This is a genomic window from Bacillus sp. AFS098217 (genome assembly GCF_002551815.1).
Classification (GTDB): Bacteria; Bacillota; Bacilli; order Bacillales; family Bacillaceae_G; genus Bacillus_A.
The window spans coordinates 1-57671 of the sequence record NZ_NVPR01000038.1; the positions used below are offsets into that span (position 1 = coordinate 1).

The 57671-nt window shown below is 36.4% G+C and carries 60 protein-coding genes, 3 other RNA genes and 1 riboswitch (1 of these 64 running past the window's edge); of the genes, 9 read left to right on the top strand and 54 right to left on the bottom strand.

Annotated features, from left to right (window positions below):
- Nucleotides 1-271: 271 nt before the first annotated feature.
- From ssrS (COO03_RS10740) to COO03_RS10760, 5 genes are all read right to left on the bottom strand, one after another.
- Nucleotides 272-455, bottom strand: a non-coding RNA gene (gene ssrS, locus COO03_RS10740) — 6S RNA.
- A 21-nt stretch (nt 456-476) separates the two neighbouring features.
- Nucleotides 477-659, bottom strand: a non-coding RNA gene (gene ssrS / locus COO03_RS10745) — 6S RNA.
- 115 nt (nt 660-774) lie between these two features.
- Entirely contained in the window at nt 775-1608 is an 834-nt protein-coding gene (locus COO03_RS10750) for a sulfurtransferase (protein WP_097897177.1), read from the bottom strand.
- A 2-nt stretch (nt 1609-1610) separates the two neighbouring features.
- On the bottom strand, nt 1611-1883 hold the full coding sequence (locus COO03_RS10755) for a DUF2533 family protein (protein WP_097897178.1): 273 nt from the start codon (nt 1881-1883) through the stop codon (nt 1611-1613).
- A 58-nt stretch (nt 1884-1941) separates the two neighbouring features.
- Complete coding sequence (locus tag COO03_RS10760) at nt 1942-2400, bottom strand: GNAT family N-acetyltransferase (RefSeq protein ID WP_097897179.1); 459 nt, start codon at nt 2398-2400, stop codon at nt 1942-1944.
- Nucleotides 2401-2471: 71 nt separating this feature from the next.
- Here COO03_RS10760 and COO03_RS10765 point away from each other — a divergent pair, with 71 nt between their 5' ends.
- Nucleotides 2472-2726 carry a DUF3931 domain-containing protein gene (locus COO03_RS10765; RefSeq protein WP_097897180.1) on the top strand — a complete coding sequence of 85 codons (255 nt, stop codon included), beginning with the start codon at nt 2472-2474 and terminating at the stop codon, nt 2724-2726.
- Nucleotides 2727-2729: 3 nt separating this feature from the next.
- Here the strand turns inward: COO03_RS10765 and COO03_RS10770 are convergent, their stop codons facing one another.
- Nucleotides 2730-6389, bottom strand: a complete 3660-nt coding sequence (locus COO03_RS10770) for a dynamin family protein (protein WP_097897181.1) — start codon at nt 6387-6389, stop codon at nt 2730-2732.
- Between the two features lie 489 nt (nt 6390-6878).
- Here COO03_RS10770 and COO03_RS10775 point away from each other — a divergent pair, with 489 nt between their 5' ends.
- Nucleotides 6879-8042 (top strand): DUF418 domain-containing protein, encoded by a 1164-nt coding sequence (locus tag COO03_RS10775; RefSeq protein WP_097897182.1) that lies wholly within the window; start codon nt 6879-6881, stop codon nt 8040-8042.
- Between the two features lie 19 nt (nt 8043-8061).
- Here the strand turns inward: COO03_RS10775 and pbuX are convergent, their stop codons facing one another.
- The 3 genes from pbuX to COO03_RS10790 all read right to left on the bottom strand — a co-directional run bounded on the left by pbuX (nt 8062) and on the right by COO03_RS10790 (nt 11060).
- Nucleotides 8062-9384, bottom strand: a complete 1323-nt coding sequence (gene pbuX, locus COO03_RS10780; RefSeq protein WP_097897183.1) for a xanthine permease PbuX — start codon at nt 9382-9384, stop codon at nt 8062-8064.
- A gap of 2 nt (nt 9385-9386) precedes the next feature.
- Nucleotides 9387-9980, bottom strand: a complete 594-nt coding sequence (locus tag COO03_RS10785; RefSeq protein WP_097897184.1) for a xanthine phosphoribosyltransferase — start codon at nt 9978-9980, stop codon at nt 9387-9389.
- 106 nt (nt 9981-10086) lie between these two features.
- Nucleotides 10087-10188: riboswitch (purine riboswitch) on the bottom strand.
- Between the two features lie 125 nt (nt 10189-10313).
- The gene (locus COO03_RS10790; protein ID WP_097897185.1) at nt 10314-11060 is read right to left on the bottom strand and encodes a type I methionyl aminopeptidase; all 747 of its coding nucleotides are present in this window, start codon (nt 11058-11060) and stop codon (nt 10314-10316) included.
- A gap of 299 nt (nt 11061-11359) precedes the next feature.
- Here COO03_RS10790 and COO03_RS10795 point away from each other — a divergent pair, with 299 nt between their 5' ends.
- From COO03_RS10795 to COO03_RS10805, 3 genes are read left to right on the top strand one after another with little or no spacing between them, the layout of a single operon-like run.
- Nucleotides 11360-11506 (top strand): cytochrome c oxidase subunit 2A, encoded by a 147-nt coding sequence (locus COO03_RS10795; protein WP_097897186.1) that lies wholly within the window; start codon nt 11360-11362, stop codon nt 11504-11506.
- A 29-nt stretch (nt 11507-11535) separates the two neighbouring features.
- Entirely contained in the window at nt 11536-12009 is a 474-nt protein-coding gene (locus COO03_RS10800; protein ID WP_097897187.1) for a cytochrome c oxidase subunit II, read from the top strand.
- Nucleotides 12006-13655, top strand: a complete 1650-nt coding sequence (locus COO03_RS10805) for a b(o/a)3-type cytochrome-c oxidase subunit 1 (protein WP_097897188.1) — start codon at nt 12006-12008, stop codon at nt 13653-13655. The genes COO03_RS10800 and COO03_RS10805 overlap by 4 nt, the downstream gene beginning before the upstream one ends.
- A 74-nt stretch (nt 13656-13729) precedes the next feature.
- Here the strand turns inward: COO03_RS10805 and COO03_RS10810 are convergent, their stop codons facing one another.
- The 11 genes from COO03_RS10810 to COO03_RS10860 form a co-directional block, all read right to left on the bottom strand.
- On the bottom strand, nt 13730-14542 hold the full coding sequence (locus COO03_RS10810; RefSeq protein WP_142316246.1) for a DUF2262 domain-containing protein: 813 nt from the start codon (nt 14540-14542) through the stop codon (nt 13730-13732).
- Nucleotides 14543-14680: 138 nt separating this feature from the next.
- Complete coding sequence (locus COO03_RS10815) at nt 14681-15157, bottom strand: GNAT family N-acetyltransferase (RefSeq protein ID WP_097897190.1); 477 nt, start codon at nt 15155-15157, stop codon at nt 14681-14683.
- 83 nt (nt 15158-15240) lie between these two features.
- Nucleotides 15241-16758 carry a carboxypeptidase M32 gene (locus COO03_RS10820; RefSeq protein ID WP_097897191.1) on the bottom strand — a complete coding sequence of 506 codons (1518 nt, stop codon included), beginning with the start codon at nt 16756-16758 and terminating at the stop codon, nt 15241-15243.
- Nucleotides 16759-16901: 143 nt separating this feature from the next.
- The gene (locus COO03_RS10825) at nt 16902-18839 is read right to left on the bottom strand and encodes an ATP-dependent DNA helicase (RefSeq protein ID WP_097897192.1); all 1938 of its coding nucleotides are present in this window, start codon (nt 18837-18839) and stop codon (nt 16902-16904) included.
- 134 nt (nt 18840-18973) lie between these two features.
- On the bottom strand, nt 18974-19159 hold the full coding sequence (locus COO03_RS10830) for a DUF3921 domain-containing protein (protein WP_097897193.1): 186 nt from the start codon (nt 19157-19159) through the stop codon (nt 18974-18976).
- Between the two features lie 62 nt (nt 19160-19221).
- Complete coding sequence (locus tag COO03_RS10835) at nt 19222-20361, bottom strand: THUMP domain-containing class I SAM-dependent RNA methyltransferase (RefSeq protein ID WP_097897194.1); 1140 nt, start codon at nt 20359-20361, stop codon at nt 19222-19224.
- 180 nt (nt 20362-20541) lie between these two features.
- Nucleotides 20542-20933: RNase P RNA component class B (gene rnpB, locus COO03_RS10840), an RNA gene on the bottom strand.
- A gap of 87 nt (nt 20934-21020) precedes the next feature.
- The gene (gene gpsB / locus COO03_RS10845; RefSeq protein WP_097897195.1) at nt 21021-21356 is read right to left on the bottom strand and encodes a cell division regulator GpsB; all 336 of its coding nucleotides are present in this window, start codon (nt 21354-21356) and stop codon (nt 21021-21023) included.
- Nucleotides 21357-21453: 97 nt separating this feature from the next.
- Nucleotides 21454-22008 (bottom strand): DUF1273 domain-containing protein, encoded by a 555-nt coding sequence (locus COO03_RS10850; RefSeq protein WP_097897196.1) that lies wholly within the window; start codon nt 22006-22008, stop codon nt 21454-21456.
- Between the two features lie 56 nt (nt 22009-22064).
- The gene (locus COO03_RS10855) at nt 22065-22586 is read right to left on the bottom strand and encodes a CotD family spore coat protein (RefSeq protein ID WP_097897197.1); all 522 of its coding nucleotides are present in this window, start codon (nt 22584-22586) and stop codon (nt 22065-22067) included.
- Nucleotides 22587-22739: 153 nt separating this feature from the next.
- Nucleotides 22740-23240: a YppG family protein gene (locus COO03_RS10860; protein WP_097897198.1), complete on the bottom strand. Its 501-nt coding sequence runs from the start codon at nt 23238-23240 to the stop codon at nt 22740-22742.
- Nucleotides 23241-23417: 177 nt separating this feature from the next.
- Here COO03_RS10860 and COO03_RS10865 point away from each other — a divergent pair, with 177 nt between their 5' ends.
- On the top strand, nt 23418-23612 hold the full coding sequence (locus tag COO03_RS10865) for a YppF family protein (RefSeq protein ID WP_097897199.1): 195 nt from the start codon (nt 23418-23420) through the stop codon (nt 23610-23612).
- A gap of 23 nt (nt 23613-23635) precedes the next feature.
- Here the strand turns inward: COO03_RS10865 and COO03_RS10870 are convergent, their stop codons facing one another.
- The 3 genes from COO03_RS10870 to COO03_RS10880 form a co-directional block, all read right to left on the bottom strand.
- The gene (locus COO03_RS10870; protein ID WP_097897200.1) at nt 23636-23980 is read right to left on the bottom strand and encodes a YppE family protein; all 345 of its coding nucleotides are present in this window, start codon (nt 23978-23980) and stop codon (nt 23636-23638) included.
- Between the two features lie 15 nt (nt 23981-23995).
- Nucleotides 23996-24238, bottom strand: coding sequence for a hypothetical protein (locus COO03_RS10875; RefSeq protein WP_097897201.1), 243 nt, complete (start codon nt 24236-24238; stop codon nt 23996-23998).
- A gap of 687 nt (nt 24239-24925) precedes the next feature.
- Nucleotides 24926-25951 carry a DUF2515 domain-containing protein gene (locus COO03_RS10880; protein ID WP_097897202.1) on the bottom strand — a complete coding sequence of 342 codons (1026 nt, stop codon included), beginning with the start codon at nt 25949-25951 and terminating at the stop codon, nt 24926-24928.
- 103 nt (nt 25952-26054) lie between these two features.
- On the opposite strand from COO03_RS10880, the gene recU reads away from it, so the two are divergent.
- Together recU and COO03_RS10890 are read left to right on the top strand one after the other, a co-directional pair.
- On the top strand, nt 26055-26657 hold the full coding sequence (gene recU / locus COO03_RS10885; RefSeq protein WP_097897203.1) for a Holliday junction resolvase RecU: 603 nt from the start codon (nt 26055-26057) through the stop codon (nt 26655-26657).
- 65 nt (nt 26658-26722) lie between these two features.
- Nucleotides 26723-29149, top strand: a complete 2427-nt coding sequence (locus COO03_RS10890; protein ID WP_097897204.1) for a penicillin-binding protein 1A — start codon at nt 26723-26725, stop codon at nt 29147-29149.
- Between the two features lie 23 nt (nt 29150-29172).
- On the opposite strand, the gene COO03_RS10895 is transcribed toward COO03_RS10890, so the two are convergent.
- From COO03_RS10895 to COO03_RS10980, 17 genes are all read right to left on the bottom strand, one after another.
- Complete coding sequence (locus COO03_RS10895) at nt 29173-29691, bottom strand: YpoC family protein (RefSeq protein ID WP_097897205.1); 519 nt, start codon at nt 29689-29691, stop codon at nt 29173-29175.
- A 4-nt stretch (nt 29692-29695) separates the two neighbouring features.
- Nucleotides 29696-30343 carry an endonuclease III gene (gene nth, locus COO03_RS10900; protein ID WP_097897206.1) on the bottom strand — a complete coding sequence of 216 codons (648 nt, stop codon included), beginning with the start codon at nt 30341-30343 and terminating at the stop codon, nt 29696-29698.
- A 15-nt stretch (nt 30344-30358) separates the two neighbouring features.
- Nucleotides 30359-31066 carry a DNA replication protein DnaD gene (gene dnaD / locus COO03_RS10905; RefSeq protein ID WP_097897207.1) on the bottom strand — a complete coding sequence of 236 codons (708 nt, stop codon included), beginning with the start codon at nt 31064-31066 and terminating at the stop codon, nt 30359-30361.
- A gap of 144 nt (nt 31067-31210) precedes the next feature.
- The gene (aspB, locus tag COO03_RS10910; protein ID WP_097897208.1) at nt 31211-32398 is read right to left on the bottom strand and encodes an aspartate transaminase AspB; all 1188 of its coding nucleotides are present in this window, start codon (nt 32396-32398) and stop codon (nt 31211-31213) included.
- Nucleotides 32399-32416: 18 nt separating this feature from the next.
- Complete coding sequence (locus COO03_RS10915) at nt 32417-32923, bottom strand: cell wall elongation regulator TseB-like domain-containing protein (RefSeq protein WP_097897209.1); 507 nt, start codon at nt 32921-32923, stop codon at nt 32417-32419.
- Nucleotides 32924-32930: 7 nt separating this feature from the next.
- Nucleotides 32931-33101, bottom strand: coding sequence for a YpmA family protein (locus COO03_RS10920; protein ID WP_000412180.1), 171 nt, complete (start codon nt 33099-33101; stop codon nt 32931-32933).
- A 247-nt stretch (nt 33102-33348) separates the two neighbouring features.
- Nucleotides 33349-36141 carry an ATP-dependent DNA helicase DinG gene (gene dinG, locus COO03_RS10925; protein ID WP_097897210.1) on the bottom strand — a complete coding sequence of 931 codons (2793 nt, stop codon included), beginning with the start codon at nt 36139-36141 and terminating at the stop codon, nt 33349-33351.
- A 196-nt stretch (nt 36142-36337) separates the two neighbouring features.
- Nucleotides 36338-36721, bottom strand: a complete 384-nt coding sequence (gene panD / locus COO03_RS10930; RefSeq protein ID WP_097897211.1) for an aspartate 1-decarboxylase — start codon at nt 36719-36721, stop codon at nt 36338-36340.
- Nucleotides 36722-36734: 13 nt separating this feature from the next.
- Nucleotides 36735-37583 (bottom strand): pantoate--beta-alanine ligase, encoded by an 849-nt coding sequence (gene panC / locus COO03_RS10935; RefSeq protein WP_097897212.1) that lies wholly within the window; start codon nt 37581-37583, stop codon nt 36735-36737.
- Nucleotides 37583-38419 (bottom strand): 3-methyl-2-oxobutanoate hydroxymethyltransferase, encoded by an 837-nt coding sequence (panB, locus tag COO03_RS10940; RefSeq protein ID WP_097897213.1) that lies wholly within the window; start codon nt 38417-38419, stop codon nt 37583-37585. The genes panC and panB overlap by 1 nt, the downstream gene beginning before the upstream one ends.
- Before the next feature lie 375 nt (nt 38420-38794).
- Nucleotides 38795-39775 carry a biotin--[acetyl-CoA-carboxylase] ligase gene (locus COO03_RS10950; protein WP_097897214.1) on the bottom strand — a complete coding sequence of 327 codons (981 nt, stop codon included), beginning with the start codon at nt 39773-39775 and terminating at the stop codon, nt 38795-38797.
- Complete coding sequence (locus COO03_RS10955) at nt 39760-40953, bottom strand: CCA tRNA nucleotidyltransferase (RefSeq protein WP_097897215.1); 1194 nt, start codon at nt 40951-40953, stop codon at nt 39760-39762. Before COO03_RS10955 ends, COO03_RS10950 begins: the two co-directional genes overlap by 16 nt.
- Nucleotides 40940-42085 carry an N-acetyl-alpha-D-glucosaminyl L-malate synthase BshA gene (gene bshA, locus COO03_RS10960; protein ID WP_097897216.1) on the bottom strand — a complete coding sequence of 382 codons (1146 nt, stop codon included), beginning with the start codon at nt 42083-42085 and terminating at the stop codon, nt 40940-40942. Before bshA ends, COO03_RS10955 begins: the two co-directional genes overlap by 14 nt.
- The gene (gene bshB1, locus COO03_RS10965) at nt 42082-42786 is read right to left on the bottom strand and encodes a bacillithiol biosynthesis deacetylase BshB1 (protein ID WP_097897339.1); all 705 of its coding nucleotides are present in this window, start codon (nt 42784-42786) and stop codon (nt 42082-42084) included. Before bshB1 ends, bshA begins: the two co-directional genes overlap by 4 nt.
- 11 nt (nt 42787-42797) lie before the next feature.
- Nucleotides 42798-43193 carry a methylglyoxal synthase gene (gene mgsA / locus COO03_RS10970; RefSeq protein ID WP_097897217.1) on the bottom strand — a complete coding sequence of 132 codons (396 nt, stop codon included), beginning with the start codon at nt 43191-43193 and terminating at the stop codon, nt 42798-42800.
- Nucleotides 43194-43208: 15 nt separating this feature from the next.
- Nucleotides 43209-44009 carry a 4-hydroxy-tetrahydrodipicolinate reductase gene (dapB, locus tag COO03_RS10975; RefSeq protein WP_097897218.1) on the bottom strand — a complete coding sequence of 267 codons (801 nt, stop codon included), beginning with the start codon at nt 44007-44009 and terminating at the stop codon, nt 43209-43211.
- Nucleotides 44006-44350, bottom strand: coding sequence for a nucleotide pyrophosphohydrolase (locus COO03_RS10980; RefSeq protein WP_097897340.1), 345 nt, complete (start codon nt 44348-44350; stop codon nt 44006-44008). The genes dapB and COO03_RS10980 overlap by 4 nt, the downstream gene beginning before the upstream one ends.
- A gap of 187 nt (nt 44351-44537) precedes the next feature.
- Here COO03_RS10980 and COO03_RS10985 point away from each other — a divergent pair, with 187 nt between their 5' ends.
- Nucleotides 44538-45419: a YitT family protein gene (locus COO03_RS10985; RefSeq protein ID WP_097897219.1), complete on the top strand. Its 882-nt coding sequence runs from the start codon at nt 44538-44540 to the stop codon at nt 45417-45419.
- Between the two features lie 82 nt (nt 45420-45501).
- On the opposite strand, the gene COO03_RS10990 is transcribed toward COO03_RS10985, so the two are convergent.
- The 14 genes from COO03_RS10990 to aroB form a co-directional block, all read right to left on the bottom strand.
- Entirely contained in the window at nt 45502-46140 is a 639-nt protein-coding gene (locus COO03_RS10990; protein ID WP_373605244.1) for a uracil-DNA glycosylase, read from the bottom strand.
- A gap of 304 nt (nt 46141-46444) precedes the next feature.
- Nucleotides 46445-47128, bottom strand: a complete 684-nt coding sequence (locus COO03_RS10995; protein WP_097897220.1) for a zinc metallopeptidase — start codon at nt 47126-47128, stop codon at nt 46445-46447.
- A 102-nt stretch (nt 47129-47230) separates the two neighbouring features.
- Nucleotides 47231-48019, bottom strand: coding sequence for a sporulation protein YpjB (gene ypjB / locus COO03_RS11000; RefSeq protein WP_097897221.1), 789 nt, complete (start codon nt 48017-48019; stop codon nt 47231-47233).
- A gap of 105 nt (nt 48020-48124) precedes the next feature.
- Nucleotides 48125-48811 carry a lipoprotein intramolecular transacylase Lit gene (gene lit / locus COO03_RS11005; RefSeq protein WP_097897222.1) on the bottom strand — a complete coding sequence of 229 codons (687 nt, stop codon included), beginning with the start codon at nt 48809-48811 and terminating at the stop codon, nt 48125-48127.
- Nucleotides 48812-48839: 28 nt separating this feature from the next.
- On the bottom strand, nt 48840-49430 hold the full coding sequence (locus tag COO03_RS11010) for a DUF1405 domain-containing protein (protein WP_097897223.1): 591 nt from the start codon (nt 49428-49430) through the stop codon (nt 48840-48842).
- A 233-nt stretch (nt 49431-49663) separates the two neighbouring features.
- Nucleotides 49664-50431: a menaquinol-cytochrome c reductase cytochrome b/c subunit gene (gene qcrC, locus COO03_RS11015; protein ID WP_097897224.1), complete on the bottom strand. Its 768-nt coding sequence runs from the start codon at nt 50429-50431 to the stop codon at nt 49664-49666.
- A 44-nt stretch (nt 50432-50475) separates the two neighbouring features.
- Complete coding sequence (gene qcrB, locus COO03_RS11020) at nt 50476-51150, bottom strand: menaquinol-cytochrome c reductase cytochrome b subunit (protein WP_097897225.1); 675 nt, start codon at nt 51148-51150, stop codon at nt 50476-50478.
- Complete coding sequence (qcrA, locus tag COO03_RS11025; RefSeq protein ID WP_097897226.1) at nt 51151-51663, bottom strand: menaquinol-cytochrome c reductase iron-sulfur subunit; 513 nt, start codon at nt 51661-51663, stop codon at nt 51151-51153. It lies immediately after the preceding gene.
- A 138-nt stretch (nt 51664-51801) separates the two neighbouring features.
- Complete coding sequence (locus tag COO03_RS11030; protein ID WP_097897227.1) at nt 51802-52263, bottom strand: YpiF family protein; 462 nt, start codon at nt 52261-52263, stop codon at nt 51802-51804.
- 163 nt (nt 52264-52426) lie between these two features.
- Nucleotides 52427-52963 carry a ReoY family proteolytic degradation factor gene (locus tag COO03_RS11035; RefSeq protein WP_097897228.1) on the bottom strand — a complete coding sequence of 179 codons (537 nt, stop codon included), beginning with the start codon at nt 52961-52963 and terminating at the stop codon, nt 52427-52429.
- A 74-nt stretch (nt 52964-53037) separates the two neighbouring features.
- A complete protein-coding gene (locus COO03_RS11040; RefSeq protein ID WP_097897229.1) occupies nt 53038-54300 on the bottom strand; it encodes a tetratricopeptide repeat protein in 1263 nt (420 codons plus the stop codon).
- A 123-nt stretch (nt 54301-54423) separates the two neighbouring features.
- Nucleotides 54424-55701, bottom strand: coding sequence for a 3-phosphoshikimate 1-carboxyvinyltransferase (gene aroA, locus COO03_RS11045; RefSeq protein ID WP_097897230.1), 1278 nt, complete (start codon nt 55699-55701; stop codon nt 54424-54426).
- A 138-nt stretch (nt 55702-55839) separates the two neighbouring features.
- Entirely contained in the window at nt 55840-56940 is a 1101-nt protein-coding gene (hisC, locus tag COO03_RS11050; RefSeq protein WP_097897231.1) for a histidinol-phosphate transaminase, read from the bottom strand.
- 188 nt (nt 56941-57128) lie between these two features.
- Nucleotides 57129-57671 carry the end of a 3-dehydroquinate synthase gene (gene aroB / locus COO03_RS11055; RefSeq protein ID WP_097897232.1) on the bottom strand. The gene runs 549 nt beyond the window's last position, so 543 of the gene's 1092 nt are visible here — the last part of the coding sequence; its start codon lies beyond the right edge, outside the window; the stop codon is at nt 57129-57131.

Genomic DNA, 57671 nt, shown 5'->3' on the forward strand with positions numbered 1-57671 from the left:
AGACAATTATACAACAAAATGAAACGTATGTTCTAAAAAATGTAATTTTCTTAAAAAAAGAAAAAACCGATTCATCCCCCACCTTCACTTCGTTTAGAGGAAGGGGGCTTCTCGGTTAAAATGATAAAGCGAAACTCCCATCAGTAGGAGTTTCGCTTTATTTCTAATATTTTTTATAGTTCCCACACAACGAAATTTAAATCATTTCAAGTACGCTGATAAAAAAGTTCCCACAACCAAAAAACCTTACGTATAAAACGTAAGGTTTTTATATAGTCCCACACATGCCGTTATCTCTAGATGTCCATAAACCTGCTCTCACAGGTGGATGTCCTCACAAATGTTTGCAGTTTCCTTCTTAAAAAGACGGCGTGCTGTTTCCATTTAAATATTGAACTTCCGTATTATACTCATTGGTTTAAGACATACATAAGCTACGTACACCGTAGGAATTTTATATAATGTTAGTTAAAATAAGACCCCCGCACGTGCCGTCCCTCGTAAATGTCCAAAAACCCGCTACTCGCAGGTGGATGCCCTCACAGCTACCATATATCTTCCTTCACAAAGAAGGCTTGATGATGGTCGCTAAATGTTGAGCTTCCGTATAACTAACATCGGTTTTAGACATAAATAAGTTACGTACACCGCAGGATGTTTTATTTACTTGTCGTTATCTTATCACATTGTATGCAATGTGTAAAATGTAATATTTTGAAGCAATTTCTTGCTTGTGCCCTTATTTTAATACAAAATATTTTTGCATGCAAGGGGTTACTGTCCTTCTTTTACAATTTGATTTTCTGGATAAGAAATCCAATCACTCCAGCTTCCAGCATATAACTTCACATTACGGAAACCAGCTGTTTGTAGCGCTAATACATTCGGACATGCTGTTACACCAGATCCGCAATAAACGATTGTTTCCTTCTCTTTATTAAGATGATGGAAACGTTCCTCTTGCTCATCTTTATTTTTGAACTGTCCTTCCGCTGTGATTCCATCTTTCCAAAAATAGTTTTCTGCCGTCGGAATGTGACCAGCACTATGATCGACAAGTTCTTCGGCACCAGCATAACGCTTTGGCTCCCTAGAATCAATTAACGTAATATCTGCATTTGCACGAATCTTTTCTTTCACATCTTCCATCGTTACAAGTAAGCTTTCTTGTACGTTTGGCATAAAATGTTTTCGTTCAAATGTTGGAACTTCCGCTGTTGTAGATAAATTTTGTTCTTTCCAAGTAGGAAAACCACCATTTAACACATATGTTTTTTGATGTCCTACATATGTTAATAGCCACCATAGACGCGAAGCCATTGCACCAGCTTGACTGTCATATGCAACAACTGTTGTATGTTCATCAATACCAGCTTGAGAAAGCTTTTCGGCAAAATCCTCAAGGTTCGGGAGTGGATGACGGCCACCATGCTCCGTAATAGGACTGGATAAATCAAGATTCAAGTCAAAATATAGTGCATGGGGAATATGTTCTTTTTCATACTGTTCTCGTCCCCAATTTGGATTAGCTAAGTCAAAACGACAATCAACTATGCGAACATGTTCATCCTCTATATGCTCTCGTAACCATTCGACTGTAACAATCATGCTTAACGACCTTCTTTCTCTTGCAGGCGACTTACATACTCCATAACCATATCTTCTGTTACAATTTTACGTTGCGGTGCAACACCTCGTTTAGCAAGGTCATTGATTTGCTTTGTTACCATATTAATTGCATCTACTGAGAAATGTTTTCCATTTGAAGCAAGTGCTACCGCCGCTTCAATTGCCGCTTCACGCTGTGCTTCTAGCTGTAAAAATGTTGTCACAATTTCATTTTGTTTACGAGAATGTGCTGTAATTGCTTTATGTACTTCCATCTTCTCTTCCCCCTAAGTAAAATTTGTACTTTCTTGCCAGTTCTTCATAAGAAAATGACTACGTGAGTTCCATTGTAAGCCGAATCATATCACGACATACAATTCCATTTTCAATAATCTCTTCTTCATAATGCTTTGAAAAGTAATCAAAATCAATAGAAAAAATACGAAAACCACATTTTTGATATAATGCAAGCTGCGAAACACTAGAATTTCCTGTCCCAACTTCAAGTGTATGCATATGATGTTCTTTCGCAGTTATAATCGCATGTTGTAACAATTGTCTCCCAATGCCTTGTCCTTGTAACTCTTCCAAAACAGCAATATTCATAATTTCCATTGCTCGTGGCCTTGTTTGAAGCAATACATATACACCTATTACCTTTTCTTCCTCTTTCATAGCATAGATAAGACCGCGCTGGAGATATGAATTGATTTGACGTTCACTTGGATCGGCAAGCAATAACAGCGACTTCGGTGCAATCTCTTTAGAAATACGCTCTATTACAATTCCCATAAAATTTCTCCTTTCTCTCTTGTTCTAAACCCACCTTGTCTACCATAAGTAATACAAAGGAGGGATTCACCATGGACAACAATGAGAAAAAGTGCAACGTCATCTCAATTGATGGAAAGAAAAAGAAAAATGGAACATATTCCTATCCAAAATTAGTTGTAGAAGGAAAACCATATGAGTTTTCTTCATTCGTCTTATGCGGTGAAACACCAGATGGTAGACGATTAGTTCTTACTCATATGATTTCTACAGATGAATTTGCAGGATTCGTAAAATCACTGGATGCTGTATTACAAAAGAAAATTGAACAAATCTTTTTTTCATAGAAGTTATACAATATGAATTTCTTTTTCGATTGCTGCTAATTGTTTCTGTAATTGTCCCTTACTTTGTTCATATAGCGATACATCAATTGTTTCTGCTAAAGCGAATAATACACTTTCATAATATTGCTTAACATCTTGCTGCATCACTTCTCGGAATAGGTCCCACTTCACTTCCCATTCTTGTTTATAGTGATGAATAAATAATTCTTCTTCATCCGCTACATATTGGGATACGAAAGGCTCGAGTGATTCCTTCGTATCTTCTTGCATGACTGCTTTATCATTTTTCTCAAAAAAGCTTTTCTCGTTTTTAAAATGGGATAATGCCTTTTTAAAATCTTTTATTTCTATAGAAGGAAACGGCTCTTTATGTGTAATAACTTGGTACTCATAATCCGCTGTTCCATTCATAGAGATAGATTTATTTTCCGCCTTACATTTTACTGCAATTTCATCCCCTGCACGCTGCATCGTTTCATCAATCCATCTTTCAAGACGCAGTGAAGTTGCTCGCATCTCTTGCACCAAATCATGCTGAATGAAGGATACAAGCTCCATGAGGCATTCTTGCAACTTAATTTTTACATTTCCATCTGTTCGAAGCGATGCTGGGTTAATAAATTCAGTAAACACATCATTATAACGTAAAAATAAACGTTGCTGTACATAATACAACAGTTCTTTCACTTCATTTTGCATTGCCTGTTCTTCTGCAAGTACACTATACGATGAAATAATATGAAGTAGCTGCTCACGTTCTGCTTCATATTTTTTTATTTGCTTTTCTTTTTCATCATTTCCTTGCTTGGCTCCTTGTATCATGTTTGCAAGAAGTTGATCTGCGCTTTGCAGTGCACTATATAAAGAATGTACAGACACGAGCATTAAATCACGCATCATAAAGGATGTAAATGATTCCTCAAACTTTGTAATTCCCGAATTTTGCAAGATTCCATACTGTTCTTTTGAAATACTCTTTCCTTGTTTCTCTTTCAGTGCACATAAGCTTGAAATTGCAAACAAGCGCGGATTTCGAATACCATATTGCAAGAGCTGATCTGCAATATATCCTTTTACCATTTCAAGTTCATCCTCAGACTGCGCTAAGTCCGCTGCATTAATCAAGAAGAACATTTTATCAAGTGCAAATGTATCTTTCACACGACCAAGCTGAATTAAAAATTCACGATCTGCTCTTGAAAAGACATGATTGTAATACGTTACGAATAAAATTGCATCCGCATTTTTTATGTATTGGAATGCAACATCTGTATGACGGGCATTAATAGAATCTGCTCCCGGCGTATCAACAAGAGCAACCCCTTGTCTCGTTAAAGCACAATCATAGTAGAGTTCCATATATTCCACAAAACATGACTTTTCTTCATTCGCTACATACTCAGCAAATTCTTCTAACGTAACTTGTACTTGTTCCCCTAAGTTGTTAGAAACTGCCTGATAACCTCTTTGTACCGCACGTAAAAAACTAAATGTTGTTTTTTGCTTTCCACTTGGTGACGGATACTGGATGATTGTATCTATTTGTGATAACGCTTCTTCCAATGTTGCTATTTCATAATGAAACAGTTTATAAACTGCTTTCATATCTTCTAACAATGCTTGCTTTGATTTAAATTGAACAACCACCGTACCGTGAGGTTTCTCTTCTGTAATTGGCAAAATTTGATTGATCGTCGCCGTTGTCGGATTTGGTGACACTGGGAGCACATTTTCACCAAGCAAAGCATTTGCAAATGATGATTTCCCTGCACTAAACGCCCCAAATAGCGCTACTGTAAATTGCTTCGTTTCCACACGTTTTCTTTTCCCAACAACTTCTTGATGCAAATGTTTAAGCGTAGGAAGAGTTTCTAATATCGTTTCCGCACCTTTTACTTGTTCTAATATACGATGAATATTTAATGTTGCTGTCGTTTTTACATTTTCTTCATTATAAGAAATACTATCACTTCGCACCTCTTGTTCTTGTAATGTAAACTTCTCATTTACAACCTGCTTCTTACCTTGCAATACTTCTTCTATTTGTAATCCATCTGGCACTGGTACATGATCGCCCCAAATACCTTGTAAGTAATTTTCGTATTTATCATACGCTTTAACATATTGTAATTTTGTTTCTTTTGCCGTCTGCAATACCGCATATTGTTCAATTTCTTCTTCAATGTGAACAATCTCTTCTTTGACCTTTTCCTGTAAAACACTCGTACTCTTCTCGAAAATCTGCTGCGCTTTCATAAAGTATCTTTTCTTTAGCTCATTTGCAACATCTGCTGTATACAGAAGCAAGTAATCTCCTGTAAATCCTGCACCTTGTTTAATTGTTTCTGCTAATAATTCGGGATTAAAAGAACTTTGCATTGCATATATGTCTTTTCCTACTTCTTCTGTAAACAACCCTTCACCTTTTAAGAAAGCTACAATAAACTCTTTTACATGGAAATCAAGCTGCGTTTCAACGGTCTTCTCTAGTGCTGAATAAAATGCATCTAAGCGCCGCTGTTTTTCTTGCTCTGTTTTTCCTTTTGCAAATAATAAACCGACTTTAAATTTTGTTAGTTTCGTTTCTAAATATTGATTCGCTAGCTCTCTCATTTCAAACGGCATTAAGTAAGCGTTATCTAATATTGCTTGCAAACCTTTTATAAACTCATTTTTTACATCGGATTCTTTATTAGCCACACGTCGTTTATTTTCAAGAAGCTCTTCCTTCTTTTCCATTACTTCTGAAAGCGATAACGGTGATGCTAATTCTTTTTCATATGGCATAAGCTGTTTTTCATTTTCTGAAAGAACGAATGAAAAATGCTCTTGTAATAAATATTCTGTTTCTCTTTCCATACCATTGCTCACATATTGTTCACGCTCTTTCATAATAGAAGAAAGCAAATTCTCTAATTTTTGAATTTCATTGTGCGGATGGTTCGTCATTCGTAAAGAAGTATAAAAAATACCATCTACTTCAATATCCCAATTAGAGAATGATTGTTTCACACTTTGCCTATAACTCTCAAATGACAGCTCATTTTCTTTATGCTTATCAATTTGATTGACAACAAGATACACCGTTTTATTACGCTGCTTTAATTCTTTCACAAACTGCAAGTTCACTTCTGATTGAACATGGTTATAGTCCATCATGTAAAAAATAACGTCCGCAAGATGGAGCGTTGATTCTGTTGCTAATTGATGCGCGTCGTCTGTCGAATCAATTCCAGGTGTGTCAACAAGTATGACACCATCAGGAATTGGTGCATCATTTCGGTAAATATGAACGCCAATTATTTCATCACCATTTTTACAAAGCTGCTTCAACTCTTCTGCCGAATACGCACCGTCATATTCATAGTGCTCTCCAGATTTCACTGTAACAACAACACGATCCTGTCCCTTTTCAATTTTAACTACATTTGCACTTGTTGGAATCGGACTTGTCGGCAATAGCTGCGCTTTATATAAGTGATTCATCATCGTCGATTTCCCAGCAGAAAAATGGCCACAAAATGCAATCATAAGCTGTTCTTCTTTATATTTTTGCATTACCTCAAACAACTTCAAGCTATTTTCTGTATCACCATGCTTCTGCCATTCTTCATAAAAACAAACAAGTTTTTTCATACTGTTTGTCTGTACTATGTTTGTCATCCCCTTGATCCCCTTTATTCCAAGATGTATATACCCTATTATCATACTAAATTTTCAGCATATTCACATCAAAAATAAAAAATCCCCTTCATTATTTTGACAAATGAAAGGGATTTTATGTGAGATTATTCATTTTGTTGTTCCAACCTCATTTAACACATACTTTGTAATGACAGCATATACAACAACCGTTCCTGCAATTAATGTATACATCATATTTAACACACCAACCTTTTTCTGATAATGATTATCAATTTTACATTCATTTTATCATTAAAGAGAATCATTATCAATAATTTTTTTCAAAAAGAAAGCCCCTTTGAAAGAAGGGGCTTTTTACTGCCTGTTTTAAAGGAGTGAAAAACTTGTTGTGCACTCTTATTATATCTCATCATACACATCTTAATAGTTTCAAAAATTGGAAATACCCCTATCTCCTTTTGTTTACATTTTGTATAATAAAAGGGATTGACTTAAAGGAGGAAAATAATGACACAAAATATTTCACAAGGCGAGAGGATTCATTCTATCGATATTATTCGGGGAATTGCTATACTTGGTATTTTTCTTGTTAACTGGCCTGTTATTGCTGGTGTTGACACTAGTGAAATCACCGGAAGTTATGAAGGGATAGACAGTTATATCCGCCTATTTTACGACATGTTTATTCAAACAAAGTTTTATACTATTTTTTCATTTTTGTTTGGACTAGGATTTTACATTTTCATGCAACGTGCTGAGACAAAAACAGATCATCCAAAAACATTATTTGTCCGTCGACTTCTCATCTTATTGTTGTTTGGTTTCTTACATTACGTCCTTTTATGGGATGGGGATATTTTACATAGCTATGCAATTGCAGGATTTTTCTTATTTTTCTTTTATAAAAGAAAGCCTCGTACTGTTTTAATATGGGCTTTGGTTTTATTAGGACTTTTCCAATTTTTCATGCTACTAATGAGTTTAATCCTTATGTTTATACCAATAGAAGAATTAAGAACTTCCCTCCCCATTATGCCTTTAGAAAATTGGGGAGTACAAGTGCAAGATCGCTTTACAGACTTTTATTCTGAAGTAATCCAGACAAACCTTTCTATGCTTCCAGAAATAGTTGGATTATTCTTACTCGGTCTATATGCTGGCAAAAAAGACATTTTCCGCCGAACGAAGGAACTAGATCCAAAACTAAAAAAATGGCAAATCATTATGTTCGTTTTAACATTACCTATGTGGTTCTTCATGATTCGCTACTTTGTGGCAAAACAACCATACGAGCCAATCCACATGTACGGTCTTACAATGTTTAGCGGGAAAACATTATTTATCTTTTACATTTTCACACTTATGCGTTTATTACAGCGAGAAAGATGGCAAAAGCTATTACGTCCATTCCAATATGTAGGACGAATGGCATTAACCAATTACATTTCACAGACAATCATCACATTACTTGTGTTTGGTCTAGTTTTCAAAAATTACTTGCCAGTACCATTATGGATCGGCCCAATATTTTGCATCGGTTTTTATACATTACAAATCTTTATTAGTCGCTGGTGGCTCTCTCATTATCAGTACGGTCCACTTGAATATATTTGGCGCCTAGGTACATATGGAAAAATGATGCCTCTAAAAAAGAAAAGCAAGGTCTCTTAATGAGAACCTTGCTTTTTGTTTATGCTTCTGTTACAGCACTTTGCACTGGAATTTGCTCTTCTTTTGTTTTCGCTTTGCGCTGCGGAATCATATTAAACACGATATTTAATAGTACCGCCGACGCACTTCCAAGCACAATTCCGTTATCTGTTAAAATACGAATGCTTTCTGGAAGCTGAGAGAATAACGTTGGAACAACTGTTACACCAAGTCCGATTCCAACAGAACATGCTACAATTAATAAATTTTCTTGCTTAGCAAAGTCTACGCTGCTTAACATTTTAATTCCGTATGCCATAACCATTCCAAACATCGCTAGCATAGCACCACCAAGCACTGGTTTTGGAATAATCGTTGTGATAGCTGCAATTTTAGGAATAAAACCAAGCACGATTAACATCCCACCGCATGTATAAATGATCACGCGATTTCGTACACCTGTTAATTGAACAAGACCGACGTTTTGAGAATAAGTTGTATAAGGAAATGCATTAAAAATACCGCCTAAAATCATCGCCAATCCTTCGGCACGGTAACCCTTCGTTAACTCTTTCTCACCAATCTTTTTGTTACATATATCAGATAAAGCGAAATACACACCAGTTGCTTCTACAATTCCAACACAAGCAACAAGAATCATTGTAATAACCGGTGTTAATTCAAATGTTGGTGTACCAAAGTAAAACGGCTGAATACTGTGAAACCAATCGGCTTCTCCAACTGCTTGCAGGCTCACTTTCCCCATAAATGCTGCTATAATTGTACCAAATAAAAGACCAAGTAAAATAGAAATAGAGCGGATAAACCCATCAAAGAAACGATACATAATTATAATAAATAATAAGACACCGAATGCTAATGCTAAGTTTTCAAGACTCCCAAAATCTTTACTACCTACTCCTCCAGCCATATCATTAATCGCTGCTGGGACTAATGTAACCCCAATCACTGTAACAACCGAACCCGTTACAACAGGCGGGAATAGTTTCACAAGCTTTCCGAATAGCTTTGCAAAAATAACAACGAACAGTCCTGCTGCAATAATTGCTCCATATATAGAAGAAACACCGTACTGCTTACCGATAGCAATCATCGGTCCAACTGCTGTAAACGTACAACCGAGTACAACGGGAAGACCAATTCCGAAAAAACGATTCGATAACGCTTGTAAAATCGTTGCGACACCACACATTAATAAATCGATAGATACTAAGTACGTCAGTTCTCGCTGATTTAAACCAAGTCCTCCGCCAACAATAAGAGGAACAATAATTGCTCCCGCATACATGGCAAGCATATGCTGCACGCCAAGGGATGCGATTTTAAATGGGTGCTGCTTCATGATTATTTCACCTCCGCAGTCTCTTGCAAAGCAAATGTAACAGTACCGTTATCAAGTGATGCAATTTCTGCAAGTGATTCTACACGAACGCCATTCTCACGCAGTTTCTTTCCTCCATCTTGAAATGCTTTTTCAATAACAATTCCAATTCCAGCAATACTTGCTCCAGCTTGCTCTACTAAACTCATTAAGCCTAAAGCAGCTTGACCATTTGCTAAAAAGTCATCAATGATTAAGACACGATCGTTTTCATGGATATGATTTCTAGATAATGAAATTTCATTCGTTTCTTGTTTTGTAAATGAGTATACTTTCGCCACATACATATTATCTTGTAACGTTAACGATTTACGCTTTCTTGCAAAGATTACTTTTACACCAAGCTCTAGAGCTGCCATAACTGCCGGTGCAATTCCTGAAGATTCAATCGTCACGATTTTTGTAATGTTCTCTTCTTTAAAACGCTGTGCAAACTCTTTTCCGATTTCTTGCATAAGCACTGGATCAATTTGATGATTTAAAAATGCATCTACTTTTAATACATCACCAGATAAAACCGTTCCTTCATTTAAAATCTTTTCTTGTAATACTTTCATGTTTGTTCCTCCTCTTATGCAATAAAAAAACTCTAAAAGCCGCCACCACTCGTTACAAGTGAGAGACGCGCTTTTAGAGCTTCGCAAAAAAGAATGCTAAACCAGCAATATATTCGTCCTCACTCATAGTCAAAGTATTTACGGTACTTCGGTAGAAACTTGCAGGCCATATCCCCGCGATTATATGAGTGTAGCTAACCTATTTATTTTATAGAAGGATTATAACGCACTTTTTTGACTTTGAAAAGCATTTATAAGAAAAACACGTACATTTTTTATAAAAATACCATTTTTGTTCGATTTTTGAAAACTCTTACATTTTGTATTTCCCTATTAAAGACGCGTTAAAATAACTGGCCCATCCTTTGTAATTGCTATTGTATGCTCGTACTGCGCTGATAGCTTTCCATCCATTGTCCGTGCAGTCCAGCCGTTTACATCCACTTTTGCATACCGCATACCTACATTTACAATTGGTTCAATCGTTATTACCATCCCTTCTTGTAACACTGGTCCTTGCCCTTGCTTTCCAAAATGAAAAATCGCTGGTTCCTCATGGATTTCTTTACCAATCCCATGCCCTGTGAAATCCCTTGCGACAGAGAATCCTTCAGAAGCTACATAACTTTCAATTGCATAGCCAATATCCCCAACATGATTTCCTGCTATCGCTTGTTCAATCCCTTTATATAGAGCATTTTCTGTTACTAGTAATAATTTTTCTGCCTCATGAGAAATATCTCCTACTTTATAACTCCATGCAGAGTCAGCAAGTGCACCATTTAAATTTATTACCATATCAATTGTAACAATATCTCCTTCATTTAAGGACTTATCAGTTGGGAAGCCATGACACATCTCATCGTTCACAGACGCGCATATTGCATATGGATAATCGTTATATCCTTTTTGTTCAGGCGTTGCACCATACTTTGCTAAATATGTTTCAACAAATGTATCAATTTCCAATGTTGTGATACCTGGTCGCAGCATCTTTGCAATTTCTTGATGACACGAAGCTAGCAATTTCCCAGATTCGCGCATCAAATCTATCTCTCTTCTCGTTTTTATCATATTCATACAATCTCTCCTCGTTCATCCTTCTATCCATAGGCTGTAAACTTCCATTAATAAAAGCTATCCAAATTCCATCATACACACCCTTCTCCATAATTTCAAAAAAGCTCTCATTTCACATTTTTTTCACAAATTCACATTCCAAAACTTGTAAGAATCCGCGATTTTACGAGTTCTTATCATAGACATAGTTTTTATTGTATCAATGAACACTTTTTGAAAGCATATGTGGACACAGTTAAATTATCTAAATTTTTTGTATTATGAAATTATAAGATTTCATTTATCCAAGGAGGGGTATTATGGGCGAACATAAATTGCATCAACAAGAAACGAAAAACAGTCAAAAAAGCTCATTAAAAGGAACATTAATCTCCGTTTTTTTAGTTGGCTTTTTCATTATTTTTACTTGGTTTAGTGTCTATCAAATTTTTGTTAATCGGCTTTAATATATTGTTTTGAAAAGGGAGATGGGGATATGCACTTACATAAATACGAAAAAATCTGGCTCGTTTTCGGCGTCGGTTCACTATTCGTATTTTTGGCCGTTTTAGGAATTAGTGCTTTTTATATGGGAAACAAACCACCAAGTTGCTTAACGACTATTGACCCCGAAAAGGTCCATGCAACAGCACCTTTTGATCATCCTGGTGTCAAGCAAGTTGGGAAAGATCATTATCAAGTTACCATCATTTCACAAGCATTTTCCTTTACGCCAAACACAATTAAAGTACCAAAAGGTGCGAAAGTAGATTTTGTCGTCACAACACAAGATGTTGTACATGGTTTTGAAATTGCAGGAACAAACGTCAACATGATGATTGAACCTGGATATGTAAGTACTGCTTCACAAGTTTTTCAAAAATCTGGGGAGTATTTAATTGTTTGTAATGAGTATTGTGGTACTGGCCATCATATGATGAGCGCAAAAGTGGAGGTGACTGACAAATGATTGCACTGCAAGATAAAATAAGTAGACGAGATGCAAAACTAGCAATAGCTCATATTCATGTTGCTTTTATCGCTCTGTTTTTAGGTGGGCTATGCGGATTATTGCAAGTTCTCGTTCGCTCTGGAAAATTCAATTTACCTGCTGGTATTGGTTACTATCAAATATTAACAACTCATGGTGTTTTGCTTGGACTCGTATTAACAACGTTCTTTATTATCGGCTTCTTATTTGCTTGTATGAGTAAAACAACTGGTATTCTATCGAAAGGAGTTCGTCAAACAGGTTGGATTGGCTTTTGGCTTATGACAATTGGAACAACAATTACTGCCATTTTTATTCTACTTAATAAAGCAACCGTACTCTATACATTTTACGCCCCATTAAAAGCACATCCTGGATTTTATATCGGACTTACCCTTGTTATTGTCGGCAGTTGGTTCAGCGGATTTGCAATGTTTGCTCAGTATCGAACATGGAAAAAGCATAATAAAGGAAAAATAGGTCCTCTTTTAAGCTTTATGGCCGTTGTAACAATGGCGCTATGGCTCGTCGCTACAATCGGCGTTGCTGCTGCAGCACTTATTCAATTCATTCCATGGAGCTTAGGATTTATCGATAAAATCGATGTCCTTGTTAGCCGAACACTATTCTGGTACTTCGGCCATCCGCTCGTTTATTTTTGGCTCCTCCCAGCGTATATGGCTTGGTATGTCATTATACCGAAAATTATTGGTGGGAAAATTTTTAGCGATTCACTAGCTCGTTTATCATTCATCTTATTTTTACTATTTTCTATGCCTGTAGGATTTCACCACCAATTAACAGAACCAGGAATTGACCCTGGGTGGAAATACTTACAAGTTGTCTTAACATTTATGGTTGTCATTCCATCCTTAATGACTGCCTTCTCTTTATTCGCCACCTTCGAACAGTTTGGTCGCTCTAAAGGAGCTACTGGACTATTCGGATGGCTTCGAATGCTTCCATGGGGGGATGCTAGATTTTTCGCTCCATTCGTCGGTATGCTCATGTTTATCCCAGCTGGTGCCGGTGGACTTGTCAACGCAAGTAACCAACTAAACCAAGTCGTTCATAATACTGTATGGGTGACTGGGCATTTCCATTTAACATTAGCAACATCTGTCGTATTAACATTCTTCGGTATTGGTTATTGGCTCATTCCTCATTTAACAGGACGCGTCATGACAAAGGAAATGAATCGCCTTGCTATGATCCAAACTTGCGTATGGGCGATCGGCATGTTCTTCATGTCTGCTGGTATGCACTTTGCCGGACTACTTGGAGCACCTCGCCGCTCTGCTTTTTCTACATATGGAAATTCACCACAAGCACTTGAATGGATTCCGTATCAAATTGCACAAGCAGTCGGGGGAGCAATTTTATTTATAGGAATTGTAATTGCGATCATTATTTACTTAGACCTTGTCTTCTTTGCTCCGAAAGGTCAAACGGAGTTCCCAATCGGTGAAGTAGCCGATGCATCTGAACGTACACCGATGGTTTTTGATAATTGGAAGCTTTGGATTGGTATTACAGCGTTACTTATTTTATTTGCCTACACAATCCCATTTATTGATATGATTCAAAACGCTCCGCCTGGTTCAAAAGGATTTAAATTATGGTAAGTGAAAAGCAGAGGGGAGTCCCCTCTGCTTTTTATTATCTTAAAACCCCTTAGCTCATCATTCACTAAACAAATTTATCCTGCAATATGAACCGAATTAAGAGTCCCATCAATATTTCCATCTACCATAATACAATGTCCCCAAAACATATCCCCATCAGCAAAATATATTGTAAAATCACCGTCTGAATAAACACTTATGCTCTCTAATTCCATAAAACCAATGAACATTTCCTGCGTAATCTCATCGATCTCTGCCTCATCATTATCCTGTAACCATTCATTTGCTAACCCCAATAATTCTGTTGCTGCAAACAGTTTAATTTTTCTGTTCCATTCATTTTTCTCCTCGAAAAGTGCATATGCTGTTTCTAAAGCCGTCGTCATCATACGCTCATCTTTATTCCAATCAAAAGACAAACTGCATTTTTCACCATCCCAAGTAATCTGCTTTTCAAATAACTCCACACTTTTGTCAAGTACAAATTCACCTAATACTTTATCTTGATAATAGACTGGCTCCATTGAATCTTGTAATATCTTTTCTAATTCATTATCTCTATATGTTTCATCCAAAACCTGAACAAGCATCATCGCATTTTCTGCCCTACGTACCAGCAACCTTACAACGGTATTTTTTTGTAAAAATTCTCTTGATCGTCTCAATTCTGCATCGTCAGCTAACCATTCAAGTCTTAGTTTTTCTTCTATAATCAATTCATGATTGCACAAATCTTTCCATGCAATCAAAGGGATTGACGCACTCCACAAAATAGCATCACCTGCTCTTCCCGCACCTACGCCCGATGCTCCTGTAACAGCTGCCACCTCAATAATCTCTTCTGTAAATCTATTTTCAAATCTACTCGTTTCACTTAATTTACTCATTTTCATTTCGCTCTCCTTTATATTATATAAGCACAAATATGATGAAAGAATCTTTTATCCCCCTTTACAAATCATGCTTTTACAGTTAGCCAATGTCATCTAGCTTCTTTCCTTTTACCAAATTTCAGGTTAGGTGTTTTATTGCCTACAAGCATTGTGATAAACCATTTTCAAAAATTCAAAGTGACCCCCATTTGTTTTTTGAATAAAAGTACCTACCGCTTCAAAGCCTATCTTTTTATAAACCTTTATCGCTCTTTCATTGAATGTCACCACCGATAACGTTATATACTTCGGTTGATATTTCTGTTCACAAAAAGCTAGACCTTCTTTTATAAATGCTAATCCTAATCCATTTCCAGTCATATTTGGTTTCATTCCAAAGCCAATATCCACTGTATAAGTATCTATTTTATGAAAACTAAAAAATCCAACAAGCTGATTATTCTCACAAACAGCAAAAATCGTTTCTCCACGTATTATAGGATCTAAAAACTCCATTAAATCTTCTTGATCAGCTTCCATATCATAAAACGAATACTTCCCCTCGTAGTGCCAATTATACGCAACTTCTTCCGCTTGCTCTTGTGTCATCACTTCAAAAGTATAATTCACTTCTATGCCTCCTTAAGCAACGCACATACAGTAAAATTTTAATTCATAAAAAGGAGCCACATATATGTAGCTCCTCTGCCTTCTTATAATGCATAAATCCCTTTGTATTTCGCCTCTAAATAATCGGCTAAATAATTCGCATTTAACCCTTCACCTGTTACATCTTCTAAAATTTCTAGTGGTTTTTTCGTTTTACCATATTGGTGAATATTCTTTGTTAACCATTCACGAATTGGCGTCACGTTTCCTTCCCCTAGCAATGCATCAAAGTTTGGAATTTCTTCTAACATCTTATGTTTAAATTGTGCTGCATACATATAGCCTAGTGCATAAGATGGGAAATATCCAAAAGATCCATCTGCCCAATGTATGTCTTGTAGCACACCCTGTGCATCCGTTTCTGGACGAATTCCTAAATAGCTCTCCATTTTATCATTCCACGCCGCCGGCAAGTCTTTCACTTCTAATGTTCCATCAAACAATTCTTTCTCCAGTTCATAACGAACCATAACATGAAGGGGATATGTCAGTTCATCTGCCTCAATGCGAATAAAGGAAGGTTTTGATTCATTAATTGCATCATAGAACTCATCTACAGATACATTTTCAAATTGTCCATTACTAAATTGTTTTAATAGCTCATAATTTTTCTTCCAGAATGATTTATTACGTCCAATAAAGTTTTCAAAGAATAGCGATTGTGATTCATGAATTCCCATCGATGTACCACTGCAAAGTGGCGTTCCTTCTAATTCTTCTGAGATATTTTGTTCATATACAGCGTGGCCGCATTCATGAATAGTGCCAAACACTGCCATACGAAAGTCATTCTCGTCATAACGGGTCGTAATACGAACATCCCCTCTATTTAATGTAATTTCAAATGGATGTATCGTTTCATCTAGACGGCCAGCCTCAAAATTATAGTTTAATTGTTTTAATAACTCTAAAGTGAAATTCTTTTGTTGGTCTTTTGAAAAATGCTCAAATAAAACATTTGTTTTTAATTCTTTATTAGACCCCGAAATTTCTTTTACAAGCGGAACAATACGCTCACGTAATTGTTCAAATACATGGTCTAATACTTCTACTGTAACACCCGGCTCATACATATCTAAAAGCGTATTATACTTATAAGTTTCATAACCCCAATATGTAATGAATTTCTTCTTATATTCAACAATTTTTTCTAAGTATGGACGGAACATTTCAAAATCAGATTTTTCACGTGCTTCTCCCCAAACACTTTCCGATTTTGCTTGTAATTTGACAAACTCTTCATACTCAGCTTGAGGAATTTTTTTATTTCGATCATATTCTTTGCGGCACTCTTCTACAATTTTCTTCGTTGTTTCAGAAATTTTATTCTCTGCGATTAGCCGTTCTAATTCCTTTAAATATCTTCCCATCTCATCTGAAGTCGATAATGAAAAGACTTCAGATGAAAGCATTCCTATTACTTCAGAGCGCTGATCCACTCCCTTTTTTGGGGCACCTGTACGCAAATCCCAAAATATTAAACTTAATGCTTCGCCATAATTATTTATCTTCTTCACGTATGCTAAAAACTCTTTTTCCACTTCATATATAGCTATTGTCATATGATATACCTCCTTTTTCTACCTCACCTTTATTTCGACATAAATAGATAATCTCCTTTTCTTCCAATAGAAAAAAGCTCGGCATTTGCCAAGCTTTTTCCTATTTGGTGAAGCGTAAAAAAAACTGATAATCGACTTTCACTTTATAGAACCGCACCTTCTACTGGAAGTACTTTCTTTACAGCCTCAATAACCTTTTCGTTTTCATTCTCTGACAAGAATAACGAAATCGCACCCTTATCCTCACTTGTACGAATTAAGCGACCAATTCCTTGACGAAGACGTAAAATCATATATGGTACATCTACATCCCAAAATGGATCATTCACGTGCTTACGTTTCGCTTCAAACACAGGATCGTTTGGAGGGAATGGAAGCGACCAAATAATGACATGAGATAATGATGAACCCGGAATATCTAAACCTTCCCATAAATGAACCGCACAAAGTACAGTCTCTTCTTCATTTTGGAAACGTGAAACAAGTTGACTAATTTCTTGGTCTCCTTCATATAAGAACGGAACAGACATTTGCTCTTTATTCACATATTCTTTGAATGCCGCAAGTTCTTGTGTTGTACGGAATAATACAAGTGTACGTCCATTTGTTTTTTGAATGTTCTCAAGTGTATACTGACATTTTCGTTCCCATTCATTTTCCTTCGTATACGACGGTAAGTACACTTTCATTTGTTCTTCATAATCAAACGGAGAAGCTACTGCGAACGATAAATAATCTTTTACGCCTAAGCTATTTGCTGTAAATGCAAATGAATCATTTTCAGATAATGTAGCAGAAGAGAAAATATACGGGATTTTTTTCGAGAATACTTTCTCCTGCAACACTTCTTCTACGGCACGTGGCATAATAACTAATGTAAAGGCACCATCACCTTCTTCTCCCCATGTAATTACATTTTTCTCATGCATGAAAAGACGAAGTGAATGCTCCAATACATCTAAATGCTCATCAACGATATTTAAATCGTATGTGTTTACTGTGTACATTTCACTTTCAAATACTAATGCATCACCGACTTCCCCGATTTTCGCATAAAGTCGTTTCGCCTCAGCAGTTACCTTTTCTGTCACAGTAAGTTCTAAACGATCCGAACCAGCAATTTCTTTTTTATTCTCTTGTAAAACATCAAAGAATCGCTCTGTTTGCCAAATCGTTTCTTCTACTAAATGAGCAAACTCTTCACGGATATCATTTTGTAATAATCTTGTTAATAATTGTTCCATCATCGTTTGCTTTAATCGGTACGTTAATGCTTTTTGCGCCGCATATTCAACAAGATGGCCTTCGTCAAAGACAACACAGCTACTTTCTGGTAAAAGCGGCATCTGGCCTTCACGCTTACGAGCATCATATGTCCAAATATGATCCATATAGAAATCTTGAGAGCAAATAATTAAATCTGCTGCTTTACGATAATGTTCACGAGAAAGTGTTTGACCACAACGATGACGAGAATCACATGTAAAGCAGTCCTGGAAATAATCCCAAGATACTTTTGACCATTCTTCGTCATTTAATAGTGGAAACTCTTTTCGATCACCATAATGCGTAAAATTTTGCATTGTTCCATGATCAAATACAAATTGAGGTAATTCATAATATAGATCTTCAATTACTTCTGGAGCTCGTCCACTCATCACGTCTTCAAGTTTACGTAAGCATAAATAATTATCCATTGATTTTGCTAGACGTACATCAACTGATAACCCTAATGCTTCTGATAATTTAGCAATGTCCCCTTCTTCTTTCACCAGCTGCTCGATTAACGTTTCGTCTGCACAAGCAATAATAGCTGGTTTCCCCGTATAACGCGCATAACAAATTGCATATAAAAGATACACAATCGTTTTACCCGTTCCTACGCCTGCCTCCGCGAACATAACTTTCTTCTCTTGAAATGCTCGTTCTAATTGGAATGCCATAAAAATTTGTTCATCGCGTTCTTCAAAACCTTTTTCTGGGAGGATATCGTAAAACACATCTCCAATCCACTCATTCAACTTATCATAAAAATTATCTTGTTTCCCTACTTCAAATGGTAATCTCTTTTCAGTAAACATCCTCAGCCTCCAACAAAAAAGTTTTTCTATAAAAAGATATAGCAACTGCTATTTCTAAATAGCAGTTGCTTTCCCCTGTTGTAATACATAGAAATGCGCGAAAAAAGTTTTCCTTTATATAAAGGAAAACTTTTTTACTCTATTAATGACTTTAAGTAGCGCTTATCAATTAATGTTTCATGTGATAATGCAGATAAATATTCTTCCTGTGCTTTTTGTATTTCATCTGCTGCTACACCTTGAAAATTAATTTCTTTTCCAAGCTCATCATACGTACGATGAATGGCCTTTTGAATCATTGACAATTGGAAACCATCCATATTGATTCCTCCTTTTGCACATTACATAATAGCCAGTATATGCGCGCCAAAGAGGTTTTATACTATGAATTGCGTGGTGGGCGTTTCCCAAAGTACTGATAGTAATCTGTACGAATAAAGCCATTAAATAGTTTACGCTTTTTCGATGCTTCTTTTCCATAACATTTTTCAAACGCTTCATAGCTTGTTAATAAATACATAGACCACGTATCTAATGGGCGGAATACTTCTCCCAGTTCCTTATATAATTTTTCAACAAGCGCTTTTTCACTTAAACGTTCCCCATATGGAGGATTCGTTACAACATAGCCATATTCCTCTTTTGTTGTGAAATCTTTTACTTGCATTTGTTTAAAGGAAATTAAGTCACCAAGTCCAACTTCATCCGCATTATCTTGTGCAACTCTGATCATGCGGTGGTCAATATCTGATCCAATAATTTGTAATGGCTGATCATAATTCGCTAAATCTTCTGCTTCTTGACGTGCTTCTTTCCAATTTTGCTTACCAATCCAGCCCCATTCATCAGATGCAAACTCACGGTTAAAACCAGGAGCAATATTTTGGCCAATTAGTGCCGCTTCGATCGGAATTGTCCCAGAACCACAGAATGGATCAACAAATGGTCGGTCTGGCTTCCAATTTGTAAGTTTAATTAAAGATGCAGCTAATGTTTCTTTCAAAGGTGCTTCCCCTTGATCAACACGGTAGCCACGCTTATGAAGACCAACGCCACTTGCATCAATTGTTAATGTTGCAATATCTTTTAACATTGCAATTTCGATACGGAATAAAGGACCATCTTCTTCAAACCATGTTGTACGTCTATAAGTTGTCTTTAATTTCTCAACAACAGCCTTTTTTACAATACGTTGACAATCTGAAACACTAAATAACGTTGATTTCAATGACTTTCCAATAACAGGAAACTCCCCGTTTTCCGGAATATAGTCACCCCAATTTAAAGCTTTCGTCTTTTCAAATAACTCATCAAATGTTGTCGCTTTGAATTCACCAACTTTAATTTTCACACGATCTGCAGTACGTAACCATAAATTTGTACGACAAATTGCTTTTGCATCCGCTTCAAATGTTACTTTTCCATTTTCCACCTGGCATTCATAACCAAGATCGCGAACTTCTCTTGCAACTAAAGCTTCAATTCCCATTGCCGCTGTTGCAATTAAAGTAACTTTTCCCATTTGCATTCACCTCTTATGTATAATCAAACAATAACTAATAGTTTTTTCTTCTATTAATTATTCCATATTACGACGTATTTTCTTATTTATCATTTTGACTCACACGTTATCACTTCATACAAATAAAAAGCCCTCCTCTTACAAAGGAGAGCTGAGTTATTTCATCATTGGTTCATAACGTTCTGTAAGCCATGTTCTGTTCCTTTGTACTGCAAACGGCCCACGCCTCGTACTCCGGTGGCAATCATCTATCTACAGGCTACTCAAACCTGTCCTTTTCCATCGTTCATTTCCTTGGAAAAGATTCCCCTACCATTATTTGGGTTTCTCGCTCGTGGGGTTTACCTCGTTCCACTCCTATCATTTCTTCAAGGACTTCGTCACTGTGGCACTTTAAAGGTAGTCAAACCATATCCAAAAGGACTTAGGTTTTTTCCCTGCCGTTAATCCAGCCTTACAGCCAGAATACCCTAGCTTATGAATTGGCTAGGCACGAACACTACGACCATCTCAGGTCGTGCGAGCATGGACTTTCCTCTACAACGTTGGCGTTGCAGCGATTACCCAAACGTTATGACAAACATTAGTATAGTGGAAACAAAAAGATTTTGCAATGCTTTTTTATATGTAAAATGCTTCAATCTTTTTCCATTCCTATATTACTCGTATAACTTACTTCCAAATACAGCTTTTTCCAGATTAGATAAACGCTTTAAAATATCTGTATTCGTATTGTTGTATACAGGTTGTGCAACTGGTGTTGGAGCCGGTTGCTGCGGAGCTTGTGCTCCAACTAATTTTTGTTCTTCTAATTCACGTTTTAAACGCGCATTCTGTTGCTGCAATTGTTCAAGTTCCTTATGAAATGCTTCATAATCTTTAATAATCATATCAAGGAACTTATCTACTTCTTCTTGTTGATAACCTCTCATGCCTGTTTTAAATTCTTTTTCTAAAATATCTTTCGCTGTTAGTTTAATTTTATCCGAAATCATTCTCTTCACCTCAAATTTTTACCAAAACTTTCATTAACTAAATTTTTTCAGAAACAGTGCCTTTTGTCAATCATCTATACATAAGCTATATTTCACATTACTCTGCATTATTCCACCGTTCCTCTTCTATTATATCTTGTAAATCAGAAAAAAGAATGAAATAACTATGATAATTTTCTATTTCTCCTTTTTTCTTTGCTACTTCTACCATGTATTTAGGACTTCCTGGTTTTTCTTCATCGTATACAGCCAAAAGTGCATCACTTTTTCCAATAAAAAATTGATTTTTCAATCGAAACTGTTCTGGACTTTCATATTTTCTTTTTGTAATACTATCAACATGATCTGCTTGTCCAAGAACAAACTCATAAAGTTCTCGATTTCCTTCCTTCCAACTTTCTTCTTGTTCTAAAAAAGGGGTAAACACAGCAAGTTTTAAATCAGGATACTCTAACTGCATTTCAAAAACAACTTCAGCAGCCCATAACTCTACCCCTAGCTGACCACTTATGATAACCCACTCTAATCCCTCTTCTATAAAGGCGAGTAACTTACGATGTACCGCCTTTTTTATGCACGCAACACCTGGATGATCATTCTTAAATATTCCAAGTTCAAATGGCTTATATCCTGTTACAGCTACAACTTTCATATCAACACTCCATTTAAAAGAAAAGAACTAGCATTTCGCTAGTTCCAACATAACATTTACTTTTTAAACATTCCACCAACGTTTGGTCCGATATTAGGTCCGAACGGTGATACATGATGTGGATGATGGTGATGATGATGGCCACATGCTCCAACTCCGCCGAATCCTCCAACTCCTCCAACTCCTCCAACTCCACCGAATCCTCCAGGTCCACCAAATCCTCCAGGTCCACCAAATCCCCCAGGTCCACCGAACCCTCCAACTCCTCCAACTCCTCCAGGTCCACCGAACCCTCCAGCTCCTCCAACTCCTCCAGGTCCACCGAACCCTCCAACTCCACCGAATCCTGGCTCACCAGGTTCTACAACATTTACATTTGAAGTTGTTTGTGGGAAGAAGTGTGCATTTTGAACTTGTTGATGGTGAACGTGTGTTGTATGAGTTGGGTGAACATGCGGCACCACCGTTGTGGAAAAAGTATGTGTTACGCATTGTTTTGTTGGATGAATGACAGGAGGTGTTGTACAAATAGGTCCTGTAGGCTTATGCCCTCCAAAACAAGGATGACAATGATGCATAGTTTTTCTCTCCTCTCTCATAAAAAAATCTGACTACACTTTACAATATGAGAGAAGAATCAAAGCCGCTTGTTATATACACCTATTTATTTAATGGAAATTTGTCTATATTGTTAGTCATTTCAATCTACTAACTTGGCCACATAGCTATCATTATTTTGCGAAAAATCCTCCAACTTGTTTTACAATCCCTGTAACTTGATTCATCGCATTCATCATTTGTCCTGCTGTATTCATCATTTTATTCACATCATAGTTTCCATCCGCGGTTTTAAATTGAGATACAAAACTAGAAAACTGACTTGGTTGTTGCTTTTGTTTATTCATTGTTGGATATGGTTGAAACGGCTGTTTCGGTGGATAAAACATAGATGGCTGATTCATATACGGTTGTGGTTGCGGCGGTACATAATATTGCTGATTCATATATGGCTGCTGTTGCTGATTCATATATGGCTGCTGTTGCTGGTTCATATACGGCTGCTGTTGCTGGTTCATGAAGGACACTTCAAATGGCTGATAATAATTTTGATTTCCATAATAAGGCGCGAAAGGATACATATTGTAGCGTAAATATGTATCCTCATTATATTGATAAACATTTGGATTTGTATATGAATTCGATTGCTGATATGCATTAGATTGTTGAAACATGCATTCTCTCCCCCTTTACCTAAGTTTCTACCTATAGAATATGTACCTATAAAATAAAATGTGTACCTATATAAATGTCTGTTTTTGTCGGAAGTTTAAATTTTTAAAAAAATAAGAAAGTAAGCCCTTTCATGATATGATAATGAAGAAGAAGATTCTCATAGGGGAGGAATCAACATGGTATTAGGGGATTTAAAACAGGCTTTTTCTCAAAAAAAGGGGTATTGTACAGAAGATATGAATGAGTTACTCGACTTCGCAAGACATTGTTATCTCGAAGGAAAAATATGTATATCAGAATATCGAGTATTGATACGTGAATTAGAAACAAGTGGGGCAACGAAACCCACACATACAATTGCAGAATCATAAAAACAAGAGGGTTTCCCCTCTTGTCACTTACATAACTCCACAACATTTTGCAACGTATATAAAATCGCCTGATGCGTTTCATAAAATCGTTTCCCTTTTCCCTTATTTACAAAACACTGCAAAGCATTATTTTGTAAATTATCATACACTTGATCAATTTGCTGTAAATGTATATATTTAGGCTTTTCTTGTTTTATCCATTGATAGGCTAATTCTTTCCAACCCTCTAACTCTCGATCAACCATATCTACAAAAGGCTTCATATCCATATAAAAATCAAACTCTTTATCTTCTCTTTTTTTTACAATCGTTTCATCATTATAATCCATTAACTTTTTTGAAGATTGCATTAACGCTTGATACTTCACTCTATTCCCACCTTACTATGCACCTACTACGACGTTTTGAAACGTTTGAAGCCAACTTCCTTTTTCTTCATGATGCAATAATTTATCTTCCATATGTTGAATATGCATTTCTGTTATTTCTGCCTTATTACATATATCTTCACGTCTATCCTTTATAGCATGATTAACCCTAAGAGAAACATTCATTTCCAGCAAATCAAGAGCACTTAACATTTGATCCATTTTCTTCATTACATTTTCCTTCTGAACCATCGCCATTTATAAAACGCCTCCTTCTTTGCTTTCCCTTTGTCATGTAATTTCGACAGTTCACTTTTCACTCCTGCATGACTGACAAAACTAGTTGAGATTCGGCAAATAAAGTGAAACTTCCACCAATGATGAGGATTTCACCAACAATTTGTTCCCCTTATTCATCTTCCTTATCTCTACTCAATTTTTATCCCGCTATTTGCGGGCAGTAAGACTCCCACCTCAAAATTCGGTGAAAGCAAAGAAGGTAGGTGGGAGATAAACTGCCCGTAAAACCCCGATTGGTGAGGGCTGATAATCAGTGGGGGATGAAGAACCCCCCCACACTGATTAAAGTTTCACTTTATAGTTAGGGAATTATTTTCCGAAAATAGCGGAAGAAATCGGTTTGTATGTGTTTTATAGAAATGGTAACAATACAAAAGGGAGGTGTTACCATGGCTAAAAATAAAGATGAAAAGAAGAAAAAGCAAAACAAACAACAAAATAAACCTGAGACTGGAAATCCAAAGCTAGATGGGCCAAACTTCCCTGCTACATAAAGGGAGGCTTTCATGCGTTAGAAAAGTTATCCACTTCGGATAACTTCCTTCTTTTCACATTCCACTGAGATGATACATTTTCATGAAACATGTATAAACGTAACCAATCGAGTAGTCCCGCATCCTTGTAAAAGTGCGGGACTTTTTCTTATTATATCATGAAGTCATCTAACCTTTTAAAAAAGCCATTTAATGTAGAAAAAAGATGCACTTGCTTTTGTTTATCTCTAAACCAAACCGTTATATCAGTTTCTTCCTTTGGCTCCTTATGCAAAAATAAAGTCTCTACATCCATTCCTGAATGGAACCAATCTGTTTCAATCTTTTTTTGATGCGGCACAATTGAAAAGACATCTCTAAGCTGAGGTGTGTCTTGTTCTTTTGAAACTTTAAAATATTGCTCATAATCCATCCTTGAACCTGTGTGAACAGTATGTAAGGCAAAATCATCAAATAACTCTTCATAGTCAGGATGAAACAATAACCATGCTAGGTTCTTTCCAAGCTCGATACGCTTTTGTAACTTTTCAAATTCATAAACTGAGAAGCCATATAAATTCCCTTCCACCGTCGGAAAAATCACCGTATTAAAATGAAACCATTCTTGAAATTTAAAGAGTGCTGTATCAAATACACGTTTTTGAAAATATGAATTCTCAATAACTGGTTTTTGAATTTTATTTTGTTCATTAATAATTAGTGCCGTCATAAGTCGATTCATATCTCTTTCTACCCAAAAGCGTTTCCATTCTTTCTCCATAAAAATAGATATTTCAAAAAACTGTAATAAATGAAAAAGCGTTGCACCGCCCTCTTTACTATGTTCGTACAATAACAATTGCGGATATGCATCTGAAAAAATAAGCCAATTCGCACTTTCATATGTGAGAAATAATTGTTTTCTCCTCTCTTCAGATAAAACGTTCGGATAATACTTCCCTTCTAAATCTGTCATATTCCACCCAGAATTTCTCGAAACCATACTGGCTAAAAAAGACCACCGAATTTCTTTATTTCTCAAGTAATATTCTTGATAGGCATGTGTACGTGAGATATTATCTATATTCGCTAGAGTCATTTGTTCCTTAATATACATGATTAAATGCTTCTCCTCTTTTGTACAAGAAATACCCCTACGTTCGTTTTGTATTTTCTCGTACTCATTCCACACAAACATTAGCAAATCGCCTCATCTCTCCTGAAAAAAGTCACATTTCCTTTGCTTTTTTTGATATAATCACCTTTGTAAGTGATCCTAAGTAAGTTGGAGTGGACAAAATATGACCATTCGTTATCCAAACGGAAAAAGGTATAACCAAGCGTTACAGCCTCAAAAAAGTCAAATGAAAAAACATACTTACAGTAACAGAGGTATGTCTCTTGAAGAGGAATTAAATGAAACAAATCAATATTATTTAAGTCATAATATTGCATGTGTACATAAAAAACCGACCCCTCTTCAAATTGTAAAAGTAGATTACCCCGCTCGAAGCGCTGCAGTTGTAAAAGAAGCTTATTTTAAACAGCCTTCTACGACAGATTACAACGGTGTATATAAGGGGAAATACATTGATTTTGAAGCGAAAGAAACAAAAAATAAAACAAGTTTCCCGCTACAAAATTTCCATCATCATCAAATTGAGCATATGAAACGTGTAATTGCTCATAATGGAATTGCATTTGTTATTATTAAATTTACACTTTATGATGAATTTTATTTACTCGATGCAAAACACGTTATTTCATTTTGGAATCGTCAAGATAATGGTGGACGTAAATCGATTACAAAACAAGAAATCGAAGAGCACGGATCCTTGTTATCATGCGGTTATCACCCTCGAATTGATTACATTCGTGTACTAGACACGGTTTATTTTTCATGATAGAGTCAACAATAAGGCTCTTTTTTCGACTTTTGGGGAGAAAATGAAAGGTAGGAGAAAGTATAATGTCAGAAAAGTATCGTTCTCGTACAGAACGAAAACATGCAAAACATCAAACGAAAGAAACAAATAAAAAGGAGAAGCCCAAGAAAAAAGGTTCCTTTTTTAAAAAATTTTTAATAGGTTGCCTACTTCTTGGCATTGTTGGCCTTGTGGCAGGGGTTTCTGCTTTCTTCGTCATGGTAAAAGATGCTCCAAAGCTAGATAAAGCGAAACTTGTCAATCCGTTATCTACTAAATTTTATGATAAAGATGGCAATTTCTTTTATGAATATGGTGCCGAAAAACGAACGAATATCACTTACGATCAAGTTCCAAAAGTAGTAGAAAATGCATTCCTCGCCACTGAAGACGCTCGCTTTTATGAACATAATGGAATCGACATTAAACGTACAGGAAAAGCGATTATGGAAAACATCACAGGCGGATTTGGATCACAAGGTGGTAGTACAATTACACAGCAGGTAATCAAAAACTATTTTCTAACGATGGAAAAAACATCAAAACGAAAAGTACAAGAATGGTATTTAGCTTATAAATTAGAGCAACAATACTCCAAACATGAAATTTTAGAAATGTACTTAAACAAGATTAACCTAGGTAATCGTTCTTATGGTGTCGCAACTGCAGCGCAAAACTATTATGGAAAAGACTTAAAAGATTTAAAGTTACATGAAGCGGCAATGCTTGCGGGATTACCACAAGGACCAAATATTTATGATCCAACAAAAAAAGAAAATGTAGAACGTGCAACTAAACGTCGTAACGTTGTATTAACATTAATGAATCGTCATAATTTCATTACAAAACAACAAATGGATGAGGCAATGGCTATCCCAGTAACAGAAGGACTTCTTCCATCTAAAGAAGTTACTGAAATGCCTTACCCTGCCTTTTTAGATGCAGTTGTAAAAGAAATCGAAAAAGAAGAGCCTGATGTAAATATTGGATCTGATGGATTACAAATTTACACAACGCTTGATAGGAAAGCACAAGACTACGCTGAAGAGATAATGGATGGGGACATTATTAAATACCCAAATGATCAATTCCAAGGTTCTTTCGTATTTATGGATACAACCTCTGGGGAAGTTCGCGCAGTTGGTGCTGGGCGTAAAGAAAGTAAATCAACATTTAAGGGACATAATATGGCGATTGATTTAGAGCGCCAAGTAGGTTCCACAATGAAACCTATTTTTGACTACGGTCCAGCGATTGAAAATCTACAGTGGTCCACTTATCATCAATTAAACGACTCAGAATATACATACTCAGACGGTACAAAAATTCGAAATGCGACAAGCAGTTACAAAGGGGATGTTTCTATGCGTGAAGCATTGAAAAAATCTTTAAACATTCCTGCTTTAAAAACTGCTCAAACAGTCGGATTAAATAAATCAAAAGAATTTGCCGAAAAACTTGGTATGACATTCAAAGATGGCCCATATGAATCAACGGCAATTGGTAGTAACGAAAGTTCTCCATTACAGGTAGCTGGTGCCTATGCGGCATTTGGGAACGATGGCGTTTACAATAAACCTCATTTCGTAAAAGAAGTTGTCTTCCCTGATGGCAAAAAGAAAAGCTTTAAACCAAAAGAAAAACGAGTAATGCAAGATTACACAGCATACATGATTACAGATGTCCTTCGCGATGTTGTAAAACCAGGATCTGGTGGTACCGGCTCGGCAGCATATGTTCCAGGCGTCGATCTTGCTGGTAAGACCGGAACTCAAAACTATGATAAATCGGTTATCCAAAAATACGGTATTCCAGCAGATGCAAACCGAGATAGTTGGTTTGCAGGATATACACCGCAATATACAATGGCCGTTTGGACAGGTTACGAAAAAGATAGTAAAGAAAATTATATAGGCGATCGCTCAACAAAAATTGCACAGCAAATGTTTAAAGCAATGATGAGTAAATATGCTACAGATAAAACTCGTTTTGAACAACCTTCTTCTGTAGAACGTATAAATGATGAACTTTATGTGAAAGGTGCAAAAAAGGATGCTGTTAAGCAGATCAAAGTAGATCCACCAACTGGTGTAACGCCATCTTATGATGCAGCATCTAATGCGATTACATTAAGCTGGTCTGGTCCTTCAACAGATGTTGATGCTTATTCTGCAAGCTATAAAGCAAACGACGGTTCTAGTGGCAGCCTATCCGTGAGTGGTACAACTGCTACACTTAGCGGTGTAAAACCAGGTGTGACTTACACCTTCTCTGTAGTAGCGAAAAAAGGTACTGGTACAAGTAATGCCGCTGGCGTATCCTTTACTGTTCCTGGCGAAAATGCAGATGCCAAGAAGAAAGCTGAAGACGAGGCTAAGAAAAAAGCTGAAGATGACGCTAATAAACAAAAACCAGATCAACCAACAGGTGGAGACGTTCATCCACCAGAGCCCGTTAATCCAACACCATAATAAAAAAAAGAAGTCACCTTTCTCTAATGAGATAGTGACTTCTTTTTTTGTATTATTTTTTTTACACACAACTTTTCTATTTCTACATACAACTGTGCCAGTTGAATATAGGAATGATAATGATTTGGTTGCTCTATAATAAATGAATAACGTTCCATAAAGTTAATTGGTTTTATCTGTAGCTCTTCAATCTTGCTCTTCATATCTTTCAATCCCGACACTGGTTGTCCATTTAGCCAATATAAAATTGATAATAAATGAGCTGCGAAGTGAATCATCGGCTCCCTTGCTTCTTTTCGTTTTCGATTCCGAAAAGATATAGATATATCCTCTTTTTTTTCTTTCCATATATCTAACACAGCTGGAATACTCATTTCTATCTCATTCCATGGTTTGTACTGTTCTTCTATATCAAATAAGAAATAATGGCTTTCTATCAATTGCACAAAAGATGCATCTGTATGATAGATAATCTTGTCTATATCCCCCTCAAAAAAGGGAATACACCGGAACTCATCCGGTATTTGTACCACTTGTTTCATCTTTTTACTTTCCCTTCATTCGCTTTTTTCCTTCGCGACATACTTCTAGTAACGGGCACTCTTCACATTGCGGGCGCTGCGCCTTACAATGATAACGTCCAAAGAAAATCATACGGTGATGTGTAACTCCCCACTCTTCCATAGGTACTTTCTTCATCAATGTTTTTTCTACTTCCAGAACTGAATCTTTCCACCTACAAATCGCCAAGCGTTTACTTACTCTCTCCACATGTGTATCAACGGCAATAGCAGGAATCCCAAATGCTACTGAAACAACTACATTCGCCGTTTTTCTACCAACTCCTGGTAATTTCGTTAATTCATCACGATCCTCCGGAACCTTACCATTATAATCATTAAGTAGCATCCTGCATAACTTCTGAATATTTTTTGCTTTATTTCTGTACAATCCGATTGAACGAATATCTTGCTGTAATTCTTCTAAAGAAACATTTAAATAATCTTCAGGCGTCTTATATTTTTGAAATAAATTTTTCGTAACTTTATTTACAAGTACATCTGTACATTGTGCAGATAATGCCACCGCAATCACAAGTTCAAATGGATTATCATGATTTAATTCACAATGTGCTTCTGGATACATATCTGCCATTGTATCTAAACAATAACGAATTTGGTTTTTATTTAACATATATTTCCTCCTACATTACTGCTCCAGCCAATTATAAAAAGGTACTTTCCCTGTATATTTGGTCTCTTGTCTCGATATTTGCTGCGTCCGTTGTTGATTTGCTCTAAATTTCCGCCCTTGATCTTGCGCTTGATCAACCGTCCTAATTCCGTTCTTTTTCCATTCAAACAAAATCCGATCAATATATCGAAAATTAAGTTTCCCGCTCATTACTGCTTCTCGAAGAGCTGCTTGAATTAAATTTGGATGATGTTGATCTTGATCCTGCCACATCGCTAATGTTTCGCATTCAAAAGGCGATAATGGTCTCCCAAATTCATGTTCAAAAATTGTATATAAATTTACTTGAAGCTGTTTTTGTTCTTTTTGTTCTTCTTCTATTGTTTCATTCATTAAAAAGTGCAATATTTTTTCCCAAAGCGGTTGCAAAGAATAACTCTCACACATCATCGCTTCGGATCTTTGTCCACCTTCTAATGCTAAAAATCCTTTTTGGATTAATGTTTGGATTACTTCCATACATTTCATTTCTGTAATTGTCATTCGCTCTGCAATCTCTGAAGGAGTTGGAAAAGAATTACCCGATTCTAAAAACGTATGCACATGAAGTACAACCATAAATTCTGTTTCATTTAAACCTAATTTTTTATAGTGCATCATAAGCAATTTAGGAATTGCGATGCTGCCCTGTTCAAACCACTGTAACATCATTTTTTTCTTCATCACCAAACACCTCGCTCTCTAGTATAACACACCTGTTACAATTTCTTTTTGCCACAATTCGTCAAAAAACCTCCCTATATATAGGGAGGTCCTTTTCATTTGTTTAAAGTAACCTATTTGACCTACAAATGCAAGAAATACTTGTTAAGCCTGTACTTTACTTTTCATAAACGTATTCATTCGTTCCAACGCTTTCTCTAATTGTTCAAGAGATGTTGCATATGATAAACGAACATTGTTTGGCGCGCCAAATCCTGTTCCTGGAACAAGAGCTACTTTTTCTTCTTCTAACAAGGCTTTTGCCCATTCATCAACTGTTTCGTATCCAGCTAATGCTACAGCTTCTTTTACATTTGGGAATAAGTAAAATGCGCCTTGCGGTTTGATACAAGTGAAACCAGGAATTTGAATTAATTTATCATAAATAATGTTTAATCGTTCTTCAAATGCTTGACGCATCATTTCTACAGGCTCTTGCGGGCCCGCATATGCAGCAATTGCACCGTATTGAGCAATTGAAGTAGGGTTTGACGTACTATGACTCGCTAAGTTTGTCATCGCTTTAATAAGCTGCTTATTTCCTGCTGCATATCCAATGCGCCACCCTGTCATAGAATGTGATTTCGATACACCATTAATAATAAGAGTTTGTTCTTTTAATGCATTAGAAAGCTGAGCAATTGAAGTATATTCTACTCCACCATAAACTAATTTCTCATAAATTTCATCAGAAACAATTAAAATATCGTGTTCTAAACATACTTCCCCAAGCTGACTTAATTCTTCTTTGCTGTAAATCATTCCTGTTGGATTGCTCGGTGAATTAATAATAACAGCTTTTGTTTTCTCTGTAATTGCCTCACGCAGCTGCTCTGGTGTAATTTTGTACTGATTGTCTTCTAAACCTTCTACATAAACTGGCTTACCACCAGCGAGCTTTACTTGCTCAGGATAACTTACCCAATAAGGAGTTGGGATGATAACTTCATCTCCTTCGTCAAGTAACACTTGGAATAATGTATAAAGCGCATGTTTCGCACCATTACATACAATAATTTCAGTTGGATCATACGCTAATCCTTGATCACGCGTAAATTTCTTCACAATTTCTTGTTTTAACGCATTTAACCCACCAGTTGGTGTGTATTTCGTATGTCCTTCTAACATCGCTTTATGTGCAGCATCCATAATATGCTCCGGCGTATTAAAGTCAGGTTCCCCTGCCCCTAATCCAATTACATCATGGCCTTCAGCTTTTAATGCTTGTGCCTTTGCTGTAATTTCTAAAGTTGAAGACGGTGTTAAAGCAGCTACTCGCTTTGCTAATTTCATTTTTAGTTCCCCCTACATCTATTTTTCAATGCTATATCGTTGTAAAAACTGTCCATCTTTAAATGCAAGATAGTAGTAACTATAACGACCTTCCTGATCAATATATGTAATTTCCCACACTGGATCATCATTTTCGGCACCTAATTTTACTTTTAAGATTTCTTTCGGCGGTTTTGGCTTATGTTCTTTATTTTCTTCTTTCAACTGTTCAGCCATTTTTTGTACAGCTTGCTTCTCAGAAATCCCTTCGCTCTGTTTCTTTACGAGAACATCTCCTTTTTTCTCAGGTACCCAAGCAATGATTTGTTCTCCTTTTTCATCTACACCTTGTACGACTGTATATGAAGATTTCCCGTTATAATAATCAACGGATTTAACCTTTGTAAGCTTTGCTTTTTCTTTTGCAATTTCTACAGCTTTTGATTCTTTCGGAATTTTCTTTTCCATTGTTGCATTATAAACATGCACCCCATATAATCCAATGGCAACAATAACGATAATGATGGCAAAGATCCATTTTTTCATTGTATCACTACGTTCTGTATATCGTAAATACTGCTGTTTCTTTTTCGTTCTCGTCTAGTGCCAGTCCGAACATGAGGTCCTGTTCCTTTAATGTACGATTCAAACTATCAACAATTTTATATAGGTCAGACGAATATTTAATACGCGTCGTTGATAGCACTTCGATTTTCTTCTCCATGAAAACTCCTCCGTTACACAAAATTTCTAATTATAGAAGAACGCAATGCGGTTACAATAAGAGTACATTCTTTACAACCCCTGCTTCATCACCCATCTATTATAGCAGGACATGTACAGCAAAAAAAGGTTTCAAATCGAAAAGCAACGTAATTTGTATACAAGAAGTAAGAAAAAATAAAATTCCTCCTACCCACATTTTACGCCTGAAGCACAATTTACTTCAGGCGTATTTTTCCTGTAATTTGTTATTCCTCTAGTCGCTTCAATAATTGGTCTAGTGTTTCTTCATAAAGCGGGACATTCGGAATGGATTGCAAAAATTTCTTCCCATAAAAAGAAGTTGTTAGTCGACGATCTAATACAAACACCGTTCCTGTATCTGTGGTTGTTCGTATTAATCGACCAAAACCTTGTTTAAAGCGAAGAATAGCTTGCGGAAGCGCTAGTTTTGTAAATACATCTTCCCCTTTATTCCTCATCCATTCACTTTTTGCCTCCATCATTGGTTGATGAGGCGGTGTAAATGGCAAACGAACAATGACAAGGTGGCTTAAGGCATCTCCAGGAATATCAATTCCTTCCCAAAAACTACTTGTTCCTAACAAAATGGCCTTGTCAAACTCTTGAAATTTCCGAACTAAACGACTACGACTTCGATTATTTACACTTTGCGTCAGTATTACGTATTCTTCTAATTCATCTTCATTTTTTAAATTTACATACGTTTCTTTCAACATTTCATAAGAAGTAAATAGTACAAGCATTTTTCCTCTTGTTGCTTTAGCGATTTTCATAATTTGTTTTGATATTTCACTAATATATTCTTCTTCCCGAACTTCCTTAATAAGCGGGACATCCGTTGGAACCATTAACTTTACTTGCTCTTCATAATGAAATGGAGATGAAACCGTTAGTGTATTTGGCGCAAAATCATGTAACCCTAATTCTTCTTTTATATAGTCAAATGTATGATTCACAGTTAACGTTGCTGACGTAAAAATAACGCTTCGCTTTCTTGTTAAAAATTCATCAGCAAATCTTTCTCCTATATGAATAGGTTGTGCATATAATACTGTGGAATGAATGGTACCTTTCGTTTCTGTCTCCATCCATGTCACATATGAGTTTTTTTCTAATATGAGCACCTGTAATGAATGAACCATCTTTCTTAATAACTCTATAAGATGCATAAACTCGCCTGTAATAACATGCATTTCCCATTCTAATGTACTTTGTAATATATCAGCTTGCTTCTCCAGTAAGGCTAGTAATTTTCTTAATTCATATATAAATCGATTTGTTAATTCAGTAATACTATTCCAGAGTTTCCCCTGCTCTTGTTCCGTATTATACCGATAAATAAGAGGCATATTGCTTGACCCTTGTTCTTGCCTTGTTTGTTTAAATATGAAAGCACGTAACATTTGGAATAACTCATCGGCATCAAATTTGATTTCCTTGAGCCTATGACTAATCATACGAAAAGTGGAGCGCGATACTTGCTCTGATTTTTTCATCATTTTATACACCTTTGATAATACATCATCGGTTTCTAGCGTACCAAGGCGCGATAAAATGAACTGAAAATACATACATGAAAACTGTTCTCCAAGCGTTCTACTAGCGACTTCTTCGATATGATGAGCTTCATCAAAAATGATATAGTTACAAGATGAAAAAAGTGGCTCTTCACTAACAAAATCTTGCAGCAGCAATGCATGATTTGTAATTACAATATCTGCAAATAATGCTTTATTTTTTGCACGTTGATAAAAACAACGACTAAACCAGCTGCTTTTTACTCCGCCAGGACTATATATATCACTGCAAACACGATTCCAAAATAGCTTTCCACCCTCTGGAATATTTAGTTCGTCACGATCACCAGTTTCTGTTTGTAATAACCAAACTAAAATTTTCGCTTTTGTAAGTGCAACGTCGTAGTTCTTCTCTTCCTCTTGCAAGGAATACTCAAATTTATGCAAACAAAGATAATGCCTTCTTCCTTTTAAAAGAGCAACCTCAAACGGAAATGGTAAGACGCTTTGCAACAGTGGAATTTCCTTTTCTAATATTTGTTGCTGCAGCTGTACTGTTTGTGTACTTACAATTACAGACTCTTCTTTTTTCTTTGCAAAATAAATACTTGGAAGAAGATATGCTAGCGTCTTCCCTGTACCCGTTCCTGCCTCTATTAGTGAAAAGCGAGAATCTCTTAATGCAGCATATATTTCTTTCATCATTTGCTGTTGGCTTTCTCTTTTTTCAAAGTTAGGCATCTTTAATTCAAGCTGTTCCATTGACTTATGTAAAAAAGAACTGAATTTAGACGAGTTATTTTCACCTAAGTGTAATGAATAGTTCCGTTTTCGAAGTGCAATATTTCGGTAAATTTCATACTCTTTTGTTTCCTCTGTCCCATCCGTCATTTTCTTTAAAATATTTTCCGAAATAATACGAGCAATATCACTTTGAAATACATCACTTAATTCGTATAAAGATTGTAAAGTAACAAGCGGTAATTTTTCAATTTGAGTGAGAAATTGTAAAAATAATTCTGCTGTTACAAGTGCATCACTATCTGCACGATGTGGTTGATTATGCTCAAATTCATGTTTTTTAGCTAAATCTCGCAATTTATAACTATCAGCTGTCGGCAATAAAATCTGCGCCAATTCAACCGTATCAATTTTAGGACAATATATTTCTGTATATCCAGCCTGCTTTAATTCCTCCGTTAAAAAGTTCCAATCAAAGTGAACATTATGTGCTACAAAAGATGCACCTTCTAATAGCTCAACAATCATCGGGGCTACATCACGAAATAGCGGGGCTTGTTTTACGAGATTTTCATCAATCCCTGTTAGTTCTGTAATAAATGGGGGAATCTCTCTCTTCGGGTTAACAAAAGATGAAAAGATCTCTAATATTTCTCCATCTTCCACTACAACGGCTGCAATTTGGGTAATTTTGTCCTTCCCATCTTTCCAGGAGTTCCCTGTCGTCTCTAAATCAACGACGACATAACGCTTGCTCATATGTAACACCTCAATTTCTTACCTTTCAAACAACAAAAATTCATATATTGTTACTATACCACGTTTTATCTCATCTTAATGAACAGATACACAAAATGAACTGATTTTGTTTCATGTATTATATTTTTTCATTCATTTACTTTGGACCACCTCTACAAATAAAAAAGGCTATCCCTTATAGAGATAGCCTTTCTGCTTATAATATTGTTCCTGCTTTTTCAGCGCCTAGCATTTCAATAATTTGATTATGATCGTCTAACACTGCAATTTTTGGTACTTGCTTATTTACCTCTTCTGCTGCAACTAATCCGTAACAAATAATAATAACTTTATCTCCTGGTTGCACAAGCCTTGCAGCAGCCCCATTTAAACAAACAACACCGCTTCCGCGCTCTCCTTTAATCACATACGTCTCTAAGCGGGCTCCATTATTATTATTTACAATTTGTACCTTTTCATTTTCTACAATTTCTACAGCATCCATTAAATCTTCGTCTATAGTAATACTACCTACATAATTTAAATTCGCTTCTGTTACCGTTGCACGATGTAACTTTGCTCTCATCATTGTACGAAACATAGATGTCTCCCCCTCATTTAACCGTTAATGTTATATTGTCAATTAATCGTGCATTTTCAAACTTAACCGCAATTGCAAGAATGATTCGTCCTTCGATCTTGTCTATTTCTGTCAATGTTGGATACGCATATATATCTGCGTAATCAACAATACCTTTTGTATGTTTTTCAATGTATTCTTTCACAAGATTCGTAATAGCTTGTGGATTACGTTCTCCTTCTTCAATCCGTTCTTTCGCTATACATAAACTACGATATAAATGCGGTGCTTCCTCACGTTCTTGTTCTGACAAATATACATTACGGGAACTTCTTGCTAATCCGTCCTCTTCCCTAACGATATCGACAGGTACGATTGTAAGCGGTATATTAAAATCACTTACAAATCCTTGGATAACAGCAACTTGTTGCGCATCTTTCATACCAAAATAGGCACGAGTTGGCATTGTGATATTAAATAGTTTCATCAATACAGTAGCAACACCTGCAAAATGAACTGGTCGTTGTTTCCCACATAACACGTCTGTACGCTTTACCACTTCTACTTTTGTAGTCTGCTGTGCTGGATACATTTCTTCCACACTCGGATAAAATAAATAATCAACACCCGCTTCTTTTGCTACCTTCTCATCCCGCTCAATGTCCCTTGGATAACGATCTAAATCTTCATTCGGTCCAAACTGCAATGGATTTACAAATACACTTAAAATAACAACTTCATTTTCTTTTCTTGCACGGCGTAATAGCGTGGCGTGTCCTTCGTGTAAATATCCCATTGTTGGAACAAAACCAATTTCTTTCCCACTTGCACGAATTTCACTTGCAACCTGTTGCATGTCTTGTACTGTTGTTATAATTTTCATTATTGTTTTCCCCCGTATAATGCTACATACTCTTCCTCTTTCATTGTGAATGAATGTTTTTCTTCAGGAAATTGTCTCGTTTTTACTTCAGCAACATATTGTGAAATCCCACGTACAATTTCTTCTTGAACAGACGTATATTGCTTCACAAATTTCGGAACTCGATTCACTCCATACGAGATCAAATCATGATAAACAAGTACTTGACCATCTACTTTCTTCCCTGCACCAATTCCAATTGTAGGAATTGTTAACTCCTCTGATACAAGCTCTGCTAACTGCATTGGCACACACTCTAACACAATTGCCATCGCGCCAGCTTCCTCGCATTTCTTTGCATCTTCTAATAATTTTTTTGCACTTTCAGCATCTTTTCCTTGCACTTTATAACCACCTAATACTCCAACAGATTGAGGCGTTAAACCAAGATGTGCTACAACAGGAATTCCTGCATTTGTTAAGTACTGAATGATTGATAAGACATCGCCTGCACCTTCCACTTTCACTGCATGCGCTCCGCTCTCTTGTACAATACGACGCGCATTATGCATTGTTTCTTGCAGTGATACATGATAAGACATAAACGGCATATCTGTTACAATAAACGTCTCTTTCGCCCCGCGGCGAACTGCTTTCGTATGATGAATCATATCCTCTACTGTTACTGGAACTGTGGAATCATATCCAAGTACAACCATTCCAAGAGAATCCCCAACTAAAATCATATCGACTTCAGCTTCTTCTGCTAATTTAGCAGATGGATAATCATACGCTGTAAGCATCGTAATCGGCTCACCTTTCTCTTTCATTTTCAAAAAATCTGTTTTCGTTTTCAAAAACTACTCCTCCTTTATTCAGGAGAGAGGAGATGGCCGAAATCATATCAAAAAACCCCTCTGGCCATAAAAGGGCAGAAGGGTTGTGTTAATCGGCAAATTTCATCCCTCTGTCCCAGTCCGGTGTTGGATCAAGGCAGAATCCAAATTATTGTTCTTCATCGCTTGGAATCATGGTGCAGTTCGCTCTGATACTGCCCATATTCGAACTAATTATAGCAAACTAAGAAAGAGAATTGCTACACTTTTTCGAAAAAATAACTTCCTCTCCTATTACGATATGTGAAATTTTCAAAGTGACACTCAGTATAATAGGACTCACAGCATTTCTTCTCATATTAGCGTAAAAAGAAGTTCCTAAACAGGAACTTCTTTTTACTTAATTTCTATATCAGCAGAATGAATATGATGTACATGACCTTGATAATCTTCTACTATCAATACGCCATCCTCTGTAATTCCTTTTGCTACACCAATGATTGTCTGTTTCAACGTTCGGGCTGTAATTTCTTTCCCAATACTTACCGCATAGCTTTCCCATAAGAGCTTAATAACTGAAAATCCGTTTTTTACATACTCTTGATACAACTTTTCCATTTGTAAAAAGATCTGTTGCATAAGCTCTGCGCGAACAATTGGCTCTCCTGATTCAATCGCTAACGACGTAGCAATCTGCTGAATCTCATCAGCAAAATGTTCTTGCCGTTGGTTTACGTTAATTCCTATCCCCATAATAACAGCGTTAATTTTGTCCGGATCAGCTTGCAACTCTGTCAAAATACCAACGGCCTTTTTTCCGTGAATTAAAATATCATTGGGCCATTTAATTCCTACACTCACACCTGTACATTTCTCAATCGCTTGTGCTACACTAACAGCTGCTAGTAATGTAAGCTGAGGAGCATGATGAACAGGAATAGAGGGACGTAAAATAATACTCATCCAAATTCCGGTCCCCTTTGGTGAATACCATTTTCTACTTAAACGACCGCGCCCTGATGTTTGTTCTTCCGCAACAACAATTGTCCCTTCCGCTGCTCCTTCATACGCAAGTCTCGCTGCAATATGCTGCGTAGACTCAACAGACTCCTCAAAATAAACAGTTCTCCCTATAAATTCTGTTTGTAAGCCTAATTGGATTTCATTAGCTGTTACTTTATCTGGCTTACTAGCAATTCGGTATCCTAGGCGGCGCACAGCTTCAAGTTCGTATCCTTCACTTCGAAGGTCCTCCATGTGCTTCCAGACAGCTGTTCTTGAACAGCCGAGCTTGTCACTCATTGTTTGACCAGATACAAATTCGCCATCTGCTTCAGAAAAAACTTGTAATAATTGTTTTCTTATAGTAGATTGCATCCCTGTAGCCACTCCCTTATGTTCTCTTTCTCATTTACTAACTGCCCTTGTAAAATCTCTTCTTCAATCTTTTGCAATACTTCTGCTACCCAAGGGCCTGGCGCTTTGTCTGTCCAATTTAATAAATCATTACCGCTTACATTCATTTCTTGACGATTCTGAATGGATAATGAATCAAACAACGTCTGTACTTGATCTACTGAAGACATATCATAATTTTCTATAATCGTTTGATACACTCTTTCTGCCATTAAAGCAACTTGAATACCTGTTTTGTATAGAAAAACTGCATCCCATGACTTTGATTTTCTAGAACGAATAGCTAGTAAAACAGCGACAATATCTTTTATTTTTTTATTTGAAAATTTCCATTGTCGTAAGAAAACAGATGGATGTTCTTCCCCGATACAATATAGGAAAAATGCCCATGCCTCGATATCAGTTTCAAAAGAATCCCAGTTATATTGAGCCGTCCTCAAAATTTTCTCTTCTGACATTTGTAAATACGGTAAATGAGTAAATAGTTTCGTTTCTACTAACTTTTGAAGCCCCTTTACACAATACGTACCCGTCAATAACTTTTCAAACTCAACTGTAATTCTTTCAATCGCTATATGTTCAAGTAAATGTCCATACATTTCAATGGCACACTTTGTTTTTTCTTCTAAGGAGAACCCTAACGTACTAACAAAACGAATACCACGCATCATACGCAGTGCATCTTCTTGAAAACGGTCCGCGGCATTTCCAACTGTTGCAATTTCTTGCTTATGAATTGCTTCTTGTCCCGCAAATAAGTCAATGATTTTTCCTTCTTCAGTCATCGCAATCGCATTCATAGTAAAATCTCGTCGTTTTAAATCTTCTTCTAATGAACGAACAAACTGAACACTACTTGGTCTGCGAAAATCTTCATAATCACTCTCTGTTCGAAATGTTGTCACTTCATACGGAACACCATCTTGGACAACAATAACAGTACCGTGTTCAAGACCAACAGGGACGTGCCTTGGGAATAAATGCATCACTTCCTCTGGAAGAGCTGATGTTGCAATATCAATATCGCCAATCGGTCTATTAATAATGAAGTCACGCACGCTCCCACCAACAAAATACGCCTCATGCCCATGTTGTTTTAATGTCTCAATAATTGCTCCAGCTTGTTTAAATCGTTTCATTTTTGTCATCCCTTAACATGTCATAATAAATCGCCTCATATTGTGAAACGATTTTTTCCGAACGAAATTGCTCATATACAGCTTCCATTGCTTGCTCTGCCATATTTCGATGGTGATTCTCATTCTTAAGCAGCTGTATCGCTTGTTGTGCTATCCCTAGCGTATCACCGACTTCGCATATATATCCTGTTTCACCATGTTTAATAACCTCTGGAATGCCTCCAACTCGTGTTCCAATACATGGCACACCACACGCCATTGCTTCTAGTAAAACAAGACCAAAGCTTTCTTTTTCTGATAAAAGTAACATTAAATCACTCATTGCAAGAAGCTCTGCAACATTATCCTGTTTTCCTAAAAACAAAACGTGTTCTTCAATATGTAAACTTTTCACCAACTGTAAAATTGTACAGAACTCTGGTCCATCACCAACAAGTAGTAACTTCGCATTGACTTCCTTTACAATTCTAGCGAATGCATGAACGACATCATGTACACGCTTGACCTTTCGAAAATTCGAAATATGAATCAATACTTTTTCATCTTCTCGTATGCCATACTCTTTCTTTAATTGTGACATATCTCTCTTAAAATAAACACGCTCATCAATAAAATTATATACCGCCTGAATCTCTTTATTTGGCTTTACAACCTCATTCGTTTCTTGAATTAACGAGTGAGATACAGCCGTAACAACATCAGATTGTTCAATACCAAATCGTATTAAATTATTTAGAGAAGGATCTGAACCGAGCACAGTAATGTCTGTTCCATGTAACGTTGTAACAATTTTAATATTGTCTCCTATCATTTGTTTAGCTAAATATGCACAAATCGCGTGCGGTATTGCGTAATGCACATGTAAAATATCAAGATTTTCTCTTTGCGCAACTTCTGCCATTTTACTTGCTAATGCTAAATCGTACGGCGGATATTGAAAGACAGAATATTGATTAACCGTTACTTCATGAAAATAAATATTTGGATATACTTTATTTAAGCGAAATGGGACACCTGATGTAATAAAGTGAATTTCATGACCTCGTTCAGCTAATTGTTTTCCGAGTTCCGTTCCAACAACTCCAGAACCACCCACAGAAGGATAACATGTAATACCTATTTTCAATTTCATTTACATCCCCCTATTAAATCAGTATGTAATAAAACTGGCTTCTTACTCATAAATCCCTCGGCATACATAACTCCAACTTCTTTTCCAAACATTTTCTCACGAGCGATCACTGTTTCAACATATCCTTCAGTTAAAGGTGTCTTAACACCATCACTTCCAGTTGTAAACTGACTTTCATATGCTTCTAATGCTGCTACCTTTTCAGAAAGATGGTCACTAATATCAATACAGAAATCCGGTTTATGAAAACCATTAATCATATAATAATAAAAAGATTGCACACGATGTGGCGAAATTTCTGGCATATATTTACGAACACCCGCTGAAAATACAGCTTCTTCCACAAGTTTTGCACAATTCGCATGATCTGGGTGGCGGTCTTCATAGTATGGTGCAAAAATTAGCGTTGGCTTATATGTACGAATAATCTTTACAATTTTACGTATATATTCTTCTTTCATATACAAACCACGGTCCGGCATTGCTAAATTAATCCGCTTTTCAACTCCCATAATACGAGCAGCTTCCTGAGCCTCTTCTTTTCTTAATTCCACCGTTCCGTTTGAAGATAAATCAGCTTCCGTTAAATCACAAATGCCAACTTTATATCCTTGTTTCGTATACTTTGCAATGGTGCCTGCCATGCCGATTTCAACATCATCGGCATGAGCACCAAACGCTAATATATGTAATCCACTCATAATTGTTTCCCTCATTTTCTTAACTTTCGATAGTCTAAATCTCCCCGATCTAATGCATGCATTAACATTTCAGCACTTGCCATGTTCGTCGCAAGCGGGATTGCATACACATCACATAAACGAAGCAATGCATTTACGTCTGGCTCATGTGGCTGTGCTGTTAAAGGATCTCGGAAGAAAATCACCATATCTAAATCATTTTTTGCAATCATTGCACCAATCTCTTGATCACCACCAAGAGGACCAGATTGATATCTTGTAACAGCTAAACCTGTCGCCTCCATAATACGAAGACCTGTCGTTCCCGTTGCAAAAAGTTCATGTTTTTCAAAAATTAATTTATATGCGTATGCGAACGAAACCATATCATCTTTCTTTTTGTCATGTGCAATTAAGGCAATCTTCATCAATTGTCTCTCCCTTTAGTCGATAATATTTTCTAAGCCGTATACAAGATGATCAAGATTCATCACTGTTTCAATCGACAATTTGACCCCTGACATAAATGACGCTCGATTGAATGAGTCATGACGAACTGTTAACATTTGTCCGTCACCGCCAAATAACACTTCTTGATGGGCAATAAGACCTGGTAAACGTACGCTATGAATGTGAATCCCATCTACGTTTGCACCGCGTGCTCCTTTTAATTGCTCCGTTTCATTTGGATGACCTTGTTGTTTTGGTTCACGGTTTTGACGGATTAAGTCTACCGTTTTCACAGCTGTTCCTGAAGGGGCATCCAATTTTTGATCATGATGTAATTCAATTACTTCAACATCTTGGAAATATTTCGCTGCCATTTGAGAAAACTTCATCATAAGTACAGCACCAATCGCAAAGTTTGGAGCAATAATTGTACCTACTTGTTTTTCTTTCGCCGTTTCCGTTAAATGTTGAAGCTCTTCTTCTGTAAATCCAGTCGTACCGATAACAGAACGAAGACCATGTTCAACAGCAAGCGTAACATGCTGCTTCCCTACTTCCGGTGTTGTTAGATCTAATAATACATCCGCTTCTACTTCATTTAAACAAGTCTGTAAATCAGCATAGATTGGCGTATCTAATGCTGGCATTCCAGGTAAATCTGAAATTTTCTCTCCGCCATGCTTATAATCAACTGCTGCTACTAATTGAAAATGCTCTGTTCTCTCCATAAGAAGAACTGCTTCATGTCCCATACGTCCTCTTGGTCCCGCAATAATTACTTTAATATCTTTCATACCTCTTTCTCTCCCTCTTCAATACGTGTCCAACGGTCTTTATCACGTGTATTAAATTTATTCATTACAATGTTATGTGCTGTTTCTAAATCAATATGTAAACTATTTGCCATGCAAATCATAACAAATAATACATCTCCGAGTTCTTCTTCAATTGTTCGCTCTTTTTCAGTCGTTTTCTTCGGTTTTTCACCATAGTAGTGATTCACTTCCCTTGCAAGTTCACCCATTTCTTCTGTTAAACGAGCCATCATTGCAAGTGGACTAAAATAACCTTCTTTAAATTGACTAATATATGCATCTACTTCTTTCTGCATATCTTTCATCGTTTTTTGTTCCATGTTATTCACCTCTAATCCTTCCTCTTTCATGTTAGCCAATTCATCGCGATTTGACAAATATTATTCCACCTTCCTCCCTATTTGCCACGTTTTTTTGGATAGACTATAATAAAGTGAAACTTTCTTTTGCTGTGTTTTACCGTTTTAGCGGAGCAATATAATTATTACATATCAGGGGGACTTCTACATGAAAACAAACTTGAAGATTCAAAACATTATTTTTATTTTAATTGGTTCCGCTATTTTCTCTTTTGGCATCGTAAATATCAATATTGAAAACCACTTAGCAGAAGGCGGATTTACAGGCATTACGTTATTATTATATTTTCTATTTTCACTTGATCCTTCTTATACAAACTTAATCTTAAACATTCCTCTGTTTTTCGTCGGTTGGAAATTACTCGGCCGGACAACTTTCTTATATACATTAATCGGAACATTTAGCGTCTCCTTATTTCTATGGATTTTTCAGCGTTATGAATTATTCAATTTACATTTAAACTTACAAAACGATATGACACTAGCAGCACTGTTCGCCGGGGCATTTATTGGGATTGGTCTTGGAATTATATTCAAATATGGCGGAACAACTGGTGGTGTCGATATCATTGCAAGGCTAGCTCATAAATATATTGGCTGGAGCATGGGAAAAACAATGTTTATGTTTGATGCTGTTGTCATTTTCATCTCCATCCTTACATATTTATCTTATCGCGAAGGCATGTATACATTGGTTGCTGTCTTTATTGGCGCAAAGGTTATTGATTTTATGCAAGAAGGAGCTTATGCAGCAAAAGGGGCAACCATTATCTCAGATAAAAACGACGAAATTGCTGCCAAGATTTTATCCGAAATGGAGCGCGGGGCAACCTTTTTAAAAGCTGTTGGTTCCTATACAAAGATTGAGCGAAACGTACTTTATTGCGTTGTTGCAAAAAACGAAATCGTAAAATTAAAAAATATTATTACTTCTGTAGATCCTCATGCATTTGTTGCAGTAAGTGATGTACATGATGTAGTGGGTGAAGGATTTACACTGGATGAGAATAAAAATCCGTTACATAACTAAACATGCCAACGACAGAAAACTAGAAAAGCGATCGAACCCGATAAGCTTTTCTAGTTTTTTAATACTTCTAGAAAGATATCTACTATATGTACTTCCTCAACTTTTCTAAATCATCATAAATGAATTCCAACAAACTTCTATTATAAAAAATAGAAGCCGGATGAAAAGTCGGAAAAATATTATATACTTTCTCAGTCCATACAAATTCCGTACCTTGATGATTTTTCAACTTTTGTACTGGCTGCTGTAATAATTCTCCGTGAACATCCGTAATCTTTTTATCCCGTCCAACCAAACGCTTTAATGCAATATTCCCAAGCGTTACGATAACCGGTGCCTGAATTTGTTCTAGTTCATAATCTAACAAAGGAGCATGTGCAAGTATCTCTTTTTGAGTTGGTGTTCGGTTATATTTTTTCTGACTAACTTGTCCATTTCGTTCTCTTTTCTCTCTCCAGGTATAGGGACGGCTTCGAACCGCACTCGTAATGTATACTTCTTGCCTTGTAATATCAATGTGCTCTAAAAATGTCATTAGCTGCTTCCCTGCGCTTCCACTAAATGGAATACCATTATGAATTTCCGTTTCTCCAGGTGCTTCCCCAACAAGCATCAATTTGGGATTTTTGGGACCCTGTCCACATAAAAATCCCTCTAGTGCATAGTTAGTACTACGCTCTTTCACATGCTGTACTAATGAATCTGGATATTGCATTTCCATCACCTTCACTTATCATCACTTGATCTATACTTATTATACGCATTAAAATTCATTACACTACTTTTCATTTATCAAGTTAAGGTAATACACGAATAAAGGGATGTTGATCATTTGCTTTAAAAAGAAAATTGCGATATTTACATAATGTAATGTATACTATTTCATGGCTTTAAATACAAGTCTACAAGAAATTCACATTAGAATTTGGTCCAACAGTTAATATGAACTTACAAGATACTACCAAAGGTCAAACGGTTAAATTTGAATTACCAAGATAAAAAAAGACTATCGAAATCGATAGCCTTTAATCATCACTACGCTGCATACCCGTATACACTAGTACTAAACGAAGTAATTCAAATACCGCCACAGCCGCAGCTGCCACATATGTTAACGCCGCTGCATTCAATACTTTACGAGCTTGCCCATATTCATCTGTTGATACAATTCCAAGTGCTTCAATTTGCTGCATCGCACGTTTAGATGCATCAAACTCAACCGGTAATGTAACAAGTTGGAAAATCACACCTGCTGCCATTAAAACAATACCTAATAGCAACAATTTTGTCATCGTCGCAAATATACCAATCATTATAAAGATCCATGACATATTCGATCCAAAGTTCGCAATCGGAACTAGTGAATGGCGAATGCGCATAAAATTATAATCTTTCGCGTCCTGAATCGCATGTCCTACTTCATGAGCCGCTACAGCTGTTCCTGCAACAGAATGGCCATAATAGTTATCTGTAGACAAGCGAACCGTCTTTGCTGTTGGATCATAGTGATCTGATAAATGACCTGGTGTTTCTTCTACAGCAACATTGTACAAACCATTTTCATCTAGAATTTTTCGAGCTACTTCCGCCCCTGTCATACCTGATGTGGAATATACTTGTGAATACTTACTATAAGCACTACGTACTTTAGACTGTGCATACAACGGTATGATCATAATGATCGCGAAGTAAATTAAATAAAACATCATGAACCTCCAGTAAAGTCGTAATTATTAATACTTCCCATTCTATTTTCTTCTTTAAACATTGTCAATAAAGAAACCTTACAATCCTTGCCTTCATTTACAGTGTTATCGATTTTTAGAATGAAGACCACTTTTACGCTTCGCCTTCTCACCTTTGTATTTTCTCCACCCTACATATGTTAATGTGAATAAAATAATCCCTCCTGTAATTGTCATAAACCAAATAAGAGACGAATCTACTTCATCTTTCTTTACCGTTTGAAATATTTTTTGTAAATCTCCTTTAATGATGCCTAATTGCGTTTGCCCACTTTTATTTTTTAACATCATATTACGAAATTCATCCAAATACGATAAGTGTGCATTCACACGCTGCGATTGATTCTCTGGTAGCGCAATCATTAAGCTTGGATAAATAATATCAAATTCATGCAAAAATGTATTTAACGATTGTTGAAAACGCTCATCGTCTTCCTTCTTCATTGCTTTTTCCACTTTAGCGAAAGCGCCCATGACCCGCTCTTCTCGCTCGATCCAAAGAGGTTGAAATTTAGATACCTCTGCATCTACCGCCAATTGCAAGGCTAACACATCGTCTATCTTCATCTGTCTATCTAAACTTTCCTCTCCGAGAGATTGTTGGGCTTTATCATATGCTAAAGAAATGACTCGAAAATGCATCGGTGTTACTTTCTTTTCTTGTACATTCTCCTTTAACACAAATTGCTCTGAAAAATGTTGTAACACTTGTATTGCTTTTTCATCTTCTTTTTGTTTGACAAGCTGCAAAGAATCATCTAATAACCCTGTTAATTCATTCCATTCTTCAGCATATATACGTACTGGAAACAATATAAGCAGAAATGCTATCATTCCAATTAATGCTTTCTTCATTCCGGTCCCCCCTATAACTACTAGTACAAAATATGTTTAGGTGGACAAGAATAGAACGAAGGCGAAAAATATTTCATCCCAATTGGGAAGGAATACAGTTTCACTTTATGAATAAAGTTTTTTCGCGGAAGATTTTCTCTTCTTTACTAAATATCGATACAAGCCATAACAAAAAACACTTCCACATAAAATCAATATTAAAATTACACATGCTGCATGCATAAAAAATTGTTCTGGTAACATTAAAATAATAGGATCTGTTTCACTATCAAATTGCCAGTAATCATTACTAAACAAGAGCTTATGAAATAATACAAAACTCTTTTCGAAATCAATAGCAATTGGTAGGGTAAGCGCTATCGGAAATATAATTGTGAGAATTGCACCATATAATAAAAATCTCACTTTTCGTTTACGTAATAAATACCACCCGCCCAGTAAAACGATCCCGAGCGCCATACACATTGCATATTGAATATTCACTAAAATATTTTTCACATCTACAAAATGGATTCTTCCATTTGTAGACATATCCAGGGTAGGGAACTGTAATGACCCATGATAAAAAGGAGAAAGATATGTAATTAGTACATCATAGTTCTTCTTAATCTCCAGCTCTGTCATATTAGCCAAATCTGGTATATTTAAAAAGTGTATATCTGCATAATATAACCATTTCCCATACACAACAATTGTAGTTGCAATCGCAAAAATAGAAAATGCTATACAGTATGCAACGATAGAATTTATAAAGCTATCTAGCATTCTTATCCCTATCTTATTTTCATTCATTTACTTTCCCCCAATTCTTCATTTAAATTTATAGCGAAAATTGCTTTCGATTCTTTCTTAAGCAAAAATAATATGTAACCCCTAACACAGCGATACTCAACCAAAACGTAAAATAACCGATTTGCTCTACGAACAAATGCATAATTCCATATCTCGGCATTTGCCAAAATAGATAATCAATCACATCATTATGTAATGTCCATACACCCGCTACAATAAAATGCCACTTTTTTATACGGTAAAATGGGGCATACAGTAAACCTTGTATAGCCATTGCAAGATGAGAAAGAACTAACATATAACTCATAAATCCAAGATGCCCCTTCACCACAAACATAATACCATTGACAACAACAGCCCAAATGCCATATTTCATTAAAGAAATAATCGCTAAAGCTTCTACTAATCCCCAATTTTTATTTTGCAAAAAAGCAAATAAAACAAACACAAAAAAGAGACTTGCTATAGGACTATCGGGAACAAACGGCCAAAATATGAGTGAAGTTTCCTTAAGTTGATTTCCATACCAAATAAATCCATAAATCGTACCTAATATGTTGATAACTAATAAAAATAATAAAACTGAACGTTGCCTTAATATCGCATACAAGTAAGCCAATTTGTATGTACAACACCTTTCAAACAAAGTAATTCCCTATCATAAAATGCAACTTTAATCAGCCCACACGAATCGAGCTGTTACAGGCAGTTTATCTCTCACCTAATTTCTTTTGCTGAACTTTGAGGTGGAAGTATTACTGCTCGCAAATAGCGAGATAAAAAATTCCTACTCTATTATAACAAAATTCCTCTTATAAATAACGAAGTCGACTGCANNTGCAGTCGACTTCGTTATTTTTTATTGTACTTTGTAATGAATTCTGAAACCTTTTTCAGTTCCTCATCTGTGCCTTTAAATACCCCTTTAGGCATGGCACCTTTTCCATCTTTTGCAATCTTTGCAATTTCTTCTGGTTTTAACGTTAAGTTTTGTAGTGCTGGTGCTGCTGCACCACCTTGTAAGTTATCACCATGACATGTCAAACATGTATTTTTTTGCATCAATTTATAACCTTCCTCATTCTTATCAACTGGTGTCGTTTTTACAATTGCCCCCTGTTTTTTCGCCGCCGCCCAATCATGATGTGCTACAGATTCCCAAGTTAAGAAAAAGATAGATGCAATTGCTAAAAGCATAAATCCAGTTGCCACAGGGCGTTTCAGTGGACGCCTTTCTGGTCCACGATCAAGAAACGGCGCCAACATCAATGCTCCAAACGCAATCCCTGGCATGATAAACGCACCGATCACAGTAAATGAACCCGATGCATATGAGTACTTTAAAAGCTGATACAGAAATAAGAAATACCAGTCTGGAAGTGGTATATATCCTGCATCTGTAGGATCCGCCATTCTTTCAAGTGGTGACGGATGTGCCACTGTTAAACATAAATAACCGATTAAAAAAACCGCACCAACCATCCATTCTTTTAACAAGAAGTTTGGCCAGAATGCTTCTGTTTTCCCTGGGTATTCGGAATAATCTTTCGGAATATTTGGTTTCCTAGCTACAGGTACTCGAGAATCTCCTACAAACTTCATCCCTTTGCCACGATGCATAATCTCCCTCCTTTAGTTCTTTTCCCCTTTAATTTAGTAATCTCTTATAGTGGACCTGAAATACCTTGTTTGCGAATCATAATGAAGTGGAAGGCCATTAAGGCTAGAAGTGCTGCTGGTAAGAAGAAGACGTGAATAGCAAAGAAGCGAGTTAGTGTTTGAGCGCCAACAATTTCGGAATGGCCAGCAAGTAGTGTTTTAATATAAGGACCAATAAGCGGTGTTTGCTCCGCGATTTGAATCCCTACTTTTGTTGCAAATAATGCTTTCATATCCCACGGTAATAAATATCCGGTAAAACCAAGACCTAACATAACAAAGAAAATAAGAACGCCAACAATCCAGTTTAATTCACGGGGCTTTTTATAAGCACCTTGGAAGAAAACTCTGAGTGTATGTAAAAACATCATGACAATTACAAGGCTAGCACCCCAATGGTGCATACCGCGAACGATTTGTCCATATGCAACTTCATTTTGTAAATAATAGACCGATTCCCAAGCATTTTTAATATCTGGTACATAATACATAGTCAAAAACATTCCTGATAAAATTTGAATAACAGTAACGAAAAATGTAAGTCCTCCAAAGCAGTAGACGAATGCCGAAAAATGATGCGCTGGATTGACATGTTCGGGCACCTCATGGTCAGCAATATCGCGCCATATTGGTGTAACATCTAACCGTTCATCCACCCAATCATAAATTTTATTTAACATCTATTTCGCACCCCCTCGTGGCTTGGCTTTTCCTAAATAAAGCGTTCCATCTTTCACTTTAGATTCATACACATCCAACGGAGCAAGAGGTGGTGTTCCTTTTATGTTGATACCATCTTTTGTGTAACGTCCCCCATGACATGGGCAATAAAATTGATTAGGATGTGCCTTATCTGAATTCCAGTTAACCGTACATCCTAAATGTTTACAAACTGGAGAAAATGCAACAATGTCTCCGCTTTCATCTTTATGCACCCAAGCAGATTTCGGTTCCTCAGACTTATACCATCCATCAACCTGCTTTACCTTAAAGTCGAAGCGTTTTGGTTCTGTCGTAATCTCTTTTACTTGTGCAACAGCAACCATCTCCCCCACTGCTTCTTTCCTTAATACTGGATCAAGTGCAAAGCGCGTCATCGGCATTAAAATCCCAGCTGCCATAAAGCCTCCTACACCTGTAAGTGTGTAGTTTAAAAATTGTCTTCTTGACACACGGTGTTCTTTCTCGCCCACGAAAATTTCCCCCCTCTATCAGAAATTGTCCCCTCGTGAAAAAGCCATATAAAAAATAAAAACTAGGACACTATCATGATATAATACCCACATGCACAGGTCAATATCATACTACTCATAATAATGAGAACTATCTATTTATTTTATATTTTCCCACTTTTCTGTTAATTTTTCCATTATGTTTTTGACATGTGCATGAATCACCTCTCGTTTCGCTTGATCACTAAATTGTTCTAATGATAAAGCTGGTAACCAAAATAATTGACCTGTCAATGTATCGATTGCTTCTTTCCAGGAAAAATCACTTGTGACGTAAGCGATATGTTTCACCCCTTGCTCTTGTAAATGATTTGTCCATTCTTGCAAACGATCTTTCTCCTCCTGCTGCTTTTCTACTAAATAAGTAAATGCGGGTAATAAAAGCACTCTTCCCTTATATTCCCTTTCTAACTCCATACTCAGCGCCTCAATAAATTCCCCTTGTTCTACAGCCATTTTCATCTCTTTGGCTACTGAAATTGAAAGAAGGGGTATAATACCTGTATCTACATACTCTCTCGCTTGTACAAATTGTTCCGCATCTTTTACAGCCCATTTCAACTTTTCTCCCCCCTTTGCGTAAATACCCAAACAAATGTCAGAACTTTCACTTTATATCTATTAAACCATACTAAAACGAGTAAAAAAAGAAAAACTACCTATATTAGGTAGTTTTTCTTTACACATTCGGAGATTTGTCAAAATTACACAGTACAAATATCTCTTACAAAGTTTTCAATTCTGCTGTTAACTTACAAAAAGCTTCCTTATCCTGATTGTCTAGCGCTTCATCAATTTGTTTTAAAAGACGCTCTCTTCGGAATGAAAATACACTCTCTTCTAAAAAACGCTCTGCAAGTAGACGATCTTTTTCATTCACTTCAATATGCTTTGGCAAGTATGGATTTTCTTCTAACACTGCTACATAATTTGCATTTTGGAACGATGATTTAAAATTAAGTTGAATATAAATATCCTCATCCCGATTTAAACGAATGTCATGAAATGATTTTTCTGCATCTGTCGTCATAACATTTTGTTTAAAAAAGTGAAACGGTGTTTCTTTTACACAATTTGCTGACATAACCAAGCCACGTGGACAATATTTTGCATGTTCTACGAAGTGAACTTTATGCATTAATTGATCGTGACTCATTAAATAATTTAAAATCCATACACATTCACGCTGTTTCAGTTGATAATTATTTAAAAACCATTTCACAAAATCCTTCTTCTCGTTTACAGAAACAGGGGTATTCATAGCGCTTAAGTCCCTCCTCTGTCTTTCTTTTTTCTTATTTAGATTCAAGAAGCAGCATTCAGTTTCCTTCCAAATTATGAAAAATCCTCTAAATTATATAACAATTCTTCAATATGAATTTGTGTCGGATCCAGTTGTATTAAGCGTGTAAATACTTCTTTTGCCTCTTTTCGCAAACCTTCTTCTAACAAGAAGTAACCGTACTCTTCCAAGAAATCCGGATGATTCTTAAAAGAAGTATATGCACTTTCATAGTGTTTTAATGCATCTGAATACATTTCTAATTGTTTTTTCGCAAATGCAAGATCCCAAAGTAACTGTGTATCTTGTTCCCCACTATCAATTGCATTTTCTACAACCACAATTAGCTCTTCATATTTTTCTTGTTCCTTTAAGATATAAGCATATTTTAATATTGCCCCTAAATGTCCTGGATCTAATTGAAGCGCTTTTCGAAGAACTTCTTCTGCCTCCGCCAATTTACCTAGCTTTGCCGCAATATTTGCTAGTTCTACATAAAGTGGTACGGATAGTTCATCTATTTTAATTCCATCATGAAGTGTTTCGTAACTTTCTTGAAGCATTCCTTCTTTTTCATAGCATTTTGCTAAATACATATACAATGTTGCATACTCTGGGTCTAATTCTTTTAGTTCTTGCCAAGCCCTAATTGCTCTTTGATATTCTTCACCTTGATAAAGTGTAAATGCATAACCGAATAAAGAATGAATGTCTTTTTGCTCTTCTAACCCTTCTTCATAATAAGTAATCGCTTCTTCCCAGTTTCCAATCGCACTTAACGTTTCAGCTAGACGAAGAGCAATCACAACTCCTCCCATTACCTTGTGTTCAGAAAGTAATGATTGGTAATAAGCAATCGCCTTTTGTTCTTCACCTTTACTGCTATATAATTCTGCAAGACCAAATGTAATAACAGGCTCTTCTGGCATCATTTCTTTCGCTTTTAATAACTTTTGTTCTGCAACATCATCAAAGCCTTGCATTTGGAACAAGTCCGCAACAAGCAATAAAGATTGAACATAAAGCTCATCATCTTCAGGAATGTCATGAAGTACCTCAATTGCCTCATCTTCTCTATCTAAATCAATATATAATTCTGCTAAAAATATCGTAAATTCACTTTCTTCGGGATATAACAAACGTAAATCTTCTATAATTGCTAACGCTTCATCCATGAATCCTAGCGTATGATAGTAACGAGCAATATCATATTTCTCCTCGTCTGTTCCTTGCTTCACTTGTTCTTTTAATTGCTGTAATCCTTTTTCTACCTCACCATTTTCAATATAAGAAACAGCTTGTTCAAACTTTTGCATAAATATCTCCTTTAATTCTAATAATATTCTCGTCTATTCATTTAATCATAAACAACTGTTGCCTTGTAAGCAACTAAAAGGAAGGAGAAAAGAATCTTCTTCAATAGAAAAAGATTCTTTTTTTCACAGAGATTCCAACTGCTCAAAAAAGTTTGGATAGGATACAGCAACCGCATCACTACCTTTTATTTCTACTTCCCCCTCTACAATACAAGAAGCAACTGCGAGCATCATACCAATACGATGATCCCCATGACTATCAACCATACTTCCTTGTAATTTCTGATTCCCATAGATAATCATACCATCTGATGTAGCTTCAATTTGCACACCTAGTTTCCGAAGCTCTTTAACCACTGTATCGATGCGATTCGTTTCTTTTACTTTTAGTTCCTCGGCATCCTTAATGATTGTTGTTCCTGTTGCCTGTGTTGCTAGTAAAGCAATAATAGGAATCTCATCAATTAATCTTGGAATAAGAGAACCACCGATCTCTATTCCCTTTAACTTAGAAGTTTCAATTGTAAGATCTCCACATGGCTCAAGCTCTTCATTTCGAATATTATGAATAGAAATACTTGCTCCCATTTCTAATAAAACATCTAGAATTCCTGTTCTTGTTGGGTTTAGGCCAACATTTTTTAATACGAGTTTACTATTTGGAACGATTGCACCAGCCACTAAGAAAAAGGCCGCTGAGGAAATATCGCCTGGAACTTCAATTTCCGTTCCGATAAGAGATTGGCCACCTTGCAATGAAACTGTCCGATCATTCACATCTACTTGACATCCAAATGCACGTAGCATTCGCTCCGTATGATCACGTGATTGTAACGGCTCAGTTACCGAAGTTACTCCTTCTCCTTGTAAACCAGCAAGTAAAACGGCTGATTTCACTTGCGCACTTGCTACAGGGGAATAATAGTGTATCCCTTTTACAGCCCCTCCTCGAATAGATAATGGTGTATATTGTCCATCTGCCCTGCCATCAATTTGTGCATTCATTTCGCGAAGAGGGACTGTAACACGTTTCATAGGGCGTTTTCCAACAGATTCATCCCCAATTACAACACAATGAAAAGGAGTATTCGCCAAAATACCGAGCATGAGACGAATGGTAGTCCCTGAGTTCCCCACATCTAGTACCTCTTTCGGTTCCTGTAACCCATCTAATCCTTTACCATATATAGTAACATCGTTTCCACTTTGTTCAATCGTCACACCTAGCTTCCGAAAACACGCAATTGTACTTAAGCAATCTTCTCCTAATAAGAAGTTTGAGATTTTTGTTGTTCCTTCCGCTATTGCCCCAAACATCACAGCACGATGTGAAATAGATTTATCTCCAGGGACAATTATCGTTCCATTCAAGCCCTTTTTCTGCCTTATGAATCCTGTCATTTTTTTATCCTCCTCATATATGAATCATCATACGTACTATTGTTCTCATATACTGTCTCTCTCTATTGTACAGCTTTCCTTCTTTACCGTGCAAACAAACGAAGAAAGCGACTCCTATAATGGGAGCCGCTACCATTTTTAAGAATATGTTTCTTCTTTCTTTACAAGTTCCGTAAGCAATTCAATTATTTCATCATTCTCTTCTTTCAAACCGACCGTAATCCGGATACCATCCGGTAAACCAAATGCTGCACCAGAGCGGACGATATATCCTTTTTCCATCAATCTCTCAAATGCTTCATTACCCGGAATACCAATTTTTAAGAAGATAAAATTCGTTTGGGATGGATAATAGAATACATCGTACTCTTTACAAAATTTATAATATTGATTTAATCCTTCGGCATTCTTTTTTACACATTCTTGTAAAAACTCTTGGTCTTCTATTGCCACTGCCGCTACAGCTTGTGCGACAGTTGACGTATTAAATGGTAATCTCGCTACTTCTAACTTCTCCATTAATTTTGCATTCCCTACAGCATAACCAATTCGGAACGCAGCTAATCCATAAGCTTTAGAAAACGTGCGCAGCACCATAAGGTTTTCATATTTTTTAAGAAGCGGTAATGTTTGTGGATAATCTTCAGCTCCTGCATATTCATAGTATGCTTCGTCCATGATAACAAGCGCAGACTTGGGAACTGCTTCTAAAAATGAAAGTAATTTTTGCTTTTCTACATATGTACCTGTTGGATTATTTGGATTACAAATCCAAACGATTTTCGTTTTTTCATCGACTTGCTCAAGCATTGCATCTAAATCATGAATCCCATCTTTTAATGACACTTCACGAACTTCAGCACCTTCAATTACGGCATGGTGATAATATTGTGAAAATGTCGGATTCGCCATTACAACATTTGTATCTTTATGTAATAAGGCACGACTAATCATTTGAATGACTTCATCTAAACCACTACCAAACAAAAGTTGTTCTGGTTTCACATGAAGATGCGTTGCCACCTTTTCACGAAGCTCAAAAGCTGCGCCATCTGGATATAAAGCATACTGCTTAACTAACGAAGTTAAAGCTTCTGTCACACGACTCGAACAGCCAAACGAGTTCTCATTCGATGCTAGTTTTACAATCTTCGATAATCCATACGCTCTCTTTACTTCTTCAATATTTTTGCCAGGTACATATGCTTTCAAAGTTAACAACTGCTCTTTTACTCTCATTTTTCTTCCCCCAGTCATTTTGTTAAGTTAGGTTGCAATATAAAGAATTTCTATCTCGAAATTCTTTATATTGCAAATTTCTCTCATAACCGTCATCATCACTAGAATATCTTTGCATAATCATCCAGTACTATCTCTTTCACAAAATACATTCGTAGTTGTATACAAGTCGGGAATTACACGCGAATTTAAGCGGATGCCATATCCTTTTGAAATGCTGCTAACGCAACGTGAACGGTCTTATCTGAAATAGATACGACGTTCACTCCCCCATATTCCTGCATAAGTACCATATGAATTGTCCCCGCGCTTGCTTTTTTATCTTGTTTCATTACTTGTACAAGACGGTCTACATTCAAATGACTTGGCATATCGGGATAACCATACTGAGAAAACCAATGTTTTATTTCTTTATAAGCAAGATCAATCTTATAAATTTGCTCACTTAAAAATATGGCAAATAACATACCAATTGCAACCCCATCACCATGTGTGATGTTACCGTACCCCATCTCTTTTTCAAGGGCATGTCCTAATGTATGTCCAAAATTCAAATGAGCACGTACACCTTTTTCAGTTTCATCTTGCGCTACAATATTCGCTTTCACAGGGATCGCTCGTTTTAATATATAGATTAATTTATCATCTCGTACATCTTCTAATGTCTTCACTTCACTCTTTAACCAATGATATAATTCTACATCACCGATCAAAGCATGTTTTATGACTTC

Coding starts and splice junctions, on each gene's coding strand:
- COO03_RS10750 (WP_097897177.1), bottom strand. CDS start 1,608: ATGATTGTTACAGTCGAATGGTTACGAGAGCATATAGAGGATGAACAT.
- COO03_RS10755 (WP_097897178.1), bottom strand. CDS start 1,883: ATGGAAGTACATAAAGCAATTACAGCACATTCTCGTAAACAAAATGAA.
- COO03_RS10760 (WP_097897179.1), bottom strand. CDS start 2,400: ATGGGAATTGTAATAGAGCGTATTTCTAAAGAGATTGCACCGAAGTCG.
- COO03_RS10765 (WP_097897180.1), top strand. CDS start 2,472: ATGGACAACAATGAGAAAAAGTGCAACGTCATCTCAATTGATGGAAAG.
- COO03_RS10770 (WP_097897181.1), bottom strand. CDS start 6,389: ATGACAAACATAGTACAGACAAACAGTATGAAAAAACTTGTTTGTTTT.
- COO03_RS10775 (WP_097897182.1), top strand. CDS start 6,879: ATGACACAAAATATTTCACAAGGCGAGAGGATTCATTCTATCGATATT.
- pbuX (WP_097897183.1), bottom strand. CDS start 9,384: ATGAAGCAGCACCCATTTAAAATCGCATCCCTTGGCGTGCAGCATATG.
- COO03_RS10785 (WP_097897184.1), bottom strand. CDS start 9,980: ATGAAAGTATTACAAGAAAAGATTTTAAATGAAGGAACGGTTTTATCT.
- COO03_RS10790 (WP_097897185.1), bottom strand. CDS start 11,060: ATGAATATGATAAAAACGAGAAGAGAGATAGATTTGATGCGCGAATCT.
- COO03_RS10795 (WP_097897186.1), top strand. CDS start 11,360: ATGGGCGAACATAAATTGCATCAACAAGAAACGAAAAACAGTCAAAAA.
- COO03_RS10800 (WP_097897187.1), top strand. CDS start 11,536: ATGCACTTACATAAATACGAAAAAATCTGGCTCGTTTTCGGCGTCGGT.
- COO03_RS10805 (WP_097897188.1), top strand. CDS start 12,006: ATGATTGCACTGCAAGATAAAATAAGTAGACGAGATGCAAAACTAGCA.
- COO03_RS10810 (WP_142316246.1), bottom strand. CDS start 14,542: ATGAGTAAATTAAGTGAAACGAGTAGATTTGAAAATAGATTTACAGAA.
- COO03_RS10820 (WP_097897191.1), bottom strand. CDS start 16,758: ATGACAATAGCTATATATGAAGTGGAAAAAGAGTTTTTAGCATACGTG.
- COO03_RS10825 (WP_097897192.1), bottom strand. CDS start 18,839: ATGTTTACTGAAAAGAGATTACCATTTGAAGTAGGGAAACAAGATAAT.
- COO03_RS10830 (WP_097897193.1), bottom strand. CDS start 19,159: ATGGATGGTTTCCAATTGTCAATGATTCAAAAGGCCATTCATCGTACG.
- COO03_RS10835 (WP_097897194.1), bottom strand. CDS start 20,361: ATGGGAAAAGTTACTTTAATTGCAACAGCGGCAATGGGAATTGAAGCT.
- gpsB (WP_097897195.1), bottom strand. CDS start 21,356: ATGATTTCGGATAAAATTAAACTAACAGCGAAAGATATTTTAGAAAAA.
- COO03_RS10850 (WP_097897196.1), bottom strand. CDS start 22,008: ATGAAAGTTGTAGCTGTAACAGGATATAAGCCATTTGAACTTGGAATA.
- COO03_RS10855 (WP_097897197.1), bottom strand. CDS start 22,586: ATGCATCATTGTCATCCTTGTTTTGGAGGGCATAAGCCTACAGGACCT.
- COO03_RS10860 (WP_097897198.1), bottom strand. CDS start 23,240: ATGTTTCAACAATCTAATGCATATCAGCAATCGAATTCATATACAAAT.
- COO03_RS10865 (WP_097897199.1), top strand. CDS start 23,418: ATGGTATTAGGGGATTTAAAACAGGCTTTTTCTCAAAAAAAGGGGTAT.
- COO03_RS10875 (WP_097897201.1), bottom strand. CDS start 24,238: ATGGCGATGGTTCAGAAGGAAAATGTAATGAAGAAAATGGATCAAATG.
- COO03_RS10880 (WP_097897202.1), bottom strand. CDS start 25,951: ATGTTTGTGTGGAATGAGTACGAGAAAATACAAAACGAACGTAGGGGT.
- recU (WP_097897203.1), top strand. CDS start 26,055: ATGACCATTCGTTATCCAAACGGAAAAAGGTATAACCAAGCGTTACAG.
- COO03_RS10890 (WP_097897204.1), top strand. CDS start 26,723: ATGTCAGAAAAGTATCGTTCTCGTACAGAACGAAAACATGCAAAACAT.
- COO03_RS10895 (WP_097897205.1), bottom strand. CDS start 29,691: ATGAAACAAGTGGTACAAATACCGGATGAGTTCCGGTGTATTCCCTTT.
- nth (WP_097897206.1), bottom strand. CDS start 30,343: ATGTTAAATAAAAACCAAATTCGTTATTGTTTAGATACAATGGCAGAT.
- dnaD (WP_097897207.1), bottom strand. CDS start 31,066: ATGAAGAAAAAAATGATGTTACAGTGGTTTGAACAGGGCAGCATCGCA.
- aspB (WP_097897208.1), bottom strand. CDS start 32,398: ATGAAATTAGCAAAGCGAGTAGCTGCTTTAACACCGTCTTCAACTTTA.
- COO03_RS10915 (WP_097897209.1), bottom strand. CDS start 32,923: ATGAAAAAATGGATCTTTGCCATCATTATCGTTATTGTTGCCATTGGA.
- COO03_RS10920 (WP_000412180.1), bottom strand. CDS start 33,101: ATGGAGAAGAAAATCGAAGTGCTATCAACGACGCGTATTAAATATTCG.
- dinG (WP_097897210.1), bottom strand. CDS start 36,141: ATGAGCAAGCGTTATGTCGTCGTTGATTTAGAGACGACAGGGAACTCC.
- panD (WP_097897211.1), bottom strand. CDS start 36,721: ATGTTTCGTACAATGATGAGAGCAAAGTTACATCGTGCAACGGTAACA.
- panC (WP_097897212.1), bottom strand. CDS start 37,583: ATGAAAATTATAACAACAGTACAAGACATGCAACAGGTTGCAAGTGAA.
- COO03_RS10950 (WP_097897214.1), bottom strand. CDS start 39,775: ATGCAATCTACTATAAGAAAACAATTATTACAAGTTTTTTCTGAAGCA.
- COO03_RS10955 (WP_097897215.1), bottom strand. CDS start 40,953: ATGAAACGATTTAAACAAGCTGGAGCAATTATTGAGACATTAAAACAA.
- bshA (WP_097897216.1), bottom strand. CDS start 42,085: ATGAAATTGAAAATAGGTATTACATGTTATCCTTCTGTGGGTGGTTCT.
- bshB1 (WP_097897339.1), bottom strand. CDS start 42,786: ATGAGTGGATTACATATATTAGCGTTTGGTGCTCATGCCGATGATGTT.
- mgsA (WP_097897217.1), bottom strand. CDS start 43,193: ATGAAGATTGCCTTAATTGCACATGACAAAAAGAAAGATGATATGGTT.
- dapB (WP_097897218.1), bottom strand. CDS start 44,009: ATGAAAGATATTAAAGTAATTATTGCGGGACCAAGAGGACGTATGGGA.
- COO03_RS10980 (WP_097897340.1), bottom strand. CDS start 44,350: ATGGAACAAAAAACGATGAAAGATATGCAGAAAGAAGTAGATGCATAT.
- COO03_RS10985 (WP_097897219.1), top strand. CDS start 44,538: ATGAAAACAAACTTGAAGATTCAAAACATTATTTTTATTTTAATTGGT.
- COO03_RS10990 (WP_373605244.1), bottom strand. CDS start 46,140: ATGGAAATGCAATATCCAGATTCATTAGTACAGCATGTGAAAGAGCGT.
- COO03_RS10995 (WP_097897220.1), bottom strand. CDS start 47,128: ATGATGTTTTATTTAATTTACTTCGCGATCATTATGATCATACCGTTG.
- ypjB (WP_097897221.1), bottom strand. CDS start 48,019: ATGAAGAAAGCATTAATTGGAATGATAGCATTTCTGCTTATATTGTTT.
- lit (WP_097897222.1), bottom strand. CDS start 48,811: ATGAATGAAAATAAGATAGGGATAAGAATGCTAGATAGCTTTATAAAT.
- qcrC (WP_097897224.1), bottom strand. CDS start 50,431: ATGCATCGTGGCAAAGGGATGAAGTTTGTAGGAGATTCTCGAGTACCT.
- qcrB (WP_097897225.1), bottom strand. CDS start 51,150: ATGTTAAATAAAATTTATGATTGGGTGGATGAACGGTTAGATGTTACA.
- COO03_RS11035 (WP_097897228.1), bottom strand. CDS start 52,963: ATGAATACCCCTGTTTCTGTAAACGAGAAGAAGGATTTTGTGAAATGG.
- COO03_RS11040 (WP_097897229.1), bottom strand. CDS start 54,300: ATGCAAAAGTTTGAACAAGCTGTTTCTTATATTGAAAATGGTGAGGTA.
- aroA (WP_097897230.1), bottom strand. CDS start 55,701: ATGACAGGATTCATAAGGCAGAAAAAGGGCTTGAATGGAACGATAATT.
- hisC (WP_097897231.1), bottom strand. CDS start 56,940: ATGAGAGTAAAAGAGCAGTTGTTAACTTTGAAAGCATATGTACCTGGC.